Genomic DNA, 57,671 nt, shown 5'->3' with positions numbered 1-57,671 from the left:
TAGCAGGGAAGCCACCATCAGGATAAGGGGCGGTAATACTCCAACTCGTCGCCTTATCTGCGGGAGCCATAGTATAATTGCTCACCGTGCGTAACACCATAACGCGGTTAGGGTCGACTTTATTAATACGGGCTAGGCGCATAAGTGAGGTTAACGTGCCTGAATCTTCCATGTTACTGGTCATAAAATTAGCTGAGTCACCACCGTATAACTTCAACCAATCATTTGCCCACTGATTGAGGTATTTGCCATGCCAATACTTACTTGCACTTAAGGTATCACCTTGGGTAACAAAAGGTGGTTTTTGCGCATTTGGATAAGTCTTATATAGGGATCTAAATGCTTTAATCGCGTCTGAATCCGCAAGCTTAATATCTTTAGTTTGCGCATAAGCCCAATCAGCCAACGCACTGTTTAAATCAAAAGAAACCGTGTCTAACGTCCATCCCGTTGAAATATCTTCTGGCTCTTCAGCAGGTTCGGTCGCGCCCAATGGAATAATGCCATAAGGCCAAGATGTTGGTATTTCCCGTGCATCCACTTGATAAATTAAGTCACCATCAACAATATGCTTAGCCCAAGCAGCCGTGCCTAACGATACATCTTCCGGGTCGCCACCAGCGATACCTGCAATTAACCAATAGGATTTGCTTAAGTCAAAGCGAGGGTCAAGACCCAGCGCCATGATTGAAGCCGTGGCATTGGGAATACCGCCGCCTACACATATCACCAATACGCCATCTTCACTAAGATATAAATCGTACTCCCCCAAGGGAAAGTCTAATTTGGTCGAAAAGTTGCCCCGCTCTAACCACAACTGCAATTCACCAGCTCCATCACCCATCGCTTCACCCTCTTCGTACATGGTCACAACAACGGTTTTAACGGGGATAATGTCAGTAGCAACGCTATCAGCAGCACGGGTGCTAAATGCGTTGAGGGATAACAAAACAAAAAAGGTAGATCTAGCCTGTTTTAAAAACGACATAAGAGAGCTTATCCATAAAAGACAATAAAAGTTGACCAAACGGTCAGCAAATACCGTGCCCTTTCAAGTCTCGATACTCCGAATATTAAAAAGGTCGCGGCTCAGCCCCAGCAAATGCAGGCCACGACGACACGGCTATGGTTAAAAACTATCAACTTCATGTAGCAAAAAGAGTGCTCTACCCCCTATTTAAACGACGAGTAGTAGAGGTGACGACACGCAATAAGAGGCAAATGCGCTATTTAGGTGCAAGATATAGGTGCATCGCAGTATGCGCGCCACCGCGCATTAGCATAATGCTCTGCCAGCCTCCCGTATAAAGGAGGACATTAAAAACTAGACCGTGACTAGAGCCTATTTCTAATTTTTTACTTTCCCTTTAATTACCCATACATTCTTTTTACCTTGACCTTCCACCTACAAGAACCTTTATTCTTGCGCAAAATTTTATTATTGGTTCAACAAAATATTTATGCCTAGCCCATCCCCGTCTGCCTCGTTTGTATTTACACTAAGTTTTATGCCTCTAGGTTTTATACCCCTAAGTCAGGCTGATGAATTACTCCCAGTACATGATGCGGCCACGCCATCAACTAGTATCGCTTATCAAGCACCAGACCTGACTACCAAGAGCCTAGTTAGCGGCGAAGTGCATGATGATGACACTCATGAAGATGAACATGAGCATGCAGAAGAAGTTGAAAAGATTGTTGTTCAGGCCACACGCTCAGGGCGTATCGCCGATGATCAGCCTATCCGCGTAGAGCTTATTGACCGGGAAGAGATTGAAGAAAAAGCCGCCATGCGCCCAGGTAATATTTCGATGCTAGTGGCTGAAACAGGGGGCGTACGTGTGCAAACCACGTCGCCGGCTTTAGGCAGTGCGAACATTCGGCTACAAGGCTTGTACGGACGCTATACTCAGTTACTGGCAGACGGTTTACCCCTCTACGGAAATCAAGCCTCGTCTATCGGCTTATTGCAAATCCCCCCTACCGACCTCGGACGTGTTGAGATCATTAAAGGCTCTGCCTCGTCGTTATATGGCGGCTCAGCATTGGGCGGGGTGATTAACCTCGTATCCAGAACCCCCGGCGATACGCTTAATGGCGAAGCTTTAGTGAATGTCACCACCCGCGATGGGCAAGACCTAACCTCTTATGTAGAAAGCCCCCTTGGCGAAGAGACCAAAGGTTCATTAACGGTCGGCGCCCATCGTCAAACAAAACAAGACATTGATGATGATGGCTGGATTGACCTACCAAGTTACGAGCGATACAGCGCTCGCCCTCGTTTGTTTTGGGAAGGTGAAAATGGTGAATCACTGTATGCCACCACAGGCTTTATGACCGAGCAACGCGCAGGTGGCACTATGCCTGGGGAAGTCGTTGCAGACGGCAACCCATTTGAGCAAGGGCAAGATTCTCAGCGTATTGACGGCGGCCTGGTATTCAATATGCCCGTGCTGAATTCCCTTACGTTTAGCACCAGAGCGTCGGCTATGGTGCAAGAACACGATCATACCTATGGTGATATTAGCGAGGATGATCAACATGAAAGTTATTTATTAGAAACCAGTATCGCTGGCTATAGCGGCGCCAGTGACTGGCTAGTGGGCATCGCCTATCAAGCAGAAGAATTCACCTCAGACACCTTCGAACAGTTTGATTATTCCTATGACGTGCCCGGGTTATTCACCCAATTAGACTATGAGCTAACGGAACAACTGACCACATCCATAAGTGCTCGCGTAGATGAGCACAGCGAATACGGCACCCAATTCAGCCCTAGAGTATCGATGCTCTATCGCCCGGGTGATGTAACAATAAGAGGCTCTTATGGGCAAGGTTACTTCGCGCCCACGCCTTTTGTGGAAGAAATTGAAGCAGCTGGGTTATCTAGACTTGAACCACTGCAAGACCTAAAAGAAGAGCAAGCTGAAACTGCTTCTCTTGATGTAACCTATAGCCTTGAGAATATTGAAGCCAGCATAACGGCATTTGGCTCAAATATTGACAACGTCACCGAGCTACAAGCCTTCTCATCAAACAACACAGCGATATTCGACAGAGTCAGATTAGTCAACGCCGAGGGCGAGACTCAGATCCGCGGCTCTGAAGTACTACTGCGCTATTATTGGCGGGACATAAAGCTCACAGCAAGTTACCTGTATTTAGATGCCACCGAAGTTTCATTGGATGGTAACGACAGAAGAACAATTGCACTCACCCCCAGACACTCAGCCGGTTTTGTCGCCATGTGGGAACGACACGGTCAGTTTCGAGTAGGCTTTGAAGCCTATTACACAGGTACCCAAAGATTAAACGACAACCCTTATATTAACGAGTCGAACCCTTACTGGCACCTCGGCCTGATGGGAGAAATCACCGTAGGCAGAGCGAGTTGGTTTTTAAACCTAGAAAATCTGTTAGATGTAAAACAAACCGACGAACATCCGCTATTACTGCCTTCAAGAGCCGCAAGTGGCCAATGGACCACAGATATCTGGTCACGAAACGACGGCTTCATCGCCAATGCGGGGGTAAGAGTCAAGTTCGGCCACTAGTCATTTTTGGGTCCGCATTAACACGTCAGCCCTGTTAATGCTGTTTCAACCACTCTAAACCTGTTGACGCTTTTTTATTCGCGTCGCGAACTTTATGGCTTTCAAACACTTAAGTACTACGTACACTTATAGGCCTTGCTTATTTATGGCATGCGGCCACGCTGCATGCGCTTCGATTATTTTGGTTTTTCAGTGTCTGTGGCCCGTTGATTCTATTGTGCTGTCGTAGTTGATTGTATAGATAGTCCTATAATTTGATTGCGTGCTTGTTGTATTTGCCCCTGAACCTGAACGGTATATGGTCCAGGACGCAAGGTTTTTGAGATGTTTTCAGCTTCATTGAGCTTTTGAATAGATTGTGCGTTAAATCCAGAACCTGATTCAGCACCAAACCAATTAAGCAAGGTCACGATATGCGTGGTTTTCTGAATAAAATCATTGTAGCCCTTAAAAATTGAGAAGGTATTAAGCGCCTCTTGAAATTGAACTCTTCCTGCTTCAGCTTGACCACTTATAAACAAAATATTTGCCATACCTCGCTTAGCTGCAACGTTAGTATTCATATCTGTAGCCAAATTATGGGACAGTTCATACATTTCAAATGCTTTTTGATTTTGATAAGAGAACTGAAGAGCCACAGCGACAGAGTATGCCTCTATGGCGGAAACTCTATCGTCTGGTAGTTGCTCTATCAACTCCGCCGCTTGGGAAGCAAGCAACGCATTCTCTTGATTTATTTGCCCACCGACAAAGGCAACTGCATTTGGATCGTCTGAATATTTTTTTGTGAGTTCAAAGTTTCTGGAAGGAATAGCGGACAACTGTTGAAGCATATTTCGCAAATCTGATTTTATCGCTTGAATGTCTTGTATCTTGATTCTTTTATTTGAAACATAAGTTGTCCCAAAAGAGAATGTGAGAGCCAAAATAGAAATGATGACAGGAATTTTTTTATACCAAGCGGTTTTTTGGCTCAGTAAGGAAATTTGAATAGAGTCGACTTCATTTTTAAGAATTAGATAGTTTTTATTTAGCGCTTCTAATCCGTCCATTTCGCTCATCCTCTTGGTTGTGAATTAAATTTAATAATAGATAGAGCTAATTATCCAATGTTACATTTTCAGGATCCCACATAGGTTTATAGCAAATGAAAATTGCCATAGTCCTTTTTCTGAACTGCAAATTTTTTGTTAGCAAAGGAACTCATTAAATATAATCTGTGATTCAAAGAAGCTATCTATAAGAGAAAAATCTGCTCCAACAATTAACATTCCTGAGACGTAAAATTTATCAAATTATCCCAGCTCAATAGTAAAGCCAAGTATAATTTATAGGCGCGAGGTATACTGCATCTAACTTCTTTTCTAACAATGGCGCTGTGCAGAGAATATCTTCTGACTTGAAAGAAAATAAGTGACCGGCCTTGAGCATTAATAAATATTTTATCTAACTTTCCTTTTTATGCTGGCAGTTTTTGATGGAGTGGAGTTGAATATATTTTTTAGCATCAAACTGTTAGTTTCTGTAAGAATAGTAAACTAGTAATTCTACGTTTCGTGGATCCACTCTATCATCAGGTTAGATGATAGGTATCAGAGGTCAAGCGTCAATTGAATACATTTTATTGTAAATTTCATCAATGTCATGGTCTTAAATTTTGAGGGGAAAGTCACTTCTCACCGTCATTCAGATGTGCAAATGGTTCCCGACCATTTTGTCTTGGTTACTTCTTTCGGCAATAGACCAATATTTACAGGATAAATATGGAACAGCTTTAGCTGGCCTTTAGGTAAAGTGCATGGACGCATTTTATAAAAGAAGTCACTGGCTGACCAAGGATGGTTTGTCATACCCAGCAAGGATGCTGGTACGTGCAGCGTATATTTTGTGGCCGCAGACCATAAATAAGCAAAGCGTATGCTTTTTGGCCGAAGCCATAAAAAAGGGCGCCTACCTGGCGCCCTCCTATTCAAACAGAATTAAATCAACTTGCGTTACACCCGCTCAAACACAGTTGCAATCCCTTGACCTAAACCAATACACATAGTCGCTAAACCGATAGATTTATCGTTCGCTTCCATTAGGTTGATTAAGGTGGTTGAGATACGCGAACCAGAACACCCTAGTGGGTGACCAAGCGCAATCGCCCCGCCGTTAAGATTCACTTTATCTTCGTAAGAATCTAACCAGCCCAGATGCTTAATACAAGACAGTGCCTGTGCCGCGAACGCTTCGTTAAACTCAGCTAATTCGATGTCAGCCATAGTCATGCCAGCACGCTTAAGGGCTTTCTGCGTAGCCGGTACTGGGCCAAAGCCCATGATAGCAGCATCACAACCGGCAACTGCCATGGCGCGAATTTTCGCACGTGGGGTTAAACCTAGCGCCTTGGCTTTATCGGCAGACATAATCAACATGGCTGATGCGCCATCTGATAACGCTGATGAGGTACCCGCGGTCACAGTGCCGTTAACTGGGTCAAACACTGGGCGTAGCGCTGACATGCTTTGCGCCGTTGAATCTGGACGAATGGTTTCATCGGCATCAATCAGTTTTAATACGCCGTCAGCGTCGTGGCCTTCGGTGGCGACGATTTCATTCCAGCGACCTTCAACTGCGGCTGCGTGGGCTCTTTGATGAGAACGGGCACCGAATGCATCTTGCATTTCACGGGTGATACCGTTTTGACGACCTAATAATTCAGCTGTCATACCCATGCTGCCTGATGCGCGAGCGGCGGTTTTAGCTATACCAGGGTGAAAATCAATATTAAAGTCCATGGGTACATGGCCCATGTGCTCAACACCACCAATCATGTACACATCACCGCGGCCACTCATGATGCCACTGGCGGCATCATGCAGAGCTTGCATAGACGAGCCACATAAACGGTTAACCGTTACCGCAGCAACATTACGTGGAATGTCAGTCAGCAACTGCGCATTACGGGCGATGTTAAAGCCTTGCTCTTTGGTTTGTTGCACACAACCCCAGATAATGTCTTCAATCTCGCTTGGATCAAGGTTCGGGTTACGTTCAACCAATTTGCTCATTAGGTGTGCTGATAAGGTTTCAGCACGCACGTTGCGGAAAATACCGCCTTTCGAGCGCCCCATTGGGGTACGAATACAATCGACTACTACGACTTCTTTCATGTTCTTGTCCTCTGGTGCAATTTAGGCTGATTGAGAAAAATAAGATTTACCTGAGGCGGCCATTTCGCGCACACCATCAGAAATCTGATAAATCGGACCTAAATCCGCGTATTTGTCGGCAAGGGCTACAAAGTTAGCCAAGCCCATGGTTTCGATGTAACGGAACACGCCGCCTCTGAATGGAGGGAAGCCCAAGCCGTACAACAAGGCCATATCAGCTTCTGCTGCACTGCCTACTATGCCTTCTTCTAAACAACGGATCGCTTCGTTAGCCATTGGGATCATGACCCGTGCAATGATTTCATCGGCATCGAAGTCACGCTTATCAGCACAATGTGGTGCAAACAAGGCGTATGCTTCATCAGCAGCTACTTTCGCAGGGCGACCACGTTTGTCTAGGCTGAAGTTGTAAAAACCTTTGCCATTTTTCTGACCTAAGCGCTCAGATTTGTACAACAAGGTCACAGGATCGTTATCGATTTTTTGCATACGCTCAGGAATGCCATCAGCCATCACGCTTGAGGCGTGATCGGCAGTATCCATGCCCACGACGTCAAGTAAGTAAGCTGGGCCCATAGGCCAACCGAAGATTTTCTCCATGACTTTATCGACTGCGACAAAGTCTGCGCCGTCCATGACCAGCTTGCTAAAGCCCGCGAAGTAAGGGAACAACACCCGGTTTACTAAGAAACCTGGGCAGTCATTCACTACAATCGGGGTTTTGCCCATCTTCAAGGTGGCAGCAACAACCGTGGCAATGGTGGCGTCTGTGGTTTTTTCACCGCGGATAATCTCAACCAAAGGCATTTTGTGCACTGGGTTAAAGAAATGCATACCGCAGAAGCGCTCTGGCTTATCTAGGCTTTTCGCTAACTGGTTAATTGAGATAGTGGATGTGTTTGAGCAAATCACCGCGTCATCCGCCACATGTTGCTCAGTTTCTTTAAGCACGATGCCTTTAACTTTTGGGTTTTCAACTACCGCTTCAATGACCAAATCAACGTCTTTGATTGCTGAATATTCAAGAGTAGGCACTATGCTGTTCAAGGTGCTGGCCATTAGCGCTGGGGTGACTTTACCCCGCGACATGCCTTTGCCTAGAATTTTTGCCGCTTCGTTCAAGCCAAGATCCAATGCACCTTGGTTGATGTCTTTCATGATAACCGGCGTGCCTTTCACGGCTGATTGATAAGCAATACCACCACCCATGATGCCTGCACCTAATACCGCAGTTGACTTAACGTCTTTAGTCGACGCTTTCGCCTGCTTCTTACCTTTGCTTTTCACTAATTGGTCAGCCAAGAAGATACCCACTTGGGCTTTGGCTGCATCGCTTTTCGCCAGTTTGGTAAAACCTTGATTTTCAAGCGCTAGTGCGCCATCACGGTCTAAACGGGATGCGTTAGCTACGGTATCAACCATGGCATGTGGCGCGGGGTAATGCTTACCCGCTTGGGCGAATACCATGGCTTTAGCTGTTGAGAAGCTCATCATGGATTCGTTTTTGTTCAATTTAAGCGGGGCTTTTTTCTGGGCGCGACGTGCTTCCCAGCCAAACTTACCGTCAATCGCGTCTTGCAACATGCTAAGGGCCGCATCACGTAATTTTTCTGGTGCGACGACTGCATCCACTGCACCTTCCGCTAACGCTTTAGCGGCTTTGCGGTCACGGCCTGTGGTCATCCACTCTAGGGCATTATCAGCACCGATTAGACGAGGTAGGCGTACTGTGCCACCAAAACCGGGCATTAGACCCAGTTTAACTTCAGGTAAACCTATGGCTGCTGTGGTGTCTGCTACGCGCAGGTCACAGGCTAGGGTCATTTCACAACCCCCGCCTAAGGCAAAGCCATTGATAGCCGAAATTGTCGGGAAAGGTAAGTCTTCGAATCGATCGAATACTTGAGACGTTTTCGCTACCCAAGTCAGCACTTCTTCTTCAGCCATGTCAAACAAGCCGGTAAATTCGGTAATATCAGCACCTACGATAAAGGTCGACTTATTCGAGCGAACCAACACACCTTTCACGTCTGACTGACTTTTAATGGCTTGAGTCGCTTCGTCTAGCTCGCTAACGGTTTGACGGTCAAATTTATTCACCGAACCGTGAGCATCGAATACAAGCTCTGCAATGCCGTTTGGCAACAGCGTTACGTTGAGGCTTTTGCCTTCATATATCATTATTTTCTCCTTTGGCTTTGGCCAGGATTGAGGGTATTAAACTGTATGATGGTTTACATTTCGATTAGCAGAGCTTCTGAGCTGCACTCTGGTTAATATCTTAATATCAAAACAACAACTAATTTATAACAATTATCAAATTGGGGTAAGTTGCCATAATTCAACTGGTCATGCCAGTTAAATATGTTGAAACTTAGGTTGTCCCTTAGCCCTTATTACAGATATCTTATGGTAGTTATTTAACCAACGAATGAGGCAGGGTTATTCTGCGTATTACCCATATTCTGTTGCTACTGCTAGCGTGCTTTTCATCTCAGGCAACGACCACACTTTCTTCAGCAGAGCAAAAATTAATACATCAGCGTGAAATCTTCATCGAAGCAGAATCACTGGCTTACAAGCCGCAAAGTGCTGAATATCAAGCGTTAGTCGCACAATTAGTAGACTACCCTTTGCTGCCTTATGTCCAGTTGAAAGCATTGATGAACAGTATCAATAGAAAAAATGGGCCTCAAATAGAAGCCTTTCTGGCCCGTTACGAAGGCACTCCACTCGACAGGTCATTACGTAAAGCTTGGTTGCAATACTTAGCTAAACATCAACGGAAAAGCGAATTTTTAGCCGATTACAAAAATACGGGTAGCGCCGAGCTCGCCTGTAACAAAATTGAATTCAGTTTGAGTGACCCAGCGTTACGAGACGTTGCGCTAACCGAAGTACCAAGATTGTGGGTGGTGGGTCAGTCGCAACCAAAGGCCTGCGATCACGTATTTAAAGTGTGGCAACAAGCAGGGTTGCTGAGCAAAGACATGGTGTGGCAACGATTAGTGTTAGCGGCCACCAACGGTAAGCACACCCTAGTTCCTTACTTAAAAAAACTGTTACCTGACAATGAGCGCTACTTGGCTGACTTGTGGTTAGCGGTGCGCCGAGATGCGAGCTATGTTAGCCGTGGATCTAAATTCCCCCATAAACAAGTGGACAAAGAAAGCCAAATTCTACTCTACGGCCTTAAGCGTTTAGCCTTTAGCCAACCTGATTTAGCCTTAAAAAGCTGGTTCGCGTTAGAAAAGCGCTTTGCGTTTACCCTGCCTCAGCGCCGCGCAATGACGGAGCGGTTCGCCATAGCCTTGGCTGTAGCGGATCACCCGCAAGCAGACTTATGGTTAGATAAAGCCAGTGCGGATTCGTATGATATCGAGTTATTTCGTTGGCATTTAGCACATGTTTTACGGCTGGGAAACTGGCAACACGCACTGGACCTAATCGAAACTGCGCCTAAGGGTATTGCTGAAGATTTAGCCTTTCAGTATTGGTTGGGCCGCACATACGAACAGCTAAAAGCTGGGGACTTAGCCCAACAAACCTTTAGTAAGCTGGCCGACCAACGCCATTATTATGGCTTTATGGCGAGCGGTAAGCTGGCTCAGCAACCCACTTTGCATGATAAAACCCTGAACTTTAGCCCGCAGCAGTTACTTGAAGTCTCCAACATGCCCCAAGCTAGACGGGCCTACGAGTTTTTGCAATTAGATCGCAGCCTCAGCGCTCGGCGCGAATGGTATGACTTACAGCAAGACCTATCTGAGCAACAAAGCTTGATGGCCGCCGTTTTGGCCGACAGTTGGAAGTGGCATGATCAAGCCATATTTACCTTTGCTCGAGTAGGCTATTTAGACGATCTTGAACGCCGTTTTCCGATTGCTTACGATAAAACACTGATCAACAGCGCCAACAAACATCAGATTGATCCCGCTTGGGCGTTTGCCATTGTGCGCCGAGAAAGCTCGTTTATGGCAGATGCGAACTCACATGCGGGTGCGCGGGGGTTAATGCAGTTGATGCCCGGCACAGCCAACTACCTAGCGAAAAAGAAGGTCGGTGGCCGTAGCTTGTTTGATCCAGAAAAAAACGTCGAATTTGGCACTCAGTATATGCGCTATTTAATGGATAAAATGGACAACAACCCAGTACTCGCAACAGCATCTTACAATGCGGGCTGGCGTAAAGTACTCGACTGGTTACCCGAACAAGACGCAGTACCGATGGATATATGGGTAGAAACGATTCCTTACAAAGAAACCCGTAATTATGTAAAAGCGGTAATGGCCTATAAACAGATATACGCCCAGCGCTTAGGTCAACCAAGCCAAGTGTTTAAAGAGCTGGTCGACATGCAAATAGTCCCCCTGCAACAATGAGGCAGCTAGCGCGATAATCACGGGTTGTGGTAACGTAAAGGGATGACGAACTCGTGGACACGACACATGCAAACGCTAGCTCAACTTTATCCGCAACATATTGAAGAATTACAAGCCAGAACGAAAGAGGCTCTGTCTCGCGAGGGCATAGATGGCCTGATCATTCATTCTGGACAAGCCAAGCGCATGTTCCTCGATGACAACAATTATCCATTTAAATGTAACCCGCAATTCAAAGCCTGGTTACCCGTAATCGATAACCCAAATTGCTGGTTAATCGTTAACGGTACAGACAAGCCCAAACTCATTTTTTATCGCCCAAAAGACTTCTGGCATAAGGTGCCCCCAGAACCCAATGATTTTTGGGTTGAGCAATTCGATGTGATTTTGCTGACTCAGGCTGACGCAGTAGAAAAGCACCTACCTTATGACAGAAGTCGATTTGCCTATATTGGCGAATACATCGAAGTCGCCAAAGCCTTAGGTTTTGACTTGGTAAACCCAGACCGTGTACTGAATTATCTGCATTATCAACGCGCGTACAAAACTGATTATGAGCTGGCGTGTATGCGTCAAGCCAATGTGTTAGCCGTTGCTGGGCACAATGCCGCAGCCGCTGCGTTTCATGGGGGGAAAAGCGAGTTCGATATTAATCAGGCGTATTTAGCCGCGGTTCGTCAGAGTGATAATCAAGTACCATACAACAATATTGTGGCTTTAAATGAAAACAGCTCAATTTTACACTACATGGAGCAAGACGTGGTCGCACCGAGCGAGTCACGCTCGTTCTTGATCGACGCCGGGGCCAGCTTTCACGGCTACGCAGCCGATATCACTCGTACCTACTGCCAGGAAAACAATCATTTTGCTGAGTTGATAAAAGGCATGGACCGAGTCACCTTGAGTCTAGTGGATATGTTGAAACCCGGTGTGGCTTACAGTGACGTGCACATCGCCGCCCATGCACAGATTGCTCAATTGTTGAGTCAGTTTAAGATTGTTAACTTGGCTGCTGAAGATGTGTTAGCACAAAACTTTGTCAGCACCTTCTTTCCCCACGGTATCGGGCACTTTCTTGGCTTGCAGGTACACGATGTGGCAGGCCACGTGGCAGATGATCGCGGCACACCTAACCCACCACCAGCAGATCATCCATTTTTACGTACTACCCGCATGATTGAAGCACGCCAAGTGTTTACTATTGAGCCTGGTTTGTACTTTATCGATAGCTTATTGGCAGATTTAAAAAGCACTGAAAAATCTAAATTTATCAACTGGGATGTCGTCGATACATTTAGGCCATATGGTGGCATACGTATTGAAGACAATATCATTGTGCACAGAGATAAAAATGAGAATATGACCCGCGAACTAGGCTTAAATTAAGGCTAAAGTAAGCGCTGCAATAACAGGAAAAAACAGAATTAAAGGCGAGGTTAGCAACTCACGTTAACCTCAACAGCATTATCTGCATGGCCCATTGGCCAATCAACTAGGAAGTTATATATGGACGTTATACTCAGTTATTTACTCTCGGTACAAACACTGCTGTTAGTGTTTGTAATTGTACTACTTAAATCTTCGATTAAATTTGTGCCGCAAAACCGCGCCTATGTGATTGAACGTTTTGGTAAGTATCAGTCCACCAAGGAAGCGGGATTAAACTTTATCGTACCCTTTATTGACCGGATATCAGCCGATCGGTCATTGAAAGAAAAAGCCGTGGATGTACCTGAGCAAAGTGCTATCACCAAAGACAATATTTCATTGTCAGTGGACGGCGTGTTGTATTTCCGAGTACTTGACCCTTACAAAGCCACGTACGGCATAGATGACTATGTATTCGCCGTCACGCAGCTTGCGCAAACGACTATGCGTTCTGAGCTAGGTAAAATGGAGCTGGATAAAACCTTTGAGGAACGCGATGTACTGAATACCAATATCGTCGCAGCGATTAACGAGGCCGCAGGTCCTTGGGGCATACAGGTCCTTCGCTACGAAATTAAAGACATAGTGCCGCCATCATCGGTAATGGAGGCCATGGAAGCGCAAATGAAGGCCGAACGGGTCAAGCGCGCACAAATTTTAGAGTCCGAAGGTGACAGGCAAGCCGCTATCAACCGCGCTGAAGGTGAAAAAGCTTCTGTGGTACTCGCTGCCGAAGCGGATAAAGCCGAAGCGGTATTACGCGCTGAAGGTGAAGCAAAGGCCATAGTCGCAGTCGCCACAGCACAAGCTGAAGCATTACGTCAGGTCGGTGAAGCTGCCGCTACCGAAGAAGGGCAAAAAGCCATTCAATTGGACTTGGCCACCAAAGCCATTGAAGCTAAACTCGCCATCGCTAAAGAATCATCTGTGGTATTGCTGCCTGATAGCGGGACAGATATCGCCGGCGTAGTAGCACAAGCGACCACTATTATTAACTCACTAAATCGAGCAAAGCATGATGTGGTTAAGCGATAATCTCGGTATTGGGCTAATTAGCCTGGGGCTGCTGTTACTCGCCATTGAAATTTTAGTCTTGGGCTTTTCCACTTTCGTACTGTTTTTTGTCGGTGGAGCGGCGTTGCTCACAGGGCTATTAATTCAAATTGGGCTGATTGGCGATACTGCTTTAAACGCCAGTTTGTTTGTGTCGTTTTTCACTGCGCTGTTGGCGCTATTTTTGTGGAAACCCCTCAAGAATATGCAGCAAGATGTGGATCGCAAAAAACCCAGTAGTGATTTAATTGGTCACAGTTTTGTGCTCGCCAGTGACATCAGTCCTGCGCAGCCAGGGGTGTACCAGTACTCAGGGATAAAATGGCGTCTCGTCAGTGCCCAGCCGATTACCAGTGGCAGCAAAGTGCAAGTCATTGCGGTAGAAGTTGGCCAATTCACGATTGAAGCCTGCGATTAAGCAGGCTTTTAGGATTATTTAGCCCATAGCCACATAGTTTGTCAGGGCCTCGATACGTAATAACCAGGCTTGTAAGGCGGGATACCCAGTTAAGTCAAAACCACCTTCATGGGCCACATGAGTATAGCCATACAGGCTAATATCCGCGGTGGTGATGCTGTCACCCACTAAGAATGGCGTGTTAGCCAGTTGTGATTCCATCACGGCCAGCGCTTTGTGACCACCTGCTTGCTTGGCTTCATATTCGACTTTTTTCGCCTCAGGTAAGCCTAAATACTTTGCAATAAAGCGCGCGACGGCAATATAGGGTTCATGGCTGTACTGCTCAAAAAACTGCCATTGCTGCACTTTCGCTAACAAAAATGGGTCACTTGGCAACAATGCACTGCCATGGGCCAAATAGTTAATGATGGCATTTGATTCCCACAGGTGACGACCATCATCTAATGTCAAAAGTGGGATCTTACCATTGGGATTTTTGGTCAAAAAATCTTGCGCGGCAGTATCACCAGCTAAAATATCAACGTGTATCCATTGATGTTCAATACTCAACAGCCCACACAGTAACTTGACCTTATAGCAATTACCCGATTGCTCGTCCGCATAAATTTTCATGCAATATTTACCCTGTATTGTAGTCATAACTAACCGCTACCTGACTAAGCCTATACGATGCAACTTTTACTTATCACCCTTGTATTTACGCAGGTAAATACTTATAAACAAACAATAAAGTTCGTTAATCAACGTAAATGAAAATAACCTACAACAGAGAAGAATGCACCTATGGCTGATCATCGCCCATTGTTCAAACATATTCGAAACCACGATGCCCTGTTCTCTGAGCTAGCTTTGTTACGCACACAATACGCTGAGACGTTAGGATTAACTCGTCATGAATTTCATAAAACCCCTAAATTTATTACCCCTGATGGACGTCGCCTGACCATAGAGCCAGAACGCAGCATAGTGGTGCCCAACGTTAATGTGCTGCATGGGGTCAAAAACCAACTCGAAAAAAGCATCTCTGGTTTTCATATCGTGCCAAGAAGTGAAATTGGCTTTCGTTACCCCACAGCCGCCATTGCCGGCAGTGATGCGCCGTTTATCAAACGTTTTCGTTCAGAGTTTTTCCATAAAGATGGCGAAGATAGAGATATTTGCCGCCCGATTAACTTGTCTTATGGGATCAAAAGTCGTGGCAAAGCCGATAATCGCCAAGAATACGAAGTGTGGGTGCAAGATCAGCACCTAGCCCAAGACCCATCACATTTATTTATCGATAAGTACGGCGAAGATTTACCAGACGAAGTGCGTCAATTCGCCTTACAGGATCCCGTGGTACACGGCTGGATGGGGGTGAAACGCGCTGCATTCGAAGCGATTTATTACGCGCCCAACTGCTTCGGTGACATAGCGGTTTGCGTTGGTTTGTCGGTAGACGCATATAACATAGGCGCTCGTCCTGATTTAGCCTACAGCGCTGAAATTGGCAGCTCAATTGCTAAAGGTAACGCAGAGTTAGAGTGGGAGGTGATGGGTTATTATGCGCCAATCGGCCAGCCCTTTGATCACGCACAAATATGGCACGCCATCGACAGCACCATAGCCGCTATCGCAACGCCATTAGAAAATATCTATCAAAATGAGCTGATCGCAACCAATGAAAGTAAGACGGAGCGGATTTTGAGTACGGTGGCCGCTGTGGGCTCAACGCCTAAGCAAATTGCCGTCTGGGATTTAAAACCCTGGGAGTTTTTAGAAACCACCAGCCAACACCGTATGAAAGAACATGATCCGAGTCGCAGCGTAAACTTGCTAGGGCGTTTAAATCGTCTATTCTATCAAAGCAATCAACCCTTGCCATCGCTGAATAAAATTCACGATTTAATCGCATAGGAAATGCGCGATTCGATGTTGAGGGGAGCCTTCCCTTCAACCATTGTTATACATAAGTTTTAAATAAACACATTAAGGATGATGAACATGAAAAGTCTTTTAATCATCACTTTGTTGTTTGCTCAGCCATTATTGAGCAAGGAATGGCCATACCCCCAAGATATCCCCCAAACTAAACCTATCAACATAGGCACCGCCAGTGATAGGCCCTATGATATTTCACGCTTAATCCTAGCACGAGGAGCATATCAGGCCTCGCTGAATCCCCAAGGTACGATTGCCGCTTATGTGAGTGATGTCAGTGGCGCTCCACAACTTTGGTTAATGGACATAAAAGATAAAAAAGTAACCCAGTTAACCTTCGGTAATGGCATTACGAATTATCAGTGGCACCCCAATGGCAAAGAACTCATTTACGGCGCAGACAACAACGGTAATGAGCGCGAAGCTTTCAACTTGATATCTATTGACGGCCTGCATGAAAAAATTGTGCTTCCCTTCAGTGAGGCCTACCAAGTTCCTGGGCAGTTTGATACCAGCGGGCGTCACTTTGCGTATTCATCAACTGAGCGCAACGGCCGAGACTTTGATATTTATGTTGTCGATTTTAATGCCCAGAGCAGTAAACTATCAACTCGTCTCATCTACCAAGCGGAGTATTTCTTTAGACCTCATCAATGGCAGCCGAATGGCGAGCTCGTTATTGTCACAGAAGCCGTTGGTGAAGACGGAGCGAATGTATATTTGCTTAACACCACTACCCGCAAGATGACCTCAATATTCAAACCCCAGATACCTTCAAGTTATGGCAATTTTGTCTGGTCAGGCTCAGGGGAATCATTTTATTTTACCTCAAACGAGGGGCAAGAAATGAATGCGTTACGCCAGTATGACTTGAGTTCTGCTACTGACCGCATTTTGTTTAGTGGTGACTACGATATTGAAAGTGTGCAGATTTGCATGCAGGGCACATATTTGGCCTGGACAACGAATGAGAATGGCTTTGACAAGCTGCATATTTACCATCTGCAGCGTCATAACCAACAACAAATATCCTTACCTGAAGGGGTGTATTCCCTTTCCTGTGCTGAACAGGGTAACGATCTATTAGTCCGCATAAGTGGCCCCGCTACGCCGGGGAGTTTGTATTTGGTAGATTTAACCAATCAGCAAACTGAGCTGCTACTCGCACCTAACATGGCGGGTATAGACGATGAAGATATGTTATCTCCCATAGCAGTCAGTATGCCAGCACGGGACGGGGTAACCATTCATGGGTTATTATACTTACCCGCTAGCAAACAAGACACCTTGCCTCCCATAATATTCAATGTGCATGGTGGGCCAACGTTTCAATCTCGCGCCAGTTGGAAACCCACCATCCAATACTTACTCGGCAAAGGCGTAGCAGTACTTGATATTAACGTGCGAGGCTCGACTGGATTTGGAAAAACTTATGCTCAATTGGACAACCAAGAAAAGCGCTTAGATAGCGTCCGTGATTTAGTGGATGCGTTGGCTTGGCTTAAAAAAGAAGGAAAGGTCAACGTAGAACGTTCCGCGGTTATGGGTCGCTCATACGGTGGTTATATGGTCAATGCCGTCATGGGTGCGTATCCTGATGCCTTCTCTGCTGGTATATCCATCGTTGGTGTCGCAGATTGGGTCACCGCATTGAAAACCGCGTCACCTGCGTTGAAAGCCTCAGACCGGATTGAATACGGTGATATTAACGAGGCGCGTTGGCAGAAATTTTATGCAGAAAATTCACCCATTAATACAGTGCATAAAATCAACGCGCCAATGTTTTACGAGCATGGCGTTAATGACCCAAGAGATCCTGTTGCGGAATCAGACGTTATGGTACAAACGTTAAGAGAAAAGGGTTTGCCCGTTACCTATCTGCGCTTTCCAGATGAAGGGCACGGTATCACCAAAGTCGTCAATAAAATTACTTTTTATCAGCAACTTGCCGACTTTTTACAAGTTCACTTAATCGATTAAAATAAAGGGCAGCCACATTGCTGTGACTGCCCTTTATTTTTAATATCTGCTGTTTAGTCGCCTGCGACTTGCATGTTATCAATCAAAATTGAACCGGTGGAAATACTGCCTCGACTTTCCAGTTCAGCCCCCACTGCGACAATATTTTTCAACATATCGGCTAAGTTACCGGCAATGGTAATTTCGTGCACAGGGAATTGGATCACGCCATTTTCAACCCAGAAACCAGCAGCGCCTCGGCTGTAATCGCCTGTGACAATATTCACCCCTTGGCCCATTAGTTCGGTGACCAACAAACCTGTACCTAATTCAGCCAACATTTGCTGGTCGCTTTGGCCACTAGGTTTGATCAACCAATTGTGAATCCCCCCTGCGTGCCCGGTAGACTGCATCTGCATTTTTCGCGCAGAATAACTGGTTAACAGGTATTGATTGAGGATACCGTCAGTGACGATTTCACTATCTTGGGTACGCACACCCTCATGGTCGAACCATGAGCTGGCTAAGCCGCGCATAATATGCGGGCGCTCACTTATTTCAAACCAGTTAGGCAGCACTTGCTCACCCAGTTTATCTAACAAGAATGAAGACTTACGGAATAAGTTTCCGCCGCTGATGGCACTGATGAAGTGACCAATCAAACCAGAGGCGATTTCTTTATCAAACAAAACGGGGACTTTTGCCGTTTTAATTTGGCGCGCACCTAAGCGGCTTAAAGTAAATTCGGCGGATTCTCTACCAATTTGCTCAGGACTGGCCATAAGCTCAGCTTGACGCCCAACTGTGTAGCTATAATCACGCTGCATGTCGCCGTCTTGCTCACCAATTACCACGCAGCTCATACTGTAACGGCTGCTGTTGTAACCGACGTTTAAGCCATGGCTGTTGCCATACACCTTAGTGCCTAAATTAGCATTGTAAGACGCCCCGTCAGAATTGGTGATACGTGGGTCAAATGCTAACGCGGCAGTTTCCGCTTTAATAACCTGCTCAATGGCAAAATCAGTGTCTAGCTCAATTGGATGATATAAATCGAGATCTTGTGGCTCAAATGCCATTAGGTCTTTATCCGCTAAACCAGAGCAAGGGTCTTCCCCTGTGTATTTCGCTATCTCAATGGCCTTTTCGACGGTGAGACGTAAAGCAGCTGGACTTAAATCTGCGGTAGAGGCACTGCCTTTGCGTTGCCCTTTATAGACCGTGATCCCTAACCCTCCGTCGTTAGTAAATTCGACGGTTTCCACTTCTTTCAAACGGGATGAAACCGCGATACCACGCACCTTAGACATACTTGCTTCAGCTTGTGTGGCACCTTTTTCTTTGGCCAGTTTTAATACATCTTCGACTATTTGTTGGATATCCGTTAATTGCTGCTGCATACACCCTTCACTATCAAACCAGATTACCTTGAGCGGCGAACTATATTAATCGCCCATACAAGGTTACAATATTTTTCTAGTGTACCACTAAAGACATTGTTATGGCCGTATCTCCAGATAAAAACGAATTCGAAGTAGAACAAGACGACACTCAACTGAGCAAAACTCAGCTCAAGAATCAATCAAATGACTTGCAAAAATTGGGCGTATCCCTCGTGGATTTGAGTCCAGCTGCATTGGCAAAAATTCCTATGGATCAGGAATTACTCGACGCAGTCCTGCTAGCCCGGCGTATTTTGCGCAAAAAAGAAGGCTATCGTCGACAATTGCAGTTAATTGGCAAGTTGATGCGCCACAGAGATGTGACACCTATCGAGCAAGCTTTGCTGCAAATTCAAGCTTCTCATCAAAAAAGTAATCAAAAATTTCACAAATTAGAATTATTGCGCGATAACTTAATTGCCCAAGGTGATAGCGCAATCGAAGAGGTACTCGAAGAGCATCCTGCTCTGGAACGTCAGAAGTTACGCCAGTTGGTTCGCCAAGCGGTAAAACAACAAGCGGATAATAAACCGCCCAAGGCGGCTCGCGAGTTATTTAAGTATCTACAATCGACAATAGATGGATAATTAATATGAGTTTTAGGTTACCGACGTACACAGTGTGGTTAGCGCTTTTGACACTAACCAGTTGTGGTGGTGGGGTTTCTGGTGAAAATGGCGATGACCCATTTGGATCTGGCAATGATTCAGGCAGCGAAACGTCAAGTTATACTTTGGCATTAGCAACGTTTGACGAGCAATGCGTAACCGCCACTCAAAGCTTTACTTCAGGCCAAGTGGCCTGTGTACAAGCCACTTTGACGCAAAACGGTAGCCCAGTACAAGGCGAAATAGTGACATTTACCGGTACGCTAGGTGCATTATCAGGCACCACTAAGCTGACCAATAACCAAGGTATCGCCCAGGTATCTATCACCAGTGATAACACCGAAGTAGGTGCCGCTGTGTTAGGTGCCAGCTACAACGATGCCAGTGCCGAAGAAAATTATGAATATCTAAGCATAGATACTGCATCAGGGCAGTCTGCTGCGGTGAGCATTGCTCTGCTCAACAATGGGCAGGGTGTTAATCGCTTTCAGGCAGGCACAGACGTGCAATTGCAAACACAAATTTTAGATGCAGACGATACGCCTATTGCCGGGATTATCGTGACCTTTAATGCCCAGCGCGGCACGTTAAATACCGACTCAGCACTAACCGACAACAACGGTGTTGCGCAGGTGACATTAACTGCCGTTGACAGCGATATCGGCGCGGGCGTGGCAACCGCCATAGCGGTAGTAAACGATATCGACTTAGCCAGTTCACTCAATTACGAAGTACAGGCGGCCGGTGCCATCAGCGAACAGATGATCCGCTTAGGTTACTTTGATGAAGACGGCGTGTTTATTGAAAATCAATTAGCCGTGAGTACGCGAAACACCGCTGGTGATGTAGAAATAAGTGCCGGCGGTACCTTAGGGATAGCTATTGCATTGGTCGATGAAAACGATCAGCGTATTTTAACCCAAACTCCCATCACTTTTAGCTCAAACTGTGTGGCCGACGGATTCGCCACTATAGACACCTTGGTTAACACCATTAATGGTGTAGCAAGCGCCACGTTTGAAGATCAAAGCTGCGCAGGTGGTGATGGTAATACAGATTCAATCGTAGCCTCAGTGGTAGTCAACAACGCCACTCTCAGCGTTTCTCAAACGATTTCAATTCAAGCTGAATCGATCGGCTCTTTGGCCTTTGTATCAGCGGATCCCAGTTCATTAGTACTTCGCGGTACGGGTGGACAAAACAGCTCATCTGTTTCGACCTTAGTCTTCCAGGTAAACGGCGCATTGGGCAATCCATTAGCCCAGCAAGACGTCACGTTTAGTTTAAACACCCAAACCGGTGGTTTAACCTTATCCTCAACTTCAGGGCTAACTAACTCACAAGGTCAAGTGAGCACCCGGGTCACCGCCGGCGATGTGCCTACATCGGTGCGGGTCACTGCTGAAGTAGTAACCGAATCAGGCGACACCATCATCACCCAGTCTGATTTATTATCGGTCAACACAGGCTTGCCAGATCAAAACAGTATTACCCTATCAGCAGACAACCTTAATCCAGAAGCGCTGGATATTGACGAGCAACAAGTGAATTTAGTCGTGAGGCTCGCAGATACCTTTAATAATCCGGTGCCAGACGGTACGGCGGTAAACTTTACCACCGAAGGCGGTTCAATTGACGGTAGCTGTACCACTGTTTCAGGAGCCTGTGCGGTCACTTGGGTCAGTGCTAACCCAGATGTACCGGACCACCGAGTCACAATACTCGCCACAGCCATAGGCCATGAAACGCTGTTCGACAGCAACGGCAACAACATTTACGACGATGGGGATGGCCCAGGTTTTAACGATGGCACAGACAATGGTTTGTCGACCAGTTTATATGGTCAAACTGGCTTTGTGGATATTGGTGAGGCTTGGCGAGATGACAATGAAGACGGCGACCGCGACACGGGAGAGATATTCTTGGATTACAACGCCAATGGCAGTTTTGATTCAGAGGATAGCCTATTCAACGGCCCACAATGCACAGGCATCGGTTGCGGTATGGATGAAGCCAATACCATGCATGTGCGCCGCGCCTTAGTCTTAGTTACGTCTAGCTCAGCTGCACAAATTGATATTCTTGATAACAGCGCGTCAATCGTAGCCAGTAATTATCAAGCGACGAACCCAACGTCTGCTATCCCTAGGGATACCACTCAAAGCTTTACCCTGGTTTTTGCTGATACTGCCCGCCAACCTATTTCTAGTGACTCAACCATAGTCGTTAGCAGCAGCGCAGGGCAACTAAACGGCCAGACTAACTTGACCATGCCAAGTACTGCGGTTAATTCAGAATCTCGCGCGACGTTTACCCTAGAGAACGATGTTTCTGAAGCAACTCAAGCCACAGTGAGTGTACTTATTACCTCACCCAGTGGCGTACAGTCTGCGACAAGCATGGTAGTGACATTGAATTAATGATTTAGAGCAAAACAGCAGACACAAAAATGGCGCGAATTTCGCGCCATTTTTTATGGTAATTAACTAGCAGGAGTCGTAACCAGTGAAAACTAAGCGGTACCGCCCACGGTTAACTCATCCACTTTAAGCGTTGGTTGCCCCACCCCAACAGGGATGCTTTGTCCATCTTTACCGCACACACCCACACCTTTATCTAACGCGAGATCATTGCCGACCATAGAGACCTTCTGCATAGCTTCAGGACCGTTGCCAATCAGAGTTGCACCTTTAATCGGCTTAGTGACTTTACCATTCTCAATTAAATAGGCTTCCGAAGTGGAAAACACAAACTTACCTGAGGTGATGTCCACTTGACCGCCACCAAAGTTAGGCGCATAAATACCATTTTTAATGGTGGAAATAATTTCTTCTGGCTCGTACTGCCCACCTAACATATAGGTGTTGGTCATTCGCGGCATAGGTAAATGCGCATAAGATTCACGGCGGCCATTGCCCGTAGGTTTAACCCCCATCAAGCGCGCGTTAAGCTTGTCTTGCATGTATCCAGTGAGAATACCGTCTTTGATCAATACGTTGTATTGACTTGGCGTCCCTTCATCATCCACCGACATGGAACCACGACGATTCGCCAGCGTACCATCGTCAACAATCGTACAGCCCAGTGACGCAACCTGTTGCCCCATACGACCACTAAAGGTCGACGCGCCTTTGCGATTAAAATCACCTTCTAGGCCGTGACCTACGGCTTCATGAAGCAATACACCTGGCCAACCACTGCCCAATACCACTGGCATCTGACCGGCGGGTGCTGCAACCGCACGCATGTTTACCCGAGCCATATGTATGGCCTCGTCGGCTATTTGCTCGTAAAGCGGGCGGCTATCTTCTTGGCTCATGAAATATTCATAAGCATAACGCCCGCCAGCGCCTGAACTACCTCGCTCGCGACGGCCGTCTTTTTCCATCAATACTGAACAATTCAGACGTACCAGTGGCCGAATATCGGTACAAAACGTGCCGTCGGTGGCAGCGATAAGCACTTCTTCATAGACACCGCTGATGCTTACTACAACCTGACTAAGGGCCTTTTCTTGTTTACGAATATAGCTATCGACAGCACGCAATAAAGCTATTTTTTCTTCATCTTGCATGGCTAAAATAGGGTTATCCGCATGATACCTTGGCTCTATTTTGATGCTTTTTAGACCACTGACTTTATGCTTACCGCCAACACAGGCGATATTGCGCGAAGCCTTTGCTGCTTGCATCAGAGCCTCAGGGTTGATGTCATCCGAGTAGGCAAAACCGGTTTTCTCACCGCTTACCGCACGCACGCCAACACCGCGTTCTACGTTGTAGCTGCCATCTTTAATAATGCCATCTTCAAGCACCCATGTTTCGTGCTGGCTGGCTTGAAAATACAGATCGGCGAAATCGTTATCGTGTTGATAAATAGCATCTAGCGCCGAAGCAAGATTTTCTCTGTTAAGGTTAGAGGCAGTAAGCAGGTTTTGTTCAACCAGATTAGACAAGGTAACTCCTGAATTTATTATGGGCATAGACCGGCATGTCCCGGCGAATTCTATCAAGTATAGTGGGTTCTAGCTGTGCATGTATCATGCCCACCGACTGCGGTATTTCAGCTAGGGTTTCACCCCAAGGTGAAATAATACAGGAATGACCATGGGTTTGTCTCTGATTGGCATGGATACCGGTTTGATCCGCCGCCACCAAATAGCATTGATTTTCAATTGCCCGGGATTTTAATAACGCCTGCCAATGAGCTTCACCGGTTTTTTGGGTAAATGCCGCAGGTAAAGCAATGACATCTAACGCTTTGGGCTCTGCCATGGCCTGAAATAACCCTGGAAAACGCACGTCATAACACACCGCCAAGCCCAAACGTCCAAAGGGTGTATCTGCACTCACCAAGGTGTTTCCTGCTTTTGTGTAGCGTGACTCGCAATAGGTTTTAGTATTATCAGCTACCTGCACGTCAAACAGGTGAATTTTTTGGTATTCGCTGATTATCTGCCCGGTGTCATTGATCAATAAACATGAGGCTGTAAATTTATCAGGAATATCACAGATCAGCGGCATACTGCCTGCCACCAACCAAACTGCATATTTTTTAGCCATTTGCATCAGGCGCCCTTGAATTGGCCCGTCTGCGAATGACTCAGCGATAGCCAGCAATGCTTTATCACCACCACCGAAACAAGCAAAACACTCTGGCAATACCACTAATGTTGCTTCGGTGATGACTAACTTGGCCAGTTGCTGTTCAACAAAGTCGAGATTTTGTTGAACATCCGGTGTCGATGTCATTTGTAATGCTATAAGTTTAGCCATCTGATACCTCCAGCGTAATGCGCTCTTGATCAATATCTTGCGGAAAATGTATATCTGCATTGTGCCCTACGGGGTCCGGCACAATCCCAACATTAGGTTCTCCATTTTGGGCCGGTGCAGTTTGAGCCGGTAGGCTAATTTCTTTGCTGTCGCGCTCTAACTCTTCCAATTTAGGGTCATCTAAGGTCCCGGTTAGCGAGAACTTAATATTGGATATGACCTTGGCCGAAGTTAAGACTTGGTCAAGTGCTAAGGCAGCCAATGCGGTGGCTGGATTGACCATGTAAGCCACAATTAGCGGCAGACTAGAGGTCACCTTAGGTGCGAATGCAATATTGTAGTTAACCTCACGGCTATTCAGGTTGGTGTAGCCTTGCATGGTTATTTCACCGGCACCGCCGTCGACCACTGTATCTCGGGTATCCACGGTTCCCTGAGCAATTTGAAAGGTGCCTTTTATCTTGTCATAGAAAAAACCTTGGGCGAACACATCACGGAAGTCCAAGCGCAACTTACGCACCAAAGACTCTAAACTAAGCAAACTGAAAATGCGTGAGCCTTTATCTGTCACTTCCGTTAGGTAACCATCACCGAGTCGCCAATCAACATTACCGTTTAAGCTGGCGTAATCAAACTCATAGGGCGCACGCTGCCAATCCAAATCAAATTTAGCTGAGGCTTTGGAGTCTTTGATACCTGAATCAAAATCGAACCCTTTCAAAAACAAACCAAAGTTCGAGCTACTGAACTCCCCACTTAATTTAGTTTGGCTGCTGGTTTGATCGATTAACCAATCACCGCTGGCATAAAATAGTCCGTGATCGTTATTCAAACGCAGAGAATCAATATGCATACCGTTAGCCGCTCGGGACAACTTAAAGTCGATGCGGCCTAAGTCTTTATTTTCAAAACGACAGCGTACACATAGAAATTCCACTGGCGGCAAGGTTGCCAAATTCGGGGTAAACTCGATGGGCTTAGCATCACTTTGCTGCCAACCTGCCAAGTCTAAATAATCAGCTGAAATGTTGACCCCTCTGGCTAACCAATCTTTATAGACAGAGACATCCACCCGCGCCTGTTTGGCATTCAGACTGATCTGCCAACTATCGCTGGTGTTTTTAGTTACGGCTTCTATATCGGTAAGCTGCTGTGAAGCCACAGTCGCACTATCAGCATTTAGGAAGATCCGCTGAGGCTCACCTAAAATCGGCTTTTTGTCGTTACCAGACACATCGTGCAGCAGTGATGATATAGCTTGATACCAGTGGTCAATATTCACATAGGGCATATCCAGCGATACACTGAATCCCAAGCCCATAGCCATATCAAGAGGCTCACCTATGGCTAAGTGGGCCCTGGAAAACTGCATGGTCTCATAGGGTAGTACACCGTCAAATTTAACTTCAGAACCCAGCCTCAAATTCACTGTAGAGGCGGTTTCATCGCCAGACACATCTAACGTAAGAGGTTTGTTCTGATTAACGCTTTTATTTAACGGCTCGGGTAATTGGGAACCTATACCTTGCAGACCCGTAATAAGACTAGCACGATAGCTAAAACCATCCTCGGGCAGGGTTAATTTCACGTTCGTCTGCCACGGGCTAATACCATCGACATAGCTTGCCAGACCGGGAACAAAACGTTGGGCCAAGGGCTTAACCAGCCAATTACCCTGTAAGTCTATATTGGCTAAATAGCCTTCGGTACGTTGCCTACCGGTAAAATCGACATTAACATTTTGCTCGAAAAGTTGCGCTTGTAAGTCGCTGACATCCACCACTTCATTCTTAAACGTCACCTTACCTTTTGCATGCGCTAAATTCATATCCACCCGAGGCACATAAATCTGGTTGTCGGCCAAATGCACTGTGCCACTGGCCACCACATCCTTGCCAGTAAGAGGGATCACTAAGTTTAGGTCAACACTGAGAGCGTTGCTAACTTGCACTTCGTCCAGCACTTTACCCAGACTATCGGCTAGGCTGCTGCGTTTCATCAGTTGGGTGACTTGGGCGCCCTCTGCTGATCCATTAGCCTCTATGGTTAATATTGCGCCCACATCTAAGTCTGGTATGGCAGCGGATAAACCGGACAAATTCACGTCGAGTAATTTGCCTTTGCTGGCTTGCATGAACAAACCTTTATTTTCAAATAACAGCTGTATATCAAGTTCCGTTAGCGATGGCCAGTCTGCTGCAAATTCCATGGCGGCGTTTTCAACACCCACAGTAATTTGGAAAACCCCTTGGTTATTCTGATAAGGAAATTGACTGAGTTCGCCATTCCACAAGACTTGAGCACCGGTTACCTGACCGGCCTTAAGTGCACGTTGCAGGTAGGCTTTGGTGTCTTTGCCCATGGCGTCACCAGGAAACAATTGATTCACCTGTGCCATGTCTAGGCCGCCTACTGTGCCAGTCAGCGCTAAAAAGCCCGTATCACTCTCATAACGCAGCTGCTGATCGACGTTTAGCCAGTCACTTTGCAATTTTAACTGTGGGGCATATATCTCGATGCCTTGCGCTAAAGACGTGATATACATATCAATATCGACGGCTTGAAATTCAATATTTCGGTCAACTATGTTGTCTACTTTCCACTGGGAATTGCGCCCACGAATTTGTACCCGACCTTGGTTATTAAACCAATTCAGATCCATTTCTAGGTTATCGACCCCTGGAATATGGGCACTTTGTTGCCAGTTGATTTGACTGACATTGACTTGAGCGTAGCTATTGGTTTTATCAAACTGGACATTAAATCGATTTAAGGTGGCATTGGGCGACAAATCATTTAATAAGTTGTAGTCCATTGGATCAAGCGCCAAGGGTAGTAGCGGCATAATAGCCGACAGGTTAACCCGATCAGCATTTTGAATGTGTACCTGACCTTGGCTATTTATTTCCCCGTACCAATTGGACGTCAAGGTGCGCTCATTTGCTTGCAAGGCAAAATCGTACAAATTAAATATCCAGCCGTCTTTACTTGGCTCAGCATTGAGTTGCCCGCCTAAAATTGCCGCCTTGATCTCGGCGTCCTGGTTCTGCCATACAAAACGACTGTCGGCGAGATCCAGTTGCACATTATTTATGTCTCCACCCCGTATACTGGCCCAGACCACAAAATTACCGCGACTTTCCACCAAGTCATATCGGGTGGTCAGCCATTGGTTTATCCAGGGTGATAAATCTACCTCTTGGGCTCTGGCGTAAAAGGTACCATTGAGATCGTCTTTGTCTCCGCGTAAATCAAGGGTAAATGAAGCAGAATTACGCGCCAACTCTTCCACTTGTAGTTCGCCGACCCCTTGGTGATGTCGACCTTGGTTGCTCCACAATAATTGATTAACCAAGACCACTTGCTGATCATCGGCTGTGAGCACTTCGAATTGGCTATCACTGACAGAAAACGATTCTAGCTGCTCTAAAAATAGTTGTTTCAGAGCCGAAACCACAGGAAAGTCACTGCCTTCCCGCTGCATTAAGGTCAAATCCATCTTGACGTTTAGGCCATTTAAATCAAAGCGTTGAGAGCGAATTTGCCGAGCCAGGACCGACCCCCAAAAATCCAGCTCGATAATGGTTTTTTTGATATCTAAACTCAGTGGAGACTGGGCATTTTGCACCAATTGTAAATCTTCAAGCACGATAGCTGGGCCAGCGCCTTTCCACTGGGCGGTGATATTGCCAATATTGATTTCTACGCCATACTGGCCTTCAATCCATTGTTCTAAGCTATGCTTTTGACCATCCATATACGGCAGCGAATAGCGCACAACACTGATCGCCACGGCCAACAGCACCAGCAAAATAGCGGCGCAAGACCATAGTTTTTTAATAATATAAGCGGCATAAAAAGAGCCTGACTTCACATCATTACCACATCGTATTTATCTTGGTTGTACAGCAATTCGGTATGTACCTTTATTTGTTTAGACACAAACACTTCCAGTTCGGCCAACATATGGGATTCTTCGCCTAATAATGCTTCAACTACCGACGGCGCCGCATACACAACAAATTTATCTGCATCATAGGCTCGATTTACCCTTACGATTTCGCGCATGATCTCGAAACACACTGTCTCAACAGTTTTCACCGAACCACGCCCCTTACATACAGGACACTCACCACATAAGATATGTTCCAAACTTTCTCGTGTTCTTTTACGGGTCATCTCAATTAACCCCAACGCAGTAAAGCCATGGATATTGATTTTAGCCCGATCTTTACTGGTTGCACTTTCGAGGCTGTGGATCACACGTCTTTGGTGATCCGAGTCTGTCATATCGATAAAATCAATTAAGATCATACCGCCTAAATTGCGCAATCTTAACTGCCGAGCGATGGCTGACGTTGCTTCAATATTAGTATTAAAGATCGTTTCTTCGAGGTTACGATGACCCACGAATGCACCGGTATTGATATCAATCGTGGTCATCGCTTCCGTTTGATCAATAATGATGTAACCGCCTGACTTTAAATCAACCCGTCGCTCTAACGATCGCTGAGACTCATTCTCGACATCGTATAAATCGAAGATGGGCCGATCCCCTGGGTAGTACTCCAACAGGCGGTGTAACTCTGGCACATACTCTCGGGTGAATTGTTGTAGCTCGTGAAACGACAGTTTCGAGTCGATGCGAATGCGGTCAAGTTCAGTACCCACAAAATCCCGTAAGACCCTGCGAGCTAGGGGCAAATCCTCATACAAAATATGGGATTTCTTTTTCATACGTGAACGAATTTTTTCCCACAAACGACGCAAAAAGTCTGCATCTTGGCGCAGCTCTTGGGCTTTTACCCCTTCAGCAGCCGTGCGTAAAATAAAGCCGCCATTTTCACTGCAATATTCCTGAACTAAGCTTTTCAAGCGCTCACGTTCGGCTTCATCTTCGATGCGCTGGGACACACCAACGTGTTCAACACTGGGCATAAAGACCAAGTAACGAGACGGAATAGTAATATCTGTGGTTAAACGTGCGCCTTTGGTGCCAATTTGGTCTTTTACCACCTGCACTACGATATTTTGACCGTCTCGGACTAATTCGCGGATATCACGTTTTTCAAGATGGCTGGATGACACCTCATCTTCGACTTCACTGTGAATGGCGATATCTGAAGCGTGTAAGAATGCGGCTTTGTCTAAGCCGATATCCACAAAGGCCGCCTGCATGCCTGGCAAGACGCGACTGACTTTTCCTCGGTAGATATTGCCCACTAGGCCACGCTTGGTATGGCGCTCTATGTGAACTTCTTGCAAAATACCATTTTCTATCAGCGCCACACGGGACTCTGACGGGGTAACGTTAATTAGTAGTTCAGCACTCATGGGTCTGGCTCATCCGAGAAAGTAGTTGATTCGTTTCATATAAAGGTAACCCGACTACGGCACTATAACTACCGTTTATGTGGGTGACAAACTTGCCCCCTATACCCTGAATGGCGTAACTGCCCGCTTTATCAAGGGGCTCGCCGGTTTGCCAATACGTTTCTATCTGAGACGGACTCAAAGAACAAAAAGTCACATCCGTTTTCACTAGAATGCTTTCAAAACGTTGACCTGACGTTATTGAGACAGCGGTGAATACCTGATGTTGCTGACCCGATAGCATGCTAAGCATGCGCTTAGCATCATTTAAATCTTTAGGTTTACCCAGCACTTGCTCGTGAATAACCACCACTGTATCTGCGCCTAACGCCCATCGTTCAGCGGCCAAATGAGTACTAGCGTGCCAGCCGGCCTGCGCTTTTTGCTGTGCCAAGCGCTGAACATAAATACTAGGGGTTTCATTAGGTAACAGCGTTTCGTCAATATCCGCGCTTAAGGTGGTAAAAGGCACGCCGATTTGGCTAAGTAACTCAGCTCGGCGGGGTGACTGAGAAGCTAAAATAAGCATAACTGATGTCTGGTGGGGTTCAACTCAAATGCAATTGACGACGAACCCGACGTAGTAACCAAAATATCCAAGGCCAAATCACCATAGAGGTAACAACGGGCCACATGTAAGTGAGTATGAAGTAGATATCAGTTAACAAATGTATTAACCAAAACACCACTAAATTATACAGCGCACATAATATGCCAATCACTACGGCTTGTTGCCAAACCGAATAATTGCGTAAACGCTGATAATTGGCGGCGAGCACAAATACACTCAAGCTCATAGCAAAACTGTGTACACCAATACTGGTGCCCAGTAAAATATCAAGTATCAAACCCACAAAACATGCCACGCCCACGTTTACACGCTCAGGTAAGGCGAGAGCCCAATAGCCCAGCACTAAAAATACCCAATCGGGTCGGTACTGCTCGACTATGCTAGGCATAGGCATAATTTGTAACACCAAAGCCACAATGATACTCAGACCGATGGCATTGTTTCTTAATTTCATTGCTCTAAACCCGAGTTTTGCTGCTCTGGCCCCACTAAGTTGTTTGGCCACAATAAGAGTAAGTATTTAAGCCTGTCGAGCTGAGCAACCGGTGCAGCATTAACCTGTGCAAAGGGACGCCCTTCGTCGCGCACAATTGAGGTGATTCTGGCCACTGGATACCCTTCAGGAAAAACGTTACCTAATCCAGAGGAAAGCAGCAGATCGCCTTCTTGAATATCTGCGCTGTGGGGCACGTGTTGGATGATTAAATCGTCCAAACTACCAGAACCAGAGGCAATCATGCGGATATTATTACGCGCCACACGAACCGGAATAGCGTGGGTTACGTCGGAAATCAACAATACTCGACTGTTGGTCGAGCCAACCTGCATAATTTGCCCGACAATGCCTTTGTCATCGATTACCGGCTGCCCTTCATAAACACCTTGAATGGCACCCCGGTCAATCACAATCTGGTGACTATAAGGATTGTTGTCAACTGCCATTAATTCGGCGACTTCCTTACGAATATCACCTCGTACTGGAGTATTCAGCAGGCGTCGCAGACGATCATTTTCTTCTTGTAATAGAATATAGCGCTGCAATTTACCGTTAAGCACAACGGCGTTGTGCTGTAATTCAGCATTTTCTTCCACCAGTTGTTGATGAGATACCAAACGACTGGCACTGGCGTTAAGCATTTCGCTGGGCAAATTAGCTAAGTATTGAATTGGGCTGACCACAGAATTGAGGTATACCCGAGTGGTAGCAAAACCATCATAAACATGATCAAACACGATTAAACTGGCCGACATTGCTAACGCAAAAACCAGTTTAATTTGGAGCGATGGACCACGCAGAAAAATCGAGTTCATATGAAATGTAAAAGCGGCTAACGCCGCTTTTTGTATCCTTTACTGAGGGTTACTCGTAGCTAAATAAATCGCCACCGTGTATATCGATCATTTCGAATGCTTTACCACCACCTCGAGCCACACACGTCAAAGGATCATCCGCGATCACGACAGGAATACCAGTTTCTTCCATCAATAAACGGTCTAAATCTTTAAGCAATGCACCACCACCGGTCAATACCATGCCACGCTCTGAAATATCGGACGCTAATTCTGGCGGAGACTGTTCTAGCGCAACCATGACCGCAGAAACAATTCCACTAAGAGGCTCTTGCAACGCTTCTAAAATTTCATTGCTGTTCAAAGTAAAACCACGAGGTACACCTTCAGCCAGATTACGGCCGCGCACTTCAATTTCTCTAACCTCTTCGCCAGGATAAGCAGCACCAATTTCATGCTTAATGCGTTCAGCAGTGGCTTCACCAATCAGTGAACCAAAGTTACGACGAATATAGCTGATAATGGCTTCATCGAATTTATCACCGCCGATACGTACCGACGACGAATAAACGATCCCGTTCAGTGAAATAATAGCCACTTCTGTGGTACCACCACCAATATCGACCACCATTGAGCCTGTCGCTTCTGACACAGGTAAACCTGCACCAATTGCCGCCGCCATTGGCTCATCAATAAGATAAACCTCGCGCGCACCAGCACCGAGTGCCGATTCACGGATAGCACGACGTTCAACTTGCGTCGAACCACAAGGAACACAGACTAGAACCCGTGGGCTTGGGCGTAAAAAGTTATTGTCGTGTACTTGTTTAATAAAATGCTGAAGCATTTTTTCGGTCACGTAAAAGTCAGCAATTACGCCGTCTTTCATGGGTCTTATGGCTTTAATGTTGCCAGGAGTACGCCCCAACATCCGTTTGGCCTCACCACCGACAGCCGCCACACTCTTAGGACCACCTGCTCGTTCTTGTCGAATAGCTACAACTGAAGGCTCATTTAATACAATTCCCTGATCTTTAATATAGATAAGAGTATTTGCTGTACCGAGGTCAATAGATAAGTCGTTGGAAAACATTCCTCGAAGCTTTTTGAACATTGAAAAATCGCAACCTGTTTGATATGAGAGATAATCCGCTAACTTTACCAATGCCCCTCGTCTTGGGCAAGTAAACACCTCACTTGACGCAATAAAAAATGTAGAAACCTTAGATTAATCGCGGTTTAGTACTCAAAATTTTATCAAGTCGCCAAAAAAGAACAAAAACCTGCATTTCATCGCACCAAAATAATAACCTGTTGAGACCACTTTTTTTCATGAAAGTGCCCCACCGAAAAAATTATTCTTTTCGATTAATGAAATACTTCTCGCCAGTGAATGATCCGCTCATTGCCCCGATATAAACCAAAAGTCAATATTGAAGAAGGACCATCTAAGCCTGACGGTGATCCTGATACCCTAGGTAGGTCATCTGCCGTAGGGCACTGGGTTACATTAGCGCAGATAAAACCATCGTGATCCCAATCGAAGTTCATATATTGTGCCCATGCTGGGTTACCTGCACTTGGGTCTAACGACACTTCAACCGCACCAGCAATACCAGGACCATTCCCTGAGGCTCCGCCGGTAAGTGCAAAATTGCTATTCCCTGCCATTTCCCCACCGATTAATGTGCCACTGCTGGTTACCAAATCAATTTGCCCAGTTATATCGTTATCCCCTTGGGGCGTTAGCATTATTTGCCCAGAGCTTTCAGTTAAGTCGATTACCGTACAGCGGTCTTCTTGATTATGTTGCCAACGGCCATTGAAATAATGTTCAGCGGTAACAGGTGTAACCAGAAAATCCGTTTCAGGGCCGAAATTAGGCGAAAGGGCTAAACGACCATGGCGAACCGTAACATTCGCCCCTGTAATGTCACTACCAGTCGCATCACTTAAGCTAAACGCTTCACAACCCGACACAGGATAATCACTTTGATAACACACATTGCTGTCAGCACTTAAAAAAGTATCCAGCAGACGCATATCAACCGTCGCTGCAAAGCGCTCAACTAAGGGATAAGTGGCGTAATCACTATCGACTTTATGGTATTTGAAGTTAGCGTCAGGTAATTCAATTAAGGTAATTCCATCAAAGTTCACCGGAGGGGTGATTTCGGCAGGCGCATAATAAGTGATACGCGTCACCTCGGGGCTCGCAGTTGCATGAACCGACTCATCGGAAATAACTACACCGTTTAACGTATCAGGGCTGTAACGCCAGTAGCCATTTTTGTAGTTTTTGGTCACAAAGCCTAACGCACTCATTGCAACCAGCTCGACTTGAGCAGTGGGCAGAAATTCAATATCTTGGCCAATATAACTGAAGTCACCACACTGATTAGCGAGCTCAGGGCGAGTTAACACCCTTGCCTCAAAGTAAGCTGGCGTGAACTCACCTAGGGTCAAGGGGCCGCCACTGGCAACTGTGCTGGTGTTCGGGTTATTGATATCCGCGAGGTAATTGACATCCCGCACATCCACGCGCACAACACCTACCTCACTGTAATTAGCCTGATAGCTATACTCGCCACCGTCGAAAACTAAACTGGCCCCATCACTGAATTGCTGAGTTAACTGACTTTGTACGTTTGCGCCAGCACCATAGGTTATTAAGCCATCTGCCCCAGCGGCTTCAAACGGCAGCATACGTTCCAGCGCTATTTGTAATTGCCCGGGTTGGTAATTCGGTAATGGGTTGTCACCTAACGCACCATATGCAGTTATGTTTAAGGTAAAGTCTTTGCCTGCAGGGTATACGTCAGTATCGCTCAATGAGGGGTAAACACTAAAATCGTTATCAGTATATATCAGAGAAACCGGCGCCACCGACAAGGTCAAGTTGCTAGGCAAAATATCGACACTTGCCACACCTGAGGTAATCGTTACCCCATTTATTTCAGCTGTTGCCCGCAAAGCAACGCGCCCAGCATCGGCATAATAAAAAGGACGCAAAGAAGCGATGCCATCAGCATCAAAAGTTAATCTTACACTGCCGGTTGATTCACCACTTGGATTAACACTGGTATCAACCGAGCTAAAAGGTGTTAAGCAAATATCTGGTGAAGTACAATTAACACCTAAGGTAATATCTTGTTGCCCTTGCAACAAAGCTTGGCACACGCCATTGGTATTTTGTACTGCTCTTAAGTTCGCCCCGCTGAAGTTCACCTGTGCCAACTGATCAGGCAAAAACTTGTTCGTCGCATCCGCACCAATAAACTCAAAACCCGCATCAACAAAAGTCATATTGCAATCTTCTTCCCCTGAGCCCGTGTTCACACAGCGTAAAGGCACATCAGGTTCAGCAGACGTTTTACTGAAGCTAAACGTACTGGGATCAAGCACCCTAAGAGGCGTATTTTCTACAGAGCCAGTAAATACAAGCGGATTGCCCGCATCCCACCCGCCAGGTGACAAGCCCAGTGTACTTTGCTCTGTGTACAGCTCACTGCAGCTTTCATTGGCGCACGCTTTAATCGTAATGCTTTCTGCTTCACACGTTAATCCCTGACCGTCGTGTTCCAGTTGATAATGACTGATGGCTTGGCAGGTACTTAAACGATTCATGTCCGTGGTGACTTGACTGCTATTTTGTACAAAAGCATTTAAACGAACATTATCAAATTGTCCATTCGCTGAGTTGCCTGTCATGTTTGTTACGATATAATTGGTACGATTATCACCAATATACAAGGTATTAAATTGCGCAATACTGCTGGTTAAATTAAGACTATTAGAGCGGCCAATTTCTGTACCGTTAACATAGATAACCGCAGTTTTTGCAGCATAGTCATAGCTAACCGCAATATGAGCCCACACATTTTCAGCGATGTTTAGTCCGGACGTCACTACCTCAGCATCTCGGTCATTGGTGTCTTCAAGACCGAAATAAAGCTTAGACGAGCGTAAACTTAAATAAAAATATTTAGAATTGGAATTACCAATATTGGTTGATGCATCAAAGAGCTGGCGACTGTTACTGCTAGACCAAGCTTCGTTGCTGCGATACCAAAATGAAATAGTACCAGCGGAGCCCATATCATCCGGTGATATGCCTGTGTTTATGGCATCGTAACTATTTGCCGAACGATTAAACGGAATATCCACGTAGCGACAGGAGATTTGATCCGTTGAGAGCACAGATGATACATTTCCCACTGGTGACGCGTGACGCACATTATCTGTACTGTCCAACACGCTTTGGTTTCCCTCAAATTCCGCTTGCTCGAACTCATAAACTGCGTAAGGGCTCACTTGGCAGGGGGACACATCATTTAAGTCAGTGTTAACTTGATCACTACTTTGGTTGTAATCATAAATTCGCAGATCGTCAAATTCACCATTTGCAGAATTTTCAGTCATTTCCAATATTTTATAACGGCCTCGATTATCTCCCACATACAGTGTCTCAAATGCAGGTATACGACCATTTAACCCCAGACTATTGGTTTGGGCGGCACGTTGACCATTGATGTATATAGCAGCACTGTCAGAAGGGTAATTATAACTCACCGCAACATGTACCCATTCATTTGCGGCAAACCCAAGACCTGAAACACGTAGAACACCATCGTCGTCAACACTATCCTCTAAGCCGAAATTCAAAGTGCCCGAACGCAGACTCAAATAAAAGAATTTAGAATCACCGTTATTCCCTAAATTTTCGGAGGCATCGAATAACTGACGTCGAGACCCACTTTGCCATGGCTCATTGCTGCGATACCAAAATGAAATTGTGCCTTTTTCGCCGATATCTCTATCCAACCTGAGAGTGGTATCAATTGCTGAGGTAATATCAGAACGGGTGTTATTAGGCACACTCATCACCTGACACGATTTCTGTTCATTAGGATATTGCGGGAATGCATCGCCTTTTGGCGAGCCGTCAAAGCCAGAAGATGAAGAATCGGTAATGCTGCCATCACCAGGCCAACTGGGTTGCTCGAATTGGTAAAATGCAATTGCGGGGCCGTCACAGACTTCCTCTTGAGTGACGGTCACTTCCATGTCATCCACGTAAAAACCGGTTACCGAATTAGATCCACTCACTTCAAATCCAATGGCTACATTACTTCCAATATATCTCGAGATATCGAAGCTTTGAGAGTTGGCGGACGTTTGAGTAGAAGATATATTGTAGTTCTCTAAATTATTCCAGCTGCGACCACCATTGGTGGAAATCCCCAGACGCACAGTAGAACTGCCGGTTATATAGCCTGTACGGTAATTAAAAGTGAGTTGCGCGCTTGCCGCGTCGGATAAGTCCAACCTGCGATATAAGAAGCGTCCAGAATAAGTGCTTGGGCCCGAACTGGAAATAATCCCTAAACGCATGCAATTGGCGTTGGTGCATAATGTATTCGCCACACGCAAAACACCACTGGCTACGCCATCACTTTCTCCGAATTCCAACCAGTTAGACGTCCAATTTCGTGAGCCCGAATTATTTGCGTAACTTTGTTGGGGAAAGTGATCTGCAACTGTATAGGTTTCAGCACTGCAACTGTTAACGTTTTTCACCCGCCAAGTGGCAGAAAAACCTCTTCCTACAACAGATTGATCTGTATTGTGCACAATGAACATTGCACCTGATGTTGAGGTAATTGAATCAGGTAATGTATTGCCAGTAAAGCGTCCCAACTGCGGCGAACTAGCGTCCGAACCATCATAAACCGTTAAGGTGTCATAACCACTTTCATACTGGAAATCGCTAAACGAGAGAACAATATTACCCCCAGAATCTGGGCGTATTAAAAAGCCACAGTTCTCTAAATTGCTGTAGTTATTTTGTGCTCCTCCGGAGTCAGTCAAATCGCCCCTGGCCTCAGCACTGATTAAATCGGTACACATGGTATCCGCCAATGCTACGCCCGACACTATGAAGCTGATAAGTCCTATAAAGCTTAGAAAAAAGATTTTCATCTTTGCAGCTTAGCCGAGTTAAGTTGAATTAACGGATAGCATTTCATACCCATGTACTCCATTACTGAATCCCCTCCACAGACACATTGCGACTCACCACTGTATCACCCGCGATACAACTCCCTTGGGCTGTAAAGCGAAAATACTGGTACACATCCCCACTGTCGTCCACAGATATGACGTCACAAGCACTGGCGTAATTGCAGTTAAGTAGGCCAGGGGTATTCGTAAATGTGACATTATAAGTTGCCGGGCAACTGCTTACACCAGATAGGGGAAATGCACCAGAAATCGCACGTTCAACACCACTTCGGGCCGCATTTAGTGCTCGCTGGCCGTACACTTCACTGACGACACTGTCCGCAGAAGCAGCCAACATTTTCAGCATAGCTACACCTAAAATGGCCAACACGATGAGAATAAACAAGGCAATGACCAACATGCTACCGCGCTGTTTATCAAAGCGACTATGTTGCTTGGCGCAATAACGTTTATGGGACATTGGGCACATGAATATCGCTGCTAAGATTAATGGTTTCATCATTTAACTCAAACGCGAGCAGGATCTGAATTAGACTATTCCGGTTCAAAGTGGCGTTTTGTATGGTAAATGGGAGTTGAGCAGAAACCGATAGATTGTTAATGATGTTTTCGGCCATAAGCGTTCCGCCCGTCCCAAACACTGTCTGATCTTGCGCAATCGATGTTTGATGCCGGAAAATACCACCATCACGCACACAGTAGCTCACTGCATTTCGCACTATATATAATCGTGATGCAGGGGATACATCCGCAAAGGCACCATCAACCGTTAATGTGGCTAAATGTTCAGAGCTATCATTGGTTGCACAGTCTCCATCTTCGCTGTCCGTGCAGGATAGAATAGTGCGGCGTTTTTGTTCCGCCGCATCGTATACGTCAGCACTGTCGGTAGGATATACGATCGCCATATCACCACTGGCCAATGAAAATTGCCCATTTTGGTCGCCTAGTTCAACGATATTCACTTCGCGAATAGTCGAGGGGGTTAAAGGTAAACGGGTGTAATATGTTGCCCACATGGTAGGCACAAATTCGATACATTGGGCACCATTAGTCTGGGCGACACGAGCGCTGTTAGGCACTGCACTGCGTAATTCTCGATTTAAACGCTCGAGTACAAAACGACTTTGACTGAGTAGCTCATCCCGCTCGCTCACATCATTAAATATCTGCACCCCAGAGCGAATAAAACTGGTCACCCCGATAGACACCACACCTAACACAATGATGACAGTGATCAATTCAACCAGGGTAAAGCCTTTGTGCGTCTGAAAATCGTTACCTGTGACCATCAGTAGTTATACCTGTAGGTCGAAAATACAAGGTCTTCGTTGTTTGGGGTCGTTATGGTAACTGTGATCAGTTTTGCTACGCCCACGACACCATCATCTCCACCGTTTAAATCTGCATCATAAAAAACTGACACGGTAGCGCGAAAGCCCTGATATAAATTGCCCCCATTGATGCCAATCACGCCCCCTGTAGCGCTAAGAATATTACCGTCACGTTCATCGAGCTCATGGAAATCGTCTACATCGTTATATGCACCGCGGGCTTCCCCGTCAGGCCCTAACGCGCTTGGTAATGTGCAAGTCGGTGCGGATACGTCTCCGCAACGTTGACTAGTATTTCGACTTGAGTTCTCATCAAAGGACTTACCACTTATTTCATTCAGCAACGACTGCCCTAGTTCTGTCGCCCGCACCTGAAATATGGGATCGATACTGCGTGTTGCTTGGGGCACAATTAGGCTGATAAAAAATGTCATGGCAATGGCAAAAACTAGCATGCCAATGACTAACTCTATCAAGGTGAAACCTTTATGCGGCTTGAGCTTATTGCTCAGTCTAAGAGCATTCATGAATATACCCTTCACTTTCCACACAGATGGCCGGCGACTGGCTTCCTTGAAAGGTAATACGGCAGGTAGCCTGGCAATTTCCCGCACTCGTTATCGGGCGACCAAAACTATCAAAACGCATGTAGTTAAATACACCGTTACCCGTATCTAACGTCATCATGCTTATGCCATCAGCAGCTATTTCGCCACTACTTGTACGTAAGAACTCAGGTGTTGAATAGTTGATTGCCGTTGCACAAGTCGCGGTATGTTCAGCCTGTGTATCATTGCGATAACTAAGGGTTGGAGGGCCAAATGCTGGGCTAACGATATTAAAGTTTATCTGGAAACAGTAATTATCTCGGGTATCTTGCATGGCGCGCTGTTGCATGGCTCGCAAAGCAGAAAGCAAGCGCGATTGGTAACTATATTCGGCATAGCCGGTACTATCAAAACGACTTGCAGCGGAAACGGCGAGAATACCAATGATCAATATCACCACGATTAGTTCAATCAGGGTGAAGCCACGTTGCACAGCGTTAACAATTAAAATGTCTTTGCCGCGCAACGTTTTCATTCACTTTGCTCCAGAAATAGACTTGGCTGATACAGAACACCAGATAGATTAGTGTTTTTTACGTACAGTCGTCCAATTACACCAACTTAACAGCCGCTAGTGATACTGCCAATAACAGGTACAGAACCTTCAGCGGTTGCGCCTTCTGCATATGTATAATAAGCGTAACATGCCCCGGTCTTAGCAGTACCGTTAGGATAAATAACCAAAGCGGTGTTACCTTCGTCTACAGTGACTCCCGTAGGTAAATCAGAGGTGATATCAAAACTTTCGTCAACACAAAACTCAACCGTACAAGCGGCAGTATCATTCAGCACGGTAATATTGGCATCTAGCATTTCATCCCATGCTAAATCCCAGTCATGGCGTGCATAACCGTAGTCAGTCTGTACAGTTTGTGTATTTTTCAACGTGATAGCGCCATTATTCGATGCATTGTTTCCTTCTAAAAGCGATTTTGCATGGATAATGTCACTCGCAGACTGCATAGCGCCTTCCATGCCACGCACCACAGACGCTCTCGCATCACCTTGAATATCGAGAAACTTAGGCGCAGCAGTCACCGCCAAAATACCTAAAATAACGATAACGATGATTAATTCAATTAACGTAAAACCGCTTTGTTGTTTACTGTGTTTCATGTTGTCACTCCGATTTGCTGGATCGCATTTTTGCACTATATAAAGTTATACCACTTGGTTTTGGTCTCAGCCATTAGCAAATGGTAGTGTGTCAAATTATTGACTAATTATTACTAAAAACAATTACTTGCCCTATTCTTGGGTCGTATATAAAGCCATTACCTGCCGTGTTGTCAACCGGTTCATTGGTATCGTTTTTTATCGTTTGGGTTAAATAATAATAACAAAGGTCATTTCCACCCGAGCCCGTACCTTCACTTTGACGGGTGAAATAACGGTGATCTTCAAAGGGTCGTTGATTCCAATCAGATGAGATGGTCGGCGCACTTTGCATGATCAAATTAAAAATGCTTTCGCAGTCGAGCAAACTGACTTGCGTGTCCTCGGTGCTGCTGTCGGTATCGAGCTGGCCTGTTGGGTAACCCGTGTCTTTATCAACTCCAATGCGGATATCATCTATGGTCACAAAACTTAAGTTGGTAGCAAAGTTCTCCTTGGGTCGCCCTTCGATTTCCCACTGGGCGCGCAATAATCCAACGCCTGTAGCGAAACCGCCCGCGACGCCCTCGACGGTGGCATCTTCAGCTTCTTCCGTCACATCGAGTAAACGCGGCAAAGCGGTAGCGGCTAACAAACCTAAAATAACCACCACAATGACCAATTCGATTAGGGTAAACCCTTGCTGGCCTTGAAAACGTTGCGCTGAATATGTTTGTCGTTGCGATTTAGCTAATTTCATCATCTTTTTTTACCCATTAGGTTAACGTATGATTTTGGAAACCTGTCCCGTATACACTTTGTACTCAAAATAAGACCCTGTTGATAATCTATATCGACAAATGGATGCCAGAGCATTATTGCTTAATTGCACACCGTCATAATATTCGGCATACATTTTAAATCCTTCTACCTCGAGTTCTGTATTCAGCACATCTCGCCACAAAACCCCACAACCTTTGCTGGTTGGCGCTAATCTTGGCCAGCCTAAATGACTCATGGCCAAGGGATGTCGCCCAGTTTCATTGCCCTGCGTGTCATATTCAATAAGCAGTATGCTGCTAGGGCGGCCTTCGTTTTGCCACTGCCAATGGGCATTAAGCGTGCTGCTGCTAAACTGCTGCACTAAATTCTGTAACGCGACCTTACGAACACTCGGACTACTGTCATTAAAATACACAATGAAACCTAAAATAAGCGAGGTGAATACCACCACCACGATTAAATTACTAAAGAGACTGCGTTCACGTTCGTCACTGGCTTCATTTCTACGCATAATTTAGCCCTGTATCGCCCCCATCATATTCCACATAGGGGTAAAGATACCCAGTGCTAATACCAGTACCATGGCAGCCACAATCATAATTAAAATCGGTTCAATTTTTGACGTCAGACTTTTCAGATCGTAGTCCACTTCCCGTTCGTAAAATTCTGCTGCTTCACCGAGCAACTCATCTACCCGGCCCGTTTCTTCCCCAACACTGATCATCTGCAGCACCAAAGGGGTAAACATTTTACTTGAACCAGCTACTCGGGAAAGACTCTCACCTTTTTCGATGTTTTTGCGCATTTGCAAAATTCTATCCGCCATAAAGACATTACTGACCGCGTCTGCCACTAAATTTAACGCCGAGGTAAGGGGCACTCCTGAGCGCAGCATCATGGAAAAACTACGGGCAAAACGACTGAGTAGTGTACGTTCAAAAATACTGCCCACTATGGGCAACCGCAGCTTTGCCCTATCCCATTTAAAGCGCCCCCGGGGAGTATTGATGTAGTGCCGCACCAAGAATATCCCCAGCGCGATGCCGACCAGTAGATGAGGCCATTTAGTAATAAAGAAGTCTGAGGTCGCTAATAAAATACGCGTCATTAAGGGTAGCTCTGCGCCAAAACTACTGAACATGTTGGCGAAAACCGGGATCACATAGATATTCATGATCACTAACGCAGCCACCACTGCCAGTATGACAAACGTGGGGTAACGGGTAGCCGCTTTAATTTGCTTACGCGTTTCTTGTTCCCGCTCCATATAATCAGATAGCTGCAAAAACGCTTCATCTAGCCGACCCGTGTTCTCGCCCACGTGTACAATGCTGACAAACAACTGACCAAAGACTTTATTATGCCGGTGCATGGCTGAAGACAAAGTTCGCCCGCGCTCCAATTGGTCGCATACATCGTTTAGGATCATTGTCATACGTTCGCTGTTAGATGTTTCCGCTAACCCTTTAACGGAGCGAATAATCGGAATACCCGATTTGGTTAAGGAAAACATCTGACGGGAAAAAATCACTAAATCTTCAAGTTGAATGTTGGGTGTAAAAAACGAAACATTCAAAGATTTGCCGGCACTCACCTTAGCTTCTTTAATATCAATGGGGGTGAATTTTCGCCCTAATAATATTTGTGCCACGCTGGAAGCATCCGTCGCTTCTAAACTACCCGACGTAAGCTCACCACTGGCGTTTCTCGCGGTATAGGTAAAATTAGCCATGACCACCGCCCGGATTATCATCCCGTGGCTCTAGTTCAAAGGAAAAGCTATCGCTGGAAGAGGTGGGTTGAGCTTGCTCTGTGACCGGTAACTCTGCCGGCTCAGGAGTTTGTATGCTGTCAGCACCTTCTTGTGCTTGTTCGAACAATTCTTCTTGCTCGATATCAGGCGCTTCGCTACGCTCATCGGCGACCATCTCGATCAACTTCAACACTTCGTCTACTGTGGTAATACCCATTTTGGCATAGGTTAATGCCACTTTTGCTAATGGCACAAAACCAGGACTCAACTGAGCCGCTTGACCAAACCGAATGGAATCATTTAGTTTCAAGGCATTCATCATGCTTTCTGTCATTTCTAATAATTCAAAAACCCCCACTCGACCGCGGTATCCTGTGTTGTTGCACGTCTGGCACCCTCGTCCGCGTCTAAAGGTAACATTGGATATTTGCGGATCGATATTCTTTAACCAAAGGGTTTCTTCTGGTGTCGGCGTATAAGTTTCACTGCAACTTTCACAGACCTTGCGCACCAAGCGCTGGGCAATAACGGCGCGTAATGAACTGGCCACCAAATAACCTGGCGCCCCCATATCCAATAAACGCACCGCGCTGCTGGCAGCATCATTGGTATGCAAGGTAGATAGAACGAGGTGACCGGTTAATGCGCCCCGCAGGCCTATCTCCGCCGTTTCTTGGTCGCGCATCTCGCCGACCATGATGATATCGGGATCTTGACGTAAGGTAGTACGCAGTATGCTAGAAAAATTTAAGCCAATTTTATTATTAGTTTGCACCTGATTGATCCGTGGTAAACGGTATTCCACCGGATCCTCCACGGTAATAATTTTGGTTGATGGCTGATTTAGCTCACTCAAGGCACCGTACAAGGTAGTCGTTTTACCTGACCCAGTTGGCCCTGTGACTAAAATCATGCCGTGGGGGCGCTTAAGTAAGACTCGAAAACGTTTAAGAAGCGGCCCAGGCATACCGGTTTGATCAAGTGACAGCACACCTGCTGACTGATCAAGTAAACGCATAACCACAGATTCACCATTTTGCACCGGCATGGTGGATACCCGTACATCGATGGAGTGACCTTTGATACGCATATTGGTGCGTCCATCCTGCGGCAGACGTTTCTCAGAAATATCCAAACCAGACATCAGTTTTAAACGTAACACCAAGGCAGAGGCAATATTCTTTTCTTTGATGATGTTTTCTTGCAACACCCCATCTACCCGCAAACGAATGCGCAGCATGTCATTGTCTGGCTCAATATGGATGTCTGATGCTTTGGTTTGCAAGGCGTCTTCAAAAATCGATTGCAATAAACGTGCGACGGCAGTGTCTTGCTCGTTGTCGACACCTGTGTCGAAATCGAATTCCTCATCATCTTGGTATTCTTCTGCCAGTTCTTGAGCAAACGACGCAATATCTTCGGTGCGTCGATAGAAACGGTCATAAGCCTGAAATAACTGGGCATCACTAACCACTGCGACTTTAACCCGCTTAGGCAGCACCCCAGATAAAATATCAAGAGCAGCCAAATCAGCAGGATCGCTCATAGCCACCAGTAGATGGTCACCTTTATCTTCAAGCACCAAGGCACGGTAGCGCCGCGCTTGCACTTCAGGTAATAATAATACCGCCTCTACCGACACTTGGTATTGGCTGATATCAATCAGAGGGACACCTAAATGCTGTGAGAGAAAGGTAAGCAATTGGTTTTCTGATACAAATCCTAGCTCAATCAACATATGACCAAGCTTGCGGCCGCTTTGTTTTTGCGCCGACAAGGTTTGCATAAGCTGTTCTTCGCTTATGATCCCTTCTTGAACGAGCAGGTCTCCTAAGCGAATTTTTGTTTTTGGCTTCATTCTATCCCAACTAAATCATTCAACCTTTGACGTACAAAGGTAATCACTTCAGGTGACAACTGCTGTTCGTTATCCGCTTTGTGGTAGCTCGCTAACGCTTGACTGTTCTGTCCTAGGCTTTCTTGGGCAATGCCTAATCCTAACCACCATTTCGCCTTTTCGGGCTCGGCATTGACCAACTTTTGATAATCCTGTTGCGCCTGTGCGTAACTTGCTGTGCGCTGTGCTAATGCACCACGATAGGCATAAATATCACTGTGCAGTGTCAATGAGGGCGAGACCTCTAACAATAATGACAGGGCTTTTTCGGGGCTGTTTTGTTGGGTAAATAAGCGCGCTAACATCAAACGTAAGTCGTGTTGTTGAGGGGCGTCGGTTAGGCCTTCCGTGAGCAATGCTTGTGCTTCTGCCATGCGGTTTTCGGCAAATAATAATGCGGCTAGTTTTTTGCGAACCCGTAGGTTTTCCGGTTCGCTACTGAGCAATTTTTGCAAACCATCTATGGCCGTTAAGGTTTTTCCCTCCCTTAGTGCTTGATTAATGCTTTGCTTTAAGCCCGCCTGGATATTATCGGTGCGATTTGTCTGCTTACTGAAAGTCGCCTTAGCTAGAGTGCCGTTATCCGCTGTAGGCATATTGCTTGTGCCAGCGTGTGTCACTTCAGCCGTGGCGATTGAAGTTCCTGAGCTTAATGGCGCAACATCCACCGCAATCGTGACCTCTGTATCGCTCTGGGCAGTGGCTATTTCCCGTCCGTTTGCGGCATTTTTTAATTCAGTGTTTGGCGCTTCAATCCAGCGCATTTTTTGCTCGACTGCGTCAGCCAATTCAGGCTGATTTGCTGTCGTTGATTCAGGAGCCGCTATATCGCCTAAGGCACCACTTTCCATCTGTTGTGAGCCACTTTGATTTGTGCGACTGGCGACCACAACAGACCAATAATAACCACCACCAGCGACGAATAAAACAATAACCAAAAGCACAGCTAACCAGAGCAGTTTTGTCATATTACGCTTTGGCGGCTGATAATCAGCGCTTCCCACCTCTGGCGAATCTTGCCTGGCTTCAAGATCTTGCAGCATTTTGTTCACCACACTCATAGTGCAAACCTCTGATATGCAAGATAGGCAGACAATAACACTGCACTTACCACAATTAGGCTAAAGAAAATTCGTCGAGCACTGATCTGGCTTTTATATGCCGCTTCAGTATCCTTAATGGCCAATTTAATATGATTTATTTCCACTTGTTGCTTGCCCTCGCCGTAAGCCAACATCAACGCTTTGTGACATAACACATTGACTATGCGTGGGGTGCCTTTACTGGCCTTAAATAATAATTTACACCCACGACGAGAAAAAATATCGCCGCCACGATACCCAGCAACGGACATGCGATGACGCACGTATTGAAATAGCTGATCTGCGTTCATTAACTTCAGGGCATAAGAGAAAGTAACCCGTTGTTTAAGCTGACGAAGTTCAGGTAATGCGAGTTTATCGTCTAACTCTGGTTGACCAAACAGCACGACTTGCAATAGCTTGCGAGATTCAGTCTCTAAATTCGTGATCAGGCGCAGTGCTTCAATACTTTCGACGGGTAAGGCTTGGGCTTCATCGATGATCAACACCACACCACGATTCTGCTGATTAATTTCAATGAGGCGCTGCTGAATGCGCTGGGTAAATTCTTGCTGATCGGCATTGCTGCTTAACGTCACGTTAAGCTCGGCGGCGACGGAACGACGCAACTCACTCGGCGTTAAGTACGGGTTGGGAATATAAGCCGCGACAAAAGGTGCGGGTAATTCATTGAGCAGCTTTCGGCAGATCAGGGTTTTACCCGTACCGACCTCACCTGTGACCTTTATAAACCCCTCGCCAGTTTTAATAGCAGTCAGCAATACAGCTATAGCTTCTTTATGGCTAGGCAAGCCAAAGAAGTAGCTAGTATTCGGGGTAAGGGTAAAAGGCAGCTCCTTTATACCGTAGTGGTATAAATACATTGCGTTATTCCACGTGTAGCCAGTCAGCCATTTGATTACGGCTGCGGATCAATTGCTGGCGCCAAGTATCAGCTCCAACCACGGTTGGTCTTAGCAAAATAACCAATTCTTTTTTGGTTTCCGTTTCCTGGCGATTTTTGAATAAATTGCCCAAAAAGGGGATATCACCCAATAAAGGAGTTTTAGATTCCGTTTCAGAGATGATTGATTGCATTAAGCCGCCAATCACCACGATTTCACCGGAGCGAGCATGAATGATGGTGTCAGATTCACGAATATTGCTCGCGGCTAGGGGCAATACAAACTGTTCTTCATTTAAGGTTACTACTTTTTCTTGCTCTTCAGTTTCAATCACTGAAGGGTGAACATGCAATAACACACCACCTTGGGCATCTATTTGTGGTGTCACATCAAGGGCGATACCCGAGAAAAACGGCGTGAGTTCAATGTTGGGTGTGGTCGAACTGGTCGCGGCGGTCACTGTGCTTTGACTTGATACGTCGGTGACAAAATATTCATCATCACCTACTTTAATCACCGCTTTTTGGTTGTTTATTGCCGTTACCCTAGGGCTAGACAACACTTGCACATTACCCTGAGTTTGCAGCAAATTAAGGACACCACTAAAATCTTTATTAATAAAAGACAAGCTAGTGATACCGCCCAGTGATGCCGAGATTGCATCACCTAAGTTGCCCGCTGTGGACGAAAATTGAAAATCGGTACTGCCACTGTTTGCCAGCACTTCAGTCCAATTAATACCCTGTTGATAACCGTCGCTTAACGACACCTCAAGAATACGCGCTTCTAAGATCACCTGACGCTGTACATGCTCCTCTGAAATAGCCAAAAACTCTTTCACAGAGCGAATTTCATTCGGCATAGCTCTGACAGTAACCAGCCCGGCTTGGGGCATAACCATCACGCTGCGTCCGTCCTCAGCACCTACCATGACTTGTAACGAAGCCAATAGATCTTTCCAAAAATCGGTTTCGGTACTGGTTGAAATACTGGTGCCATTACCATTGCTACCAGAATTCAAGCTATTGGAATTACCACCGCTTGATGACGAATTACCGCTGAAATTGTTTTGCGCGTTACTTTGGCTGCTGCTACCCTGAGACTGAGAAACACCACCAGAGGTAATACTCGTTTGAGTAGCGCCATCACGCTTCATCAATAAATAGTTAACCGCGAAGGTCTCCGTGCGCATACCCGATGGATAAATGCGGTAAATGTTCTGTCTACGCTGTACATCGTAACCGTAAATTTCAGTCACTATGTCAAAGATTTGCTCCAGTGTGACTTGCTTTAAGTTCAAGGTAATCATGCCTGAAACCGAAGGGTGAATCGCTACACTAAAAGGCGTGTCTTCTACGATCCCGGCGAAAAAGCTAACGGCATCGATCTGCTGGGCATTAATATCGTATTTTGGCTCACCAAAAAGGGCTTTATCGGCCTGCTCAGATTTTGGCATCAAGGTTTGATGAACCGCATCAGGTAGCGCCGGTACACCTAGTTTTTTGGGGCTAACCGGCTGCTTCGTATCGGCAATAGCATCATCCAAGGACTTTTCATAATGCTGAGTATCATGTTTCGACTGACAGGCGACCAACACCAGCAAAAGACTGGCTAAAGTAATACGCTTAAAATCCATCATGTGCATCTTTTATAAATTGAGAGTGGTTGACAAAAAGTTCTTGCGGGCCTTTGGCGCCGCGCAATACAACTCGATTTTTGCTGATTGATATGAGTGTTTTTCCTGCCACGTCCTGCCCTTCTTTCACCGTCACACCATTGATAATAGCGTGTCTATTTACGCCGTTAATAAAGATTGCGTTCAGCACTAGGGTATCGACCTGTTCTGCCTTAGCTGAAGCACTCGAGTTATTATTAAAAGGGCGGGTCGGATCGACCAAGCTCTGTGCTATGACCACAGAGCTTAATAACAGCGCAGTTAGCATAGGTGCCAACGTGACCACAATATTCAGTTTCATATTACACGCCTATAAACGCTTTGCTGGTGCTTAGGGTATAGAGTTCAACCTCAACCAATGCATTTGGATAATCCGCTACCACATAGTTAAAGCGCTTCCAGTAAAACTGCCATTTCAAACCTTCAATTTTAGCCAGATAGTTTTGAATATCGAAATAGCTACCTTGCACAGATAGCATCAGCCCATGTCGATATAAATTAATATCATTTTCTACATCAGCCTCGCTTTCAGTCCCTTTAGCGCCAGGGCTTAACACAGGGGTAGGCGGAATGGATTGCATACTCACCAAGGTTACCCCTTGGCTATCGGCCAGTACCTTCTCTAACAACATAGGCATTTGCGTAGGCGGTACCAAATTGACCGTCTCTTGCTGCAGATGCATGTCTAAATCTTGGCTTCGTTGAGTTAGCTTTGCTAAAGATGCTGCCAATTGTTGATTGGGATCGTTACGCAACGCGTATTCACTGACTTCTAATTGGGCTTGGATGCTGCGGATCTGATTTTTCTGAGCTGAAATATTTTGCTCGTCGCGGGTTATTTTCTCACTCATGGGTTCAATGTAAAGCAGGTAAGCCAACATAATAATCACCACCACGCCACTGAAGAGGATCAGCAATTTTTCACGTTGGGTGATTTTAAGAAACTGCACAAAAAGCGTATTGTATCTCTCCTTTAGCCCTTTGCTCATGGCTGTGGGTTTCCTTGTGGTTCAATTGTGCTCTTGGTATCCAACGTAAACTGTAGCTGCTGGTCTTTATCACGATACAGTCTGGTGGTAGAAAACTCCTGTCCTTTGAAGCGATCAGTCAAGCTCAAGCTACTCACCCATTTCGGAATAAGTGATGAGTCAATAGCACCGCCCTCAAGCATGACTTGTTGCTCGTTGAGGTGAATACGCGTTAACCATAATCCATCTTGGTGATGCTGGGCTAACCCTTTCATCAGGCCGGCGAAACCATTCGATTTAAACTGCTCCTGGCCAGATAACTCAGCTATAACACGTTGCTTCAAGCCAACATCAAGTTGCTTGTTCTCAATCGCGGCAAGCAGCTTTGGATCTTTCGTGCGATTAGTGAGGGATTCATTGAGCACTATGAGTTTATCTTCCAGCTGTGACTTTTGTACTTGCAGCAAGGTTAATTCCTGTTGCACCTGCTGATTATGGCTATCGTTCACATAGTAAGTAACACCAAAGATGGTCAATGTAAGCAACCAAATAGCCAATACAAAGGATAACGTCAGTACTTCTAGCTTGGGCTGTAATTCAGGTAAATAGAGGTTAATACGAGACTTCATTGAGCAGCCTCATTCTTCAGTTCCACATCTGCTAAAGCTGCACCTAGGCTCGCCAAACTAATATTTTGTAGATTTTCTGGCGGAGTCAGGGGCAAATCCATTACGCTCACCGGCATAAAAGTTAACTCTTTAATTAAGTCTGCCAGTTGCTCTTGTATTGGGGAGTTGAGATGCACCACTATGCTGCGCACGGGTGCTTGGCGTAGCTGACTTTCGAAATAATCCATGGAGCGTTGAATTTCCACACTCAAGGTATCGCCCATGCCCATCTGAAATTCTGCTAATGAAAAACTCGCAAGGTTTTCATAACCTTTTAAACGACGGGAGAAAAACAACTTTCCCTGCTTGACGATATTCAAATTAATTTGCCCGCCTTTCTCTTGAAATAGCGTCAAAATTGCATCGTCACTTTTGGGTAGTAGCTCACTGGTGGCCAGTTCTTCAATGCTAATGGTACTGAGTTTTAACTCGGCTTGAGTAATGCCTTTGATAATACTGATAACCTGAGACCGACTGATGGCAACCACATTGACTTTCTCTTTACCACCAATCACACCCGGATGGTCATAATAATCAAATATATGCTCATCAGAACTGGTTAGTTGTTCTTTCACCTGCCATTTTAACGCTTGGGCGACTTCTTGCTCTTCAACATCAGGTTTGTCGATCTGAAAAAGCTGGTATTTGTTCAAACCCAATACGATATGGCAAGGTGTGCGAGCCAATTTGTTCCGCTCAACATAGACGTTTAAATGCTTACCCCAGTCCTGCATAGGCATGCTGTGTTGCTTGACCCATTGAAATGAACCCGCGTTTTTCTGGATAACATTGAGGTGCAATTCAGTATCACCTAGCTCAATTCCAATGGAATGAAATTTTGATGGCTTACTAAAATACTGCTTAATAAAGTCGCGCCAGCTAATTCGCATTTTTTAATTCATATCTTGTTACATTACCTTGCCATTACAGCAAACTTTAGATTAAAGCACCAGCAATATAAACCCCTGAATTAATCACGATTTATTAGCGATACCAATAAGTTAACTTGACGTTTTAGACGTCTGAATTTGCTTCAGTATAGGAGACAATAACGACATTGCGAATCATAAACAATTAGACAATCGGCTAAAAAAAAGGGCCTCAACGGCCCTATATACGGTAATAAAAAAACCCAAGTCGATTACCGAGCGTTGGTGCTTTCGAATATTTTATCCGCTGATTCAGCCACAAAACCAGTAAACAAGGCGCCATCCGCTTTAGGGTAGCGCTTAGCAAACTCATAGAAACAGCTGGGAATAGCCCGTTCACCGTCGCTAAAGGCAAGAGGATGTTTATCAGCCAAGGTCGAAGATTGCTCTAACATGACGTCCACTGAACCTTTTATTTCACCACCTGAGGTATTCAATGACAAACCTGCGTCTTTCACAGCTTGATTGATCTGCTCAATTGAATCGAACTCACTTAAATGATTATTGCTCACCGTAAAATGATTAGCACGATAACCCCAAGCAGCAACCCAGGCCGCAAATTCAGACTCTTGCAATAGTTGTTGATAAGTAGGGTAATCGATATCCCAGTGGCGACCTGAATACAAGAAGTTGTCCTGGGTCACTGCGTCTGTATCCATGTTTGCAACTAAACCTCGAATCGTTTTCTGCAATGACTCACTGCATTGCTCAAGCAGCAATTCTGAGATAAATACTTTTGGCAAATCAGGATACTGCGGATGCTCGAAGTGTTTAGCATAGAGCTTTTTCGCTACAAAGTGATATTCACCACAAGCTTCATAACCCAGCGCTTCAAAATGACCCGCCAAGTCGTTTAAACCTATTTTTGGCAAGTTAAACGTGCGCAGTGCGATGTGATCATTGATCACTTCTTGGCCTTGGGTTTGGCCAAACAACTCGTGTACAGTGACCGCGGAAGGCGTAACAGCCAAGTAGTTTTCCCATAATTTTTCAAACAGAGTATTTACGTTAGTATGCATAAATAAAAACCTTTTCTTTCAATATAATGTAGTTCAAATACAAGGCTCGCCCTTGTGTTTTACACTGCTATGAAGCGAACATCGCCACCACTGAATAACCCCAGTGCATCAGCCATATCTGCTGGTATATATAATTCGTTTGTTGCTGGTTTATATTGCACAACGGGCGTTATCGTGGCGCGAAATTGACCCACGTCAGTATTGCACAACATATAATTTTGCTCCTTGAACTCAGCACATAATGATGGCTTTATCGTGTCGCTGATAACCACTGTCGCCAGCGCGCTTTGCCGCACAGTGCGTATATTTTTTAATGCAACCTCCACCGTAGGGCCTGCATCAAACAAGTCCACGTATCCATGGTGGAAAAATCCTTCTTTGTGCAGTAAACGTAAAGCTGGGGCGGTTTTTTCATGTACTTGGCCTATTACGCTCTGGGCCTCTGGGCTCAATAATGCTACGTACACTGGATGTTTTGGCATCAACTCCGCAATAAACGATTTGTCGCCTATGCCAACTAAATAGTCAGCGGTGGGGAAATCAATCCCAAAAAAGTGTGATTCTAACCAAGCCCAAAATGGCGAATGTCCATTTTCATCGGATACCCCGCGCATTTCGGCAATCACCAAATCAGCGAATCGCTCTGGATGGTTAGCCATGAAAAGATACCGCACCCGGGACAATAATTGCCCAGCAAAACCACGACGGTATTTTTCCCTGACGAACAAGGTGCATACTTCTGATGCCCCGGTGTAGTCATTACATAAGTTAAGCGTTTCAACGACTTTTTTGACCCCTAAACGAGGCGAGTAATGCACATGGCTCGCGATATGATAATGGTAAAATGGTGCGCTGAGTCCCACCGCAGCTTCGATGCCTGTCACCCCAATAATGTCTTTGCTTTGCGTATCTTCCAGTACAAAAAGATAGCTCTGCTGACCCGCTGACGTCACCGCCTGAGCAAAACTTTTTTCAGCTCGTGCTATTTTACTCAGTAGCAACTCATCGTTATCAGGCAACGACGTAAAACCATGGCCAGATTCCAGTGCAATCTGCTTCAACGCAGTAAAATCATCAGCACAAATCGGGCGAATTACCAACATGTTACCTAGCCCTTAACCACTTGCGCTACAGCTTGCTCAAAACGCGCTAAACCTTGCTCAATATCGGCAATGGGGATCACCAGTGAAGGGGTAAAGCGCACCACATCAGCGCCTGCAATCAGGCACATCAAACCGTGTTCAGCGGCAGCGGTTAAGATGGCCTTTGCTTGGCCTTTATACGTGTCATTCAATGCAGCACCCAGCAACAAGCCTTTGCCTCGAATTTCAGCAAAGACATTATATTTTTCATTGATACGTACCAAACCGTCACGGAGCAATTGCTCACGCTCCATCACCCCAGCAAGTACGTCGTTGTGGCTAACAACATCTATTACCGCTTCAGCAACTGCACACGCCAATGGGTTGCCGCCATAAGTAGAACCATGGGTACCCACTTTAAGATGTTTCGCAATTTCAGTGGTGGTTAACATGGCACCGATGGGGAAACCACCACCGAGTGCTTTAGCAGAGGTCAGAATATCTGGTGTTACACCTAAATCTTGGTAGGCATACATAGCGCCAGTTCTGCCGACTCCGGTTTGCACTTCATCAAAAATCATTAACGCATTGTGCTTGTCGCAAAGCGCACGTACACCTTTGATAAAATCAGGGTCAGGGGAAATTATCCCGCCTTCACCCTGCAAGGGCTCTAGCATCACAGCGCAGGTGTTATTTGAAATCAAGGCTTCTACGCTGGCTAAATCATTATAATTAGCATGCGCAATATCACCTGGTTTAGGGCCGAAGCCATCGCTGTAAGCGGCTTGTCCACCGACAGTGACAGTAAAAAATGTGCGGCCGTGAAAACTCTTACTGAATGAGATGATTTGCGATTTATGTTGGCCGTGAACATCTAACGCCCAGCGGCGGGCTAATTTCAATGCCGCTTCGTTTGCCTCGGCACCTGAGTTTGCAAAGTACACTTTGTCAGCAAAAGTCAGGTCTGTGAGTTTTTTAGCTAGGCGCAAGGCTGGCTCGTTAGTCATCACATTCGACAAGTGCCACAGTTTTTGGCCCTGCTCCGTTAACGCCTGCACTAAGGCAGGATGGCAATGACCCAAACAGTTGACCGCAATGCCACCCGCAAAGTCGATATATTCTTTATCGTTTTGATCCCATACTCGAGAACCTTGGCCGCGCACGGGAATGATCGCTGAAGGCGCATAATTGGGGACCATCACGTCATCGAATAATTCTCGGGTTACTTGCATCTGGGTGCTCCTGATAAGTTTTGCAAATGAATTACTTTGCCTTTACACAAAGTGTCAGTAAAGCAATATTATCAGGGTAAACAGACTAAAATTGCAGTAGCATTATGGTTAAAATGTCAGTGCAATTTGCCAATATAACCAAAATAAGTATCAAAATGATAAATAAACAAGAACAGCAGCTGCTTTCTATCTTGCGCTCCAATGCTCGAGCCAGTATTTCGGACTTGGCCCGGGTGCTGAATTTATCCCGCTCGACGGTGCAAAATAGAATGACCAAACTCGAAGAGTCCGGTGTCATAAAAGGCTATGCGGTGCAGTATGGCAGCGAATATCAAGACAATTTAGTGTCGTCACACGTTTCAATAAAAGTGAAGCAAAAATTAACCGCGAAAACCAACGCCGAACTTCGCCAAGTCAGTGAAGTAAGCGAGCTGTATGCGATTAGCGGTGAGTATGACTTGATTGCCATCGTTCAAGCAGAATCACTAGAACAGCTCAGTCAAATCCTAGATAACATCGGGAATCTTGAGGGCGTCGAGCGGACTAATTCGTCGGTTATTTTGGAAACTAAATTTAAACGTTGATTAGCGGTGCAGTATAAGTGCTAAAGCACTTTATCAATATCTTCAGGGGTGATTTTCTTGACCATTTGCAGAAAACTCATAATAGCGATATTTGCCATCTGCTTAATAGAGTCATTCCACACCTTACCGTTCCCCACAAACATGGTCATACCTTCCATTGATGCAGAGATAAACAAGGCGACCTTTTTTACCTGTTCAACACTTAACTTAGGGTTAATACGGGTAATGCAATCTTCAAGTGGTAAACGGACCCGAGCATAAATTTGATCCATTAATTTGTCGGCATATTCGTCGTGATTCGCTAGCGCCCACAGCTCAGGATAAAACGTGGTCGTTGTTGGGTTACCTAAATCGAGCACGATAAAATTAATAATCGACCTAAGATGCAACTCAGGATCATTATTCACCCCTACTCTCAGCCGTTCGAATTCATTCATAAATTCGTCAATGCTGTGATCGAGTAAATCTTTGAGCAGATCATTCTTACTTGGATAATAATATTGTAAGTTACCCACACTAATTTCTGCGCCTACTGCGACCTTGCGCATAGATAACTTACTGTAACCTTGCTCAATTAATATCGTTTTTGCAGAGTTCAATATTAATAAAATGGTCTCTTTACCCCGACGAGACTCACCGGTTCCTTTTCTAATATTTCTCATTTTATTCAATTGATTGCCTTAATGCTGGTGCGCCATTCAATGTGCTTACCTTTCCGTTGCGCATGATTATATCAGATCCCGCAGCAAGTCCTGAATAAGCTTGAATGAGCGCTCAAAAAACCTTCCGTTGTAAAAAAGTTGTAAAAAACCCTTGGTTAATTTGTACGAATGTACTAATTTAGTACGTACGTACTATTTAGTGCATTAATTGCTCACTTCTAAATCATTTAGATTTAGCCACTGACATGTCAATTACTAGGATCATCAAAATGGTTAGCAAAAAAATATTACTCTTCTCCTCGCTACTCTTCTGTTCAGTAGGTCATGCCGAATTGCCAAACGACACAGTGCCGAATGTGCTGACTTTGCCAAAGGCACATGCGGATTCCTGGTTATATGTGCAAGACATGAATTTTTGGGGCATGACAGAAGGCAAGGTGATTATTCTGGATATCGCCAGTAACAGTCACAATTACAAGGGTCAGGTCAGTACTGGATTTTTTGGTTCTTTCATCCCGTCAACCCAGCGAAATGAGCTTTATAGCGCTGAAACATATTACTCTCGAGGCACTCGAGGCACCCGTACTGACGTACTCTCAATATGGGACAACGCCACGTTATCGGTCACCGATGAAATTGAATTACCCCATAAAAAACGCGCGCAAACCGTATCTGAAAAAAATGCCACCCAACTGATTGATAACGACAAGTACATGTTGGTATTTAATTTTACCCCAGCCACCTCTGTGTCTGTCATAGACATGGTTGAGCATGCCGTCCTTAACGACGTGGACATTCCCGGTTGCAGCCTGATTTACCCTTCCGGTAAACGTGGATTCAGTACCCTATGTGCTGACGGCGCAATGCTCAGCATACAAATTGACGAACAAGGCAAAGTCAGTGAGGAAACCCGCGTGGCGTCGTTTTTTAACGTCGACGAAGACCCTTTATTTGAGAAATATGCGCGCATCAATGATGTCGGTTACTTCCCCACTTTCCATGGTTACATGCAACCTGTGGATTTAGCGGGTTCAGTCGCTAAGCCACTGGAAAAGTGGGATCTGTTAACTGCCAGTGAACGTCAACAAAATTGGCGGCCCGGCGGCTGGCAAATTATTTCCGGTCACCCTGACGGGCGCGTGTTCATATTAATGCACAAAGACGGCGTGAATGGCAGCCATAAAGATGGCGGTACCCAAGTCTGGGTCTATGACACCAAGCAACATAAAAAAATCCAAGAAATCCCCCTTGAAACGCACGGCATATCACTTGAGGTAACCAAAAGTGAAAAACCCCTTCTGGCGGTCACCAACGCTGACATGATGATTGACGTATACGAGCCAAAAAGTGCTGATTTGCTGCGCACGCTTTCCATCGGCGGCACGAATGCCAATCCCTTCACGCTAACGGCAGTGGAGTAAAGCCCATGTTAATCAACCT

Annotated in this window: 46 protein-coding genes (1 of these 46 running past the window's edge); 11 read left to right on the top strand and 35 right to left on the bottom strand. The window is 45.7% G+C overall.

The window, feature by feature from the left end:
• On the bottom strand, positions 1-988 hold the 5' portion of the coding sequence (locus GPLA_RS15590) for a purine nucleoside permease (RefSeq protein ID WP_007105907.1). It extends 95 nt beyond the left edge of the window; the window shows 988 of its 1,083 coding nt (coding positions 1-988); its start codon is at positions 986-988; its stop codon lies off the left edge, out of view.
• 472 nt (positions 989-1,460) lie between these two features.
• Between GPLA_RS15590 and GPLA_RS15585 the strand changes: the two genes are divergently transcribed.
• A complete protein-coding gene (locus GPLA_RS15585; RefSeq protein WP_040515025.1) occupies positions 1,461-3,554 on the top strand; it encodes a TonB-dependent receptor plug domain-containing protein in 2,094 nt (697 codons plus the stop codon).
• 212 nt (positions 3,555-3,766) lie between these two features.
• Here the strand turns inward: GPLA_RS15585 and GPLA_RS15580 are convergent, their stop codons facing one another.
• The 3 genes from GPLA_RS15580 to fadB all read right to left on the bottom strand — a co-directional run bounded on the left by GPLA_RS15580 (position 3,767) and on the right by fadB (position 8,890).
• The gene (locus tag GPLA_RS15580) at positions 3,767-4,606 is read right to left on the bottom strand and encodes a hypothetical protein (RefSeq protein ID WP_007105905.1); all 840 of its coding nucleotides are present in this window, start codon (positions 4,604-4,606) and stop codon (positions 3,767-3,769) included.
• Positions 4,607-5,548: 942 nt separating this feature from the next.
• A complete protein-coding gene (gene fadA / locus GPLA_RS15575; protein ID WP_007105904.1) occupies positions 5,549-6,709 on the bottom strand; it encodes an acetyl-CoA C-acyltransferase FadA in 1,161 nt (386 codons plus the stop codon).
• A 21-nt stretch (positions 6,710-6,730) separates the two neighbouring features.
• Complete coding sequence (gene fadB / locus GPLA_RS15570; RefSeq protein ID WP_007105903.1) at positions 6,731-8,890, bottom strand: fatty acid oxidation complex subunit alpha FadB; 2,160 nt, start codon at positions 8,888-8,890, stop codon at positions 6,731-6,733.
• A gap of 287 nt (positions 8,891-9,177) precedes the next feature.
• Between fadB and GPLA_RS15565 the strand changes: the two genes are divergently transcribed.
• The 4 genes from GPLA_RS15565 (at position 9,178) to GPLA_RS15550 (ending at position 13,990) form a co-directional block, all read left to right on the top strand.
• Positions 9,178-11,091, top strand: a complete 1,914-nt coding sequence (locus tag GPLA_RS15565; protein ID WP_007105902.1) for a lytic transglycosylase domain-containing protein — start codon at positions 9,178-9,180, stop codon at positions 11,089-11,091.
• A 66-nt stretch (positions 11,092-11,157) separates the two neighbouring features.
• Positions 11,158-12,477: a Xaa-Pro dipeptidase gene (gene pepQ, locus GPLA_RS15560; RefSeq protein ID WP_007105901.1), complete on the top strand. Its 1,320-nt coding sequence runs from the start codon at positions 11,158-11,160 to the stop codon at positions 12,475-12,477.
• Between the two features lie 120 nt (positions 12,478-12,597).
• Positions 12,598-13,554, top strand: coding sequence for an SPFH domain-containing protein (locus GPLA_RS15555; protein ID WP_007105900.1), 957 nt, complete (start codon positions 12,598-12,600; stop codon positions 13,552-13,554).
• Entirely contained in the window at positions 13,538-13,990 is a 453-nt protein-coding gene (locus tag GPLA_RS15550) for an NfeD family protein (RefSeq protein WP_007105899.1), read from the top strand. Before GPLA_RS15555 ends, GPLA_RS15550 begins: the two co-directional genes overlap by 17 nt.
• A gap of 18 nt (positions 13,991-14,008) precedes the next feature.
• Here GPLA_RS15550 and GPLA_RS15545 read toward each other — a convergent pair whose 3' ends face one another.
• Complete coding sequence (locus GPLA_RS15545) at positions 14,009-14,605, bottom strand: glutathione S-transferase family protein (RefSeq protein ID WP_007105898.1); 597 nt, start codon at positions 14,603-14,605, stop codon at positions 14,009-14,011.
• 171 nt (positions 14,606-14,776) lie between these two features.
• On the opposite strand from GPLA_RS15545, the gene GPLA_RS15540 reads away from it, so the two are divergent.
• Positions 14,777-15,889, top strand: coding sequence for a hypothetical protein (locus GPLA_RS15540; protein ID WP_007105897.1), 1,113 nt, complete (start codon positions 14,777-14,779; stop codon positions 15,887-15,889).
• A gap of 87 nt (positions 15,890-15,976) precedes the next feature.
• Complete coding sequence (locus GPLA_RS15535) at positions 15,977-17,893, top strand: S9 family peptidase (protein WP_007105896.1); 1,917 nt, start codon at positions 15,977-15,979, stop codon at positions 17,891-17,893.
• A 53-nt stretch (positions 17,894-17,946) separates the two neighbouring features.
• Here the strand turns inward: GPLA_RS15535 and pmbA are convergent, their stop codons facing one another.
• On the bottom strand, positions 17,947-19,272 hold the full coding sequence (gene pmbA / locus GPLA_RS15530) for a metalloprotease PmbA (protein ID WP_007105895.1): 1,326 nt from the start codon (positions 19,270-19,272) through the stop codon (positions 17,947-17,949).
• 101 nt (positions 19,273-19,373) lie between these two features.
• On the opposite strand from pmbA, the gene yjgA reads away from it, so the two are divergent.
• Together yjgA and GPLA_RS15520 are read left to right on the top strand one after the other, a co-directional pair.
• The gene (yjgA, locus tag GPLA_RS15525; RefSeq protein WP_007105894.1) at positions 19,374-19,901 is read left to right on the top strand and encodes a ribosome biogenesis factor YjgA; all 528 of its coding nucleotides are present in this window, start codon (positions 19,374-19,376) and stop codon (positions 19,899-19,901) included.
• Between the two features lie 5 nt (positions 19,902-19,906).
• Positions 19,907-22,342, top strand: coding sequence for an Ig-like domain-containing protein (locus tag GPLA_RS15520; RefSeq protein WP_007105893.1), 2,436 nt, complete (start codon positions 19,907-19,909; stop codon positions 22,340-22,342).
• Positions 22,343-22,434: 92 nt separating this feature from the next.
• On the opposite strand, the gene tldD is transcribed toward GPLA_RS15520, so the two are convergent.
• From tldD to GPLA_RS15380, 28 genes are all read right to left on the bottom strand, one after another.
• A complete protein-coding gene (gene tldD / locus GPLA_RS15515) occupies positions 22,435-23,877 on the bottom strand; it encodes a metalloprotease TldD (RefSeq protein ID WP_040515023.1) in 1,443 nt (480 codons plus the stop codon).
• A complete protein-coding gene (locus GPLA_RS15510; RefSeq protein WP_007105891.1) occupies positions 23,870-24,697 on the bottom strand; it encodes a carbon-nitrogen hydrolase family protein in 828 nt (275 codons plus the stop codon). The genes tldD and GPLA_RS15510 overlap by 8 nt, the downstream gene beginning before the upstream one ends.
• Positions 24,690-28,571: a YhdP family protein gene (locus tag GPLA_RS15505; protein WP_007105890.1), complete on the bottom strand. Its 3,882-nt coding sequence runs from the start codon at positions 28,569-28,571 to the stop codon at positions 24,690-24,692. The genes GPLA_RS15510 and GPLA_RS15505 overlap by 8 nt, the downstream gene beginning before the upstream one ends.
• Complete coding sequence (gene rng / locus GPLA_RS15500; RefSeq protein ID WP_007105889.1) at positions 28,568-30,031, bottom strand: ribonuclease G; 1,464 nt, start codon at positions 30,029-30,031, stop codon at positions 28,568-28,570. The genes GPLA_RS15505 and rng overlap by 4 nt, the downstream gene beginning before the upstream one ends.
• The gene (locus GPLA_RS15495) at positions 30,021-30,599 is read right to left on the bottom strand and encodes a Maf family protein (RefSeq protein WP_007105888.1); all 579 of its coding nucleotides are present in this window, start codon (positions 30,597-30,599) and stop codon (positions 30,021-30,023) included. Before GPLA_RS15495 ends, rng begins: the two co-directional genes overlap by 11 nt.
• Positions 30,600-30,618: 19 nt before the next feature.
• Positions 30,619-31,095 carry a rod shape-determining protein MreD gene (gene mreD, locus GPLA_RS15490; protein WP_007105887.1) on the bottom strand — a complete coding sequence of 159 codons (477 nt, stop codon included), beginning with the start codon at positions 31,093-31,095 and terminating at the stop codon, positions 30,619-30,621.
• Positions 31,092-31,952 (bottom strand): rod shape-determining protein MreC, encoded by an 861-nt coding sequence (gene mreC / locus GPLA_RS15485; protein ID WP_040515020.1) that lies wholly within the window; start codon positions 31,950-31,952, stop codon positions 31,092-31,094. The genes mreD and mreC overlap by 4 nt, the downstream gene beginning before the upstream one ends.
• Positions 31,953-32,001: 49 nt before the next feature.
• Positions 32,002-33,045 (bottom strand): rod shape-determining protein, encoded by a 1,044-nt coding sequence (locus GPLA_RS15480; RefSeq protein WP_007105885.1) that lies wholly within the window; start codon positions 33,043-33,045, stop codon positions 32,002-32,004.
• Between the two features lie 254 nt (positions 33,046-33,299).
• Positions 33,300-37,913 (bottom strand): DUF6701 domain-containing protein, encoded by a 4,614-nt coding sequence (locus tag GPLA_RS15475; RefSeq protein WP_226993131.1) that lies wholly within the window; start codon positions 37,911-37,913, stop codon positions 33,300-33,302.
• A gap of 61 nt (positions 37,914-37,974) precedes the next feature.
• The gene (locus tag GPLA_RS15470) at positions 37,975-38,415 is read right to left on the bottom strand and encodes a pilus assembly PilX family protein (protein ID WP_007105883.1); all 441 of its coding nucleotides are present in this window, start codon (positions 38,413-38,415) and stop codon (positions 37,975-37,977) included.
• On the bottom strand, positions 38,405-39,247 hold the full coding sequence (locus GPLA_RS15465; protein ID WP_007105882.1) for a PilW family protein: 843 nt from the start codon (positions 39,245-39,247) through the stop codon (positions 38,405-38,407). The genes GPLA_RS15470 and GPLA_RS15465 overlap by 11 nt, the downstream gene beginning before the upstream one ends.
• On the bottom strand, positions 39,247-39,816 hold the full coding sequence (locus GPLA_RS15460) for a type IV pilus modification PilV family protein (protein WP_007105881.1): 570 nt from the start codon (positions 39,814-39,816) through the stop codon (positions 39,247-39,249). The genes GPLA_RS15465 and GPLA_RS15460 overlap by 1 nt, the downstream gene beginning before the upstream one ends.
• Entirely contained in the window at positions 39,803-40,372 is a 570-nt protein-coding gene (locus GPLA_RS15455) for a prepilin-type N-terminal cleavage/methylation domain-containing protein (RefSeq protein ID WP_007105880.1), read from the bottom strand. The genes GPLA_RS15460 and GPLA_RS15455 overlap by 14 nt, the downstream gene beginning before the upstream one ends.
• An 86-nt stretch (positions 40,373-40,458) precedes the next feature.
• Positions 40,459-41,013, bottom strand: a complete 555-nt coding sequence (locus tag GPLA_RS15450; RefSeq protein WP_007105879.1) for a prepilin-type N-terminal cleavage/methylation domain-containing protein — start codon at positions 41,011-41,013, stop codon at positions 40,459-40,461.
• 103 nt (positions 41,014-41,116) lie between these two features.
• Positions 41,117-41,755, bottom strand: coding sequence for a type II secretion system protein (locus GPLA_RS15445; RefSeq protein ID WP_007105878.1), 639 nt, complete (start codon positions 41,753-41,755; stop codon positions 41,117-41,119).
• Between the two features lie 18 nt (positions 41,756-41,773).
• A complete protein-coding gene (locus GPLA_RS15440) occupies positions 41,774-42,286 on the bottom strand; it encodes a hypothetical protein (RefSeq protein ID WP_007105877.1) in 513 nt (170 codons plus the stop codon).
• A 3-nt stretch (positions 42,287-42,289) separates the two neighbouring features.
• On the bottom strand, positions 42,290-43,507 hold the full coding sequence (locus GPLA_RS15435) for a type II secretion system F family protein (RefSeq protein WP_007105876.1): 1,218 nt from the start codon (positions 43,505-43,507) through the stop codon (positions 42,290-42,292).
• Complete coding sequence (locus GPLA_RS15430) at positions 43,500-45,386, bottom strand: GspE/PulE family protein (RefSeq protein WP_007105875.1); 1,887 nt, start codon at positions 45,384-45,386, stop codon at positions 43,500-43,502. Before GPLA_RS15430 ends, GPLA_RS15435 begins: the two co-directional genes overlap by 8 nt.
• A complete protein-coding gene (locus GPLA_RS15425) occupies positions 45,383-46,486 on the bottom strand; it encodes a tetratricopeptide repeat protein (RefSeq protein ID WP_007105874.1) in 1,104 nt (367 codons plus the stop codon). The genes GPLA_RS15430 and GPLA_RS15425 overlap by 4 nt, the downstream gene beginning before the upstream one ends.
• Positions 46,483-47,391, bottom strand: coding sequence for an ExeA family protein (locus GPLA_RS15420; RefSeq protein ID WP_007105873.1), 909 nt, complete (start codon positions 47,389-47,391; stop codon positions 46,483-46,485). The genes GPLA_RS15425 and GPLA_RS15420 overlap by 4 nt, the downstream gene beginning before the upstream one ends.
• 4 nt (positions 47,392-47,395) lie before the next feature.
• On the bottom strand, positions 47,396-49,048 hold the full coding sequence (mshL, locus tag GPLA_RS15415; RefSeq protein ID WP_007105872.1) for a pilus (MSHA type) biogenesis protein MshL: 1,653 nt from the start codon (positions 49,046-49,048) through the stop codon (positions 47,396-47,398).
• Positions 49,038-49,388: a hypothetical protein gene (locus GPLA_RS15410; RefSeq protein WP_007105871.1), complete on the bottom strand. Its 351-nt coding sequence runs from the start codon at positions 49,386-49,388 to the stop codon at positions 49,038-49,040. The genes mshL and GPLA_RS15410 overlap by 11 nt, the downstream gene beginning before the upstream one ends.
• 1 nt (position 49,389) lies before the next feature.
• Positions 49,390-50,076, bottom strand: a complete 687-nt coding sequence (gspM, locus tag GPLA_RS15405; RefSeq protein ID WP_007105870.1) for a type II secretion system protein GspM — start codon at positions 50,074-50,076, stop codon at positions 49,390-49,392.
• A complete protein-coding gene (locus GPLA_RS15400) occupies positions 50,073-50,684 on the bottom strand; it encodes a PilN domain-containing protein (RefSeq protein ID WP_007105869.1) in 612 nt (203 codons plus the stop codon). Before GPLA_RS15400 ends, gspM begins: the two co-directional genes overlap by 4 nt.
• Positions 50,681-51,613, bottom strand: coding sequence for a hypothetical protein (locus tag GPLA_RS15395; protein WP_007105868.1), 933 nt, complete (start codon positions 51,611-51,613; stop codon positions 50,681-50,683). The genes GPLA_RS15400 and GPLA_RS15395 overlap by 4 nt, the downstream gene beginning before the upstream one ends.
• A 251-nt stretch (positions 51,614-51,864) precedes the next feature.
• Positions 51,865-52,671: a DUF1338 domain-containing protein gene (locus GPLA_RS15390; RefSeq protein ID WP_007105867.1), complete on the bottom strand. Its 807-nt coding sequence runs from the start codon at positions 52,669-52,671 to the stop codon at positions 51,865-51,867.
• A gap of 59 nt (positions 52,672-52,730) precedes the next feature.
• Positions 52,731-53,774, bottom strand: a complete 1,044-nt coding sequence (astA, locus tag GPLA_RS15385; protein WP_007105866.1) for an arginine N-succinyltransferase — start codon at positions 53,772-53,774, stop codon at positions 52,731-52,733.
• 5 nt (positions 53,775-53,779) lie between these two features.
• Positions 53,780-54,985: an aspartate aminotransferase family protein gene (locus GPLA_RS15380; RefSeq protein WP_007105865.1), complete on the bottom strand. Its 1,206-nt coding sequence runs from the start codon at positions 54,983-54,985 to the stop codon at positions 53,780-53,782.
• A gap of 155 nt (positions 54,986-55,140) precedes the next feature.
• Between GPLA_RS15380 and GPLA_RS15375 the strand changes: the two genes are divergently transcribed.
• Positions 55,141-55,569 carry an Lrp/AsnC family transcriptional regulator gene (locus tag GPLA_RS15375; RefSeq protein ID WP_040515028.1) on the top strand — a complete coding sequence of 143 codons (429 nt, stop codon included), beginning with the start codon at positions 55,141-55,143 and terminating at the stop codon, positions 55,567-55,569.
• Between the two features lie 20 nt (positions 55,570-55,589).
• On the opposite strand, the gene GPLA_RS15370 is transcribed toward GPLA_RS15375, so the two are convergent.
• Entirely contained in the window at positions 55,590-56,240 is a 651-nt protein-coding gene (locus GPLA_RS15370; RefSeq protein ID WP_007105863.1) for a TetR/AcrR family transcriptional regulator, read from the bottom strand.
• A gap of 260 nt (positions 56,241-56,500) precedes the next feature.
• Between GPLA_RS15370 and GPLA_RS15365 the strand changes: the two genes are divergently transcribed.
• On the top strand, positions 56,501-57,652 hold the full coding sequence (locus GPLA_RS15365; protein WP_007105862.1) for an amine dehydrogenase large subunit: 1,152 nt from the start codon (positions 56,501-56,503) through the stop codon (positions 57,650-57,652).
• Positions 57,653-57,671: the final 19 nt, after the last annotated feature.

The sequence above is a fragment of the Paraglaciecola polaris LMG 21857 genome, from assembly GCF_000315055.1.
Taxonomy (GTDB): domain Bacteria; phylum Pseudomonadota; class Gammaproteobacteria; order Enterobacterales; family Alteromonadaceae; genus Paraglaciecola; species Paraglaciecola polaris.
Note: the sequence above shows the minus strand (reverse complement) of the source record. Positions and strands in the feature narration are given on the sequence as shown.

Bases quoted from the DNA above. Each gene is read 5' to 3' on its own strand.
- GPLA_RS15420 (WP_007105873.1), bottom strand. From the start codon at position 47,391: ATGTATTTATACCACTACGGTATAAAGGAGCTGCCTTTTACCCTTACC.
- rng (WP_007105889.1), bottom strand. From the start codon at position 30,031: ATGAGTGCTGAACTACTAATTAACGTTACCCCGTCAGAGTCCCGTGTG.
- GPLA_RS15460 (WP_007105881.1), bottom strand. From the start codon at position 39,816: ATGAATGCTCTTAGACTGAGCAATAAGCTCAAGCCGCATAAAGGTTTC.
- mshL (WP_007105872.1), bottom strand. From the start codon at position 49,048: ATGGATTTTAAGCGTATTACTTTAGCCAGTCTTTTGCTGGTGTTGGTC.
- GPLA_RS15470 (WP_007105883.1), bottom strand. From the start codon at position 38,415: ATGTCCCATAAACGTTATTGCGCCAAGCAACATAGTCGCTTTGATAAA.
- GPLA_RS15585 (WP_040515025.1), top strand. From the start codon at position 1,461: ATGCCTAGCCCATCCCCGTCTGCCTCGTTTGTATTTACACTAAGTTTT.
- GPLA_RS15550 (WP_007105899.1), top strand. From the start codon at position 13,538: ATGTGGTTAAGCGATAATCTCGGTATTGGGCTAATTAGCCTGGGGCTG.
- pepQ (WP_007105901.1), top strand. From the start codon at position 11,158: ATGCAAACGCTAGCTCAACTTTATCCGCAACATATTGAAGAATTACAA.
- GPLA_RS15465 (WP_007105882.1), bottom strand. From the start codon at position 39,247: ATGGTCACAGGTAACGATTTTCAGACGCACAAAGGCTTTACCCTGGTT.
- GPLA_RS15425 (WP_007105874.1), bottom strand. From the start codon at position 46,486: ATGAGTGTGGTGAACAAAATGCTGCAAGATCTTGAAGCCAGGCAAGAT.
- GPLA_RS15540 (WP_007105897.1), top strand. From the start codon at position 14,777: ATGGCTGATCATCGCCCATTGTTCAAACATATTCGAAACCACGATGCC.
- GPLA_RS15365 (WP_007105862.1), top strand. From the start codon at position 56,501: ATGGTTAGCAAAAAAATATTACTCTTCTCCTCGCTACTCTTCTGTTCA.
- GPLA_RS15455 (WP_007105880.1), bottom strand. From the start codon at position 40,372: ATGAAAACGTTGCGCGGCAAAGACATTTTAATTGTTAACGCTGTGCAA.
- mreD (WP_007105887.1), bottom strand. From the start codon at position 31,095: ATGAAATTAAGAAACAATGCCATCGGTCTGAGTATCATTGTGGCTTTG.
- GPLA_RS15535 (WP_007105896.1), top strand. From the start codon at position 15,977: ATGAAAAGTCTTTTAATCATCACTTTGTTGTTTGCTCAGCCATTATTG.
- astA (WP_007105866.1), bottom strand. From the start codon at position 53,774: ATGTTGGTAATTCGCCCGATTTGTGCTGATGATTTTACTGCGTTGAAG.
- GPLA_RS15400 (WP_007105869.1), bottom strand. From the start codon at position 50,684: ATGAAGTCTCGTATTAACCTCTATTTACCTGAATTACAGCCCAAGCTA.
- GPLA_RS15440 (WP_007105877.1), bottom strand. From the start codon at position 42,286: ATGCGTAGAAATGAAGCCAGTGACGAACGTGAACGCAGTCTCTTTAGT.
- GPLA_RS15510 (WP_007105891.1), bottom strand. From the start codon at position 24,697: ATGGCTAAACTTATAGCATTACAAATGACATCGACACCGGATGTTCAA.
- GPLA_RS15445 (WP_007105878.1), bottom strand. From the start codon at position 41,755: ATGATGAAATTAGCTAAATCGCAACGACAAACATATTCAGCGCAACGT.
- GPLA_RS15375 (WP_040515028.1), top strand. From the start codon at position 55,141: ATGATAAATAAACAAGAACAGCAGCTGCTTTCTATCTTGCGCTCCAAT.
- GPLA_RS15520 (WP_007105893.1), top strand. From the start codon at position 19,907: ATGAGTTTTAGGTTACCGACGTACACAGTGTGGTTAGCGCTTTTGACA.
- GPLA_RS15395 (WP_007105868.1), bottom strand. From the start codon at position 51,613: ATGCGAATTAGCTGGCGCGACTTTATTAAGCAGTATTTTAGTAAGCCA.
- fadB (WP_007105903.1), bottom strand. From the start codon at position 8,890: ATGATATATGAAGGCAAAAGCCTCAACGTAACGCTGTTGCCAAACGGC.
- pmbA (WP_007105895.1), bottom strand. From the start codon at position 19,272: ATGCAGCAGCAATTAACGGATATCCAACAAATAGTCGAAGATGTATTA.
- gspM (WP_007105870.1), bottom strand. From the start codon at position 50,076: ATGAGCAAAGGGCTAAAGGAGAGATACAATACGCTTTTTGTGCAGTTT.
- GPLA_RS15380 (WP_007105865.1), bottom strand. From the start codon at position 54,985: ATGCAAGTAACCCGAGAATTATTCGATGACGTGATGGTCCCCAATTAT.
- GPLA_RS15495 (WP_007105888.1), bottom strand. From the start codon at position 30,599: ATGCTTATTTTAGCTTCTCAGTCACCCCGCCGAGCTGAGTTACTTAGC.
- GPLA_RS15410 (WP_007105871.1), bottom strand. From the start codon at position 49,388: ATGAAACTGAATATTGTGGTCACGTTGGCACCTATGCTAACTGCGCTG.
- GPLA_RS15555 (WP_007105900.1), top strand. From the start codon at position 12,598: ATGGACGTTATACTCAGTTATTTACTCTCGGTACAAACACTGCTGTTA.
- GPLA_RS15450 (WP_007105879.1), bottom strand. From the start codon at position 41,013: ATGAAACACAGTAAACAACAAAGCGGTTTTACGTTAATTGAATTAATC.
- yjgA (WP_007105894.1), top strand. From the start codon at position 19,374: ATGGCCGTATCTCCAGATAAAAACGAATTCGAAGTAGAACAAGACGAC.
- mreC (WP_040515020.1), bottom strand. From the start codon at position 31,952: ATGAACTCGATTTTTCTGCGTGGTCCATCGCTCCAAATTAAACTGGTT.
- GPLA_RS15480 (WP_007105885.1), bottom strand. From the start codon at position 33,045: ATGTTCAAAAAGCTTCGAGGAATGTTTTCCAACGACTTATCTATTGAC.
- GPLA_RS15390 (WP_007105867.1), bottom strand. From the start codon at position 52,671: ATGCATACTAACGTAAATACTCTGTTTGAAAAATTATGGGAAAACTAC.
- GPLA_RS15435 (WP_007105876.1), bottom strand. From the start codon at position 43,507: ATGGCTAATTTTACCTATACCGCGAGAAACGCCAGTGGTGAGCTTACG.
- GPLA_RS15580 (WP_007105905.1), bottom strand. From the start codon at position 4,606: ATGGACGGATTAGAAGCGCTAAATAAAAACTATCTAATTCTTAAAAAT.
- fadA (WP_007105904.1), bottom strand. From the start codon at position 6,709: ATGAAAGAAGTCGTAGTAGTCGATTGTATTCGTACCCCAATGGGGCGC.
- GPLA_RS15430 (WP_007105875.1), bottom strand. From the start codon at position 45,386: ATGAAGCCAAAAACAAAAATTCGCTTAGGAGACCTGCTCGTTCAAGAA.
- GPLA_RS15475 (WP_226993131.1), bottom strand. From the start codon at position 37,913: ATGAAAATCTTTTTTCTAAGCTTTATAGGACTTATCAGCTTCATAGTG.
- GPLA_RS15545 (WP_007105898.1), bottom strand. From the start codon at position 14,605: ATGAAAATTTATGCGGACGAGCAATCGGGTAATTGCTATAAGGTCAAG.